The organism is Pseudidiomarina aestuarii, assembly GCF_048263735.1.
GTDB classification, from domain to species: domain Bacteria; phylum Pseudomonadota; class Gammaproteobacteria; order Enterobacterales; family Alteromonadaceae; genus Pseudidiomarina; species Pseudidiomarina aestuarii_B.
Genome location: NZ_JBLXDX010000007.1, coordinates 1 through 57,671, shown reverse-complemented (window position 1 = coordinate 57,671; position 57,671 = coordinate 1). Strand labels below are relative to the sequence as shown.

Below are 57,671 nucleotides of genomic sequence, written 5' to 3'. Positions count from 1 at the left end.
CCACCGATCACAAATTTACCGGTTGGGTTGATATGAATCTTTTTACTATCTTGCGGGAACCATTCAGCCGGCAGCACAGGCTTCAAAATAGTCTCGATAACGGCTTCACGCAGATCTTTTTGGCTGATCGATTCTTGGTGTTGCGTCGACAGCACCACGGTATCAATGCCAACTGGCTTGCCGTCTTCGTACACAAACGTCAGCTGACTTTTCGCATCGGGACGCAACCACGGCAACGTGCCGTCTTTACGCACTTCAGCTTGGCGCTGCACGAGTCGGTGCGCATAAGTTATCGGTGCTGGCATCAGCACATCCGTTTCATTGGATGCGTAGCCAAACATTAACCCTTGGTCACCCGCACCTTGTTCTTCCGGATGTGCGCGGTCCACGCCTTGATTGATATCTGGCGATTGCTTACCAATGGCATTCAATACCGCACAAGAGGCGCCATCAAAGCCCATATCGGAATGCACGTAACCAATTTCACGAACGGTGTTCCGCGCTATCTCTTCGATATCGACCCAAGCATTGGTGGATACTTCGCCACCGACCAAAACCATGCCCGTTTTTACGTAGGTCTCACAGGCCACGCGAGCGCGCGGGTCTTGTGTGAGAATTGCATCAAGGACAGCATCAGAAATCTGATCCGCAATTTTATCGGGATGCCCTTCAGAAACAGATTCAGAGGTGAATAAGTGGCGTGCCATGCAAAGAGTACCTGTATTGATTCAAGGAATAACTTGAGAATAAAAAGTGGGCGTAGTGTACGCAAACTACGCCCACATTTCTAGTTTTAGACGTCTAAAAGTCTTTATTGCTGTTTCAGTGATTTCATATCAATCACAAATCGATACTTCACATCACTTTTCAGCATCCGCTCATAAGCGTCATTAATTTCATCGATATCAATCATTTCGATATCAGACGTGATGTTATGCTTGGCACAGAAGTCCAACATGTCCTGCGTTTCGCGAATACCACCAATCAATGAGCCAGCCAGTGACCGACGTTTGAAAATGAGGTTCGCAACACTCGGTGATGGATGTGGCGACGCCGGCACACCAACCAGAGTCATAGTGCCGTCTAAGCGCAATAATTCCATGTACGCATCAAGATCATGTGGTGCCGCTACGGTATTCAATATGAAGTCTAAGCGATTGCGCCATGCCTTCATTTGGTCTTCATCTTTTGAAATAACGACATGGTCCGCACCGAGGCGTTTCGCATCATCAACTTTGCCAGGCGATGTGGTAAATAATACCACTTCAGCACCCATAGCTTTGGCAATTTTCACTGCCATGTGACCCAATCCGCCGAGCCCAACCACACCAACTTTGTGACCTTTGGTGACGCCCCAATGATGCAGTGGTGAATAGGTAGTGATACCCGCACATAACAGCGGAGATACTGCCGCGAGATCTTGATCATCAGCAATTTTCAGTACGAAATCTTCGCGCACGACAACACGGTTTGAGTAGCCGCCATAAGTGGCACCACCCAAATGCTTGTCTTCGCCGTTGTACGTGGCTACGAAGCCATTTTCACAATATTGTTCATGGCCTTGCTCACAGCTGATACAGGTACCGCATGAATCAACCATACAGCCCACACCGACTTTGTCGCCAACTTTGTATTTCGTGACGTCGTTACCAACACGCGTAACCGTGCCGACAATTTCATGACCAGGTAGACAAGGGAAGACGGTACCGCCCCACTCATCGCGAGCTTGATGTAAGTCAGAGTGACACACACCACAATAAGCAATCTCGATTTCAACATCATCAGCCTTAGGCTCACGACGTTCAAACTCAAAATAACTCAACGGCTTGTCTGCTGCTTGAGCGGCGTATCCAATTGCTTTTGCCATTATTCATCCCCTTCTTGATATAAAATTGCTTCATTGACCGATTGGGTCAGTGGGTGATAGCCAGAGCGTGCCTCTTGATAGACTTCGCGAGCCCATTTCAGATTATCTGGAGTACGAGCCAACTCGCGATACAGAGGCGCCACTAACTTATTCCGACCAATGGATAACAGGTAGCTACGCAAACGCTCTCGCGCTGGTTCATATTTTTTAATGATAGACAGCTTTAACCAAGCGTGCGCAATTTCTGCATTTTCGCTGTTGGTGAGATTATATTCGCGATCCAGTCTCGCTAAATTCACGGCCGAAATATCGAGTGGCAAATTATTGATAAAGTGCAGCCATTCATGGGTTGTCCACTCAGCGGTTTGGAGCTGACCGCCTTTCAACCACACCATCATTTGCTTCTCGGCTTGTTCAAACGCATCAGAAGTCGGGCTCGGTGCATCCTCCGGCAGGCCTTGACCATGAATCCACTCTTCGACTTTAGCCATACTCACCACGCCAGGATTCTTCGCGAGCAAGTTTTGCTGCAAATAGTTTTTGAATTGTTCGGTGGAGATGCTTTGAAACGCAAACGCATCAAAGTAGTCTCTTAGGAATGCATCAAACACCTCACGACCAAACTTCTCCTCCAAATACACGAGGAACAATTGTCCTTTCACATACGGGATTTGCGAGAATACGTCGTCTGGATGGCGAGTGCCTAGATCGATATTCATGACAGTATCTGCAGGTGCCAACGTTTCGAGATCACCCAGCAAGTCTTGATAGCCCAGCGCCAGTTCCATTTGCGCGCGACGCTCGCCGTAAATAGCTTCCATGATGCGGTTTTCAACGTAACTGGTGAAGCCTTCGTTGATCCACAAATCGCGCCAGCTGGCATTGGTGACTAAGTTGCCGGACCAAGAATGCGCCAGCTCGTGCGCAATCAAATTAATCAGGCTGCGATCACCGGATACCACAGTTGGCGTAATGAAGCTCAAGCGCGGATTCTCCATGCCGCCGAAAGGAAAGCTCGGTGGCAGTACTAAGAGGTCATAACGATCCCAACGATACGGACCGTACATGGCCTCGGTCACTTCAATCATTTTGGGCGTATCCGCCCATTCCCACGCAGCATCATCAATAATATACGATTCGGCGAAGACAGCTACATTGTCACTGATGGCTTTGACTTCGAGGTCACCGACCGCAATGGCAATGAGGTACGGCGGAATCGGTTGTGGCATGGACAACTCATAGGTATCCGTGCGGTCGGCGGTCAGCGCGTTGTTGGCACTCATGACCGCGCGTAATTGATCCGGTGTGCGAATGGTTGCGTCGTAAGTAAGTCGTAGCGCTGGCGTATCTTGAATCGGGATCCAACTACGTGCATGAATCGGTTGTGATTGGCTGAACATAAAGGGATGTTTTTTCCCTGCGGTCTGTTCTGGCGTCAACCACTGCAGCCCGCTCGCTGTGGGTGCAGTTTCATAATGAATACGCACCTTTGTGCTATCCGCGCCAACATCAATGGTCAACTTCTGCCCCAAACTTTCGAACGGTTCCGCCAGCGTGTGTGCAGTTTCTTGCCACTGCCCATTGAGCCACAGCTCGGTTTTCTGAATCGTCAGGTCACTCGTATCCAACACCAAAGTGTTTGCGTCGGCATGGCGAGCCAATTGATAGGTCGCGGTTCCTTCCAACTGTTTTTCGGCAAAGTTCACGGTTAAATCGAGTTCTAAGTGCGGGGTACTCACGCGATCCAGTTCAGCAAAGCTGTGTTGATCTTCCGCCTGAACGCTGGCACTCACTGTCAATCCGCTGACAACAATGCTCGACAATAATAAGAGTCTCGACATCGACCTGTATCTCCTCATGTAAGTGACGATTTTATAAATACGATAAGTGACTAGCTTTTAACGATTGGCTATTAGCACGGCAGACTCAGGTGATGTTACTATGCAGTTAACCAATGACCGACTGAAAGAACGAGCATGCGAATTCCGCGAATTTATCATCCAGCCGAACAGCCACTGACTATTGCGACTCAGTATACGCTGTCTGATGATGCTGCCAACCATGTTGGTCGAGTTCTGCGCATGCAAGTCGGCGACGCGCTGCAATTATTTACCGGCGACGGCCATTTATATTCTGCAGTCATTACGACCGTGACGAAAAAATCGGTCACCGTTGAAGTCACTGACCAGCAGTTGGTTGCGAATGAATCACCGGTTGCTGTGCATCTCGGTCAAGCGATCTCACGAGGGGATCGGATGGACTTTGTGCTGCAGAAATCGGTAGAACTGGGTGTATCCAGCATTACCCCCTTGTTTACCGAGCGCTGTGGCGTCAAATTAAGTGGTGAACGGCTCGAGAAAAAAGTGCAGCAATGGCAGAAAATCGTCATTGCCGCCTGCGAGCAATCAGGGCGCACCCGTGTACCTATCGTGCATCATCCAGTGACGCTAGCGACTTGGTTTGCGGACTTGGAACCAGCATTACGCTTGACGTTAGATCCTTATGCTCAGCGAGCGTTGCGAGAAATGGAATTGGTTGATCAAAAAGTACAGCTGGTGATTGGCCCCGAAGGCGGCTTTACTGAAGACGAAGTTGCGCTCACCGCCGCACATGAGTTTATTCCAGTCAAGCTGGGACCACGGGTGTTGCGCACGGAAACCGCAGCATTAGCAGCACTGAGCGTACTGCAGTACCAGTTCGGCGACTTAGCCTAAAAGACTGGTGAATAGTCAACGGTGAACAGTGAACAGAAGGCCCACCGGTGGAGTTTCGTTTCACTGTTCACCATTCACTATTCACTCTAATTTGTTCGATGAGGTGATTATGAAGTTAGCGATGATTATGGACCCCATGGCCAGTGTCAAAACGTACAAAGACACTAGCTTTCGACTGCTGCTGGAAGCGCAGGCGCGTGGCTACGAAGTTTTTTACCTCGAAATGCAGGACCTATCGATTGTCCTCGGTGAACCTATGGCTCGCGCCAAGCCTGTTACCGTGAAAGATCAAGCTGAGAACTTCTATCAGTTTGGTGACACCATAGATTGTTCGTTGGCTGACTTTGACGTCATCATGATGCGTAAAGATCCACCGTTCGACACTGAGTATGTCTATGCTACTTATATGCTCGAACTGGCTGAGCAACGCGGCACTTTGGTCGTGAACAAGCCGCAAAGCTTGCGTGATTGTAATGAAAAACTATTTACCGCGTGGTTTTCCGAGCACACGCCACCAACTATTGTCACGCGGCGCGCGGAGCAGATTCGGGCGTTCCATCAGGAACACAAAGATATTATCCTCAAGCCGCTGGATGGTATGGGTGGCGCCTCAATTTTCCGCGTCGGCAACGATGGTCAAAACCTTGGTGTGATTATCGAAACCTTGACCGACCACGGTAATCGCTATTGTATGGTGCAGCGTTACATGCCAGAAATTAAAGATGGCGATAAGCGTATTCTGATTATCAACGGTGAGGCGATGCCATATTCCTTAGCTCGCGTTCCCTCGGCTGGTGAAACGCGTGGTAACTTGGCCGCCGGCGGTAGTGGCCGGCCACAGCCTTTAAGCGAGAGCGACTGGGCGTTGGCCCGCGCAGTAGGTCCGGAACTGAAACGACGTGGTTTACTACTTGTCGGATTGGATGTGATTGGTGATCGCATTACTGAAATTAACGTTACCAGCCCAACCTGCATGCGTGAAATTGAAGGCGCCTACGATATTAATATTGCCGCCAAGCTGTTCGAAGCCATTGAAGCTTTGCGCTAACACAGACTAAAGAGTTGTAATTGAACCTATGGAAACACTGTCGAGCCTACAGAATCACTTTTTGATTGCGATGCCCACTTTGGATGACCCGTTTTTTCAACGTTCGGTCACCTATATTTGTGAGCACAACGAAGATGGCGCGATGGGTTTAGTGGTGAATCAACCCGTCGACCTCACCGTCGGTGGCCTCCTCAAGCAACTTGAAATTGTTGTGCCGGACGCCTCGAAAACGCTGGATCTTCCCGTGTATGCCGGAGGTCCGTTGGCTCGTGACCGCGGCTTTGTCTTGCATGCACCGGTAGACCATTGGCGCAGCTCACTCCGACTCAGTGATGATTTCATGATCACCACCTCAAAAGACATTCTTGAGTCGATGGGGCAAGGTACGCCTCCCGAAAAATTTATTCTGACCCTCGGTTACGCCGGTTGGGATGCTGGACAATTAGAGCAGGAATTGGCGGAGAATAGTTGGTTAACCATTCCAGCCGATCCGGATATTTTGTTTAATACCCCGGTTCGTGAGCGCTGGCAAAAAGCCGCGGCACGGCTCGGTATTGATGTTTGGCAACTAGGACCCGATGTTGGGCATGCTTAAAAACAGATGAGTGTCATTATAGGATTTGATTTCGGGACTCATAGCATTGGTGTTGCTGTGGGACAAACCATCACTGGCAGCGCGCAGCCTTTAGCAGCTTTACGTGCCAAAGATGGTCAACCCGAATGGTCTGCTGTCGAAAAGATTTTCCACGAATGGCAACCCCAGCGATTGGTGGTCGGTTTACCGCTAAACATGGATGGAACTGAGCAGCCGTTGACTGATCTCGCACGCAAGTTTGCGAATCGGCTTCACGGCCGCTTTGGTTTGCCTGTTGATTTACAAGATGAACGACTCACCACTGTTGCGGCGCGCGAGGAGTTGTTTGCCAGCGGCGGCTATAAACAGTTGAGTAAAGGTAAGGTGGACAGCGCCGCTGCCCAACTTATCCTGCAAGATTACCTATCCTCTGCTGAATCTTAGGTAGGCAGCTCTAGAGATTTTCTTCCGCATATTGGGCCAGATTACTACGCACCACACCATTGAGATTCACAGTCGCACTGCCTGGATAGTCCTTGAAGCGCTCAACAATGTAGGTCAAACCCGAGGTGACTGCCGTTAAATAGTAACTGTCGATTTGCGCGAGGTTACCGGAGCAGATGATTTTGGTTCCAGTACCGCAGCGGGTAATAATCGTCTTCAGCTGTGACGCTGTTAAGTTCTGCGACTCATCCAAAATGACGATGGCATTCTGAATACTGCGGCCGCGCATAAAGTTCAGTGACTTCAGCTGGATGTTCGCTTTGTTCATGATGTAATTCATGCTCGACTCCATGCTTTCATCATGTTTATGCAATACTTCTAGGGAGTCGGTGATGGCCGCTAACCAAGGCGCCATCTTCTCCTCTTCAGTGCCGGGCAAGTAACCAATCGATTCGGCAATCTCCGGCGTGTTCCGCGTGACAATGATCTTTTCATAAATACCTTGCTCCACCACCATTTCTAGGGCTGCAGCGAGTGCCAGCAACGTTTTCCCACTACCCGCAGGTCCGGTCAAAATAACCAAATCAATGGTGGGATCCAACAGTGCATTCATCGCCATGGCTTGATAGATATTCTTCGGCTGAATGCCCCAGGCTTTGTAAGACATCATACGGTCATAGCCGAGGTCATGTAAGCGCACAACTTCGTTGTCATAAGAAACGACTTTGGCGGCAAAGGTTTCGCTTTCATCAATCACATACTGATTGCGAAATGCGCTGGGGAGAATCGTTCGGTCGACCTCATGAAAGGTCTCACGGCCTTCCTGCGCGCTCTCGACATCGCCTACTTTGGCCCAAAAATCACCCTCAATTTCGACAAAACCTTTCGACAAATAGCGAATATCGTCAATCAGCTGGTCAGTACGGTAATCTTCAACATACTTGACCCCAGCCCCCTTCGCCTTCAACCGCATGTTGATGTCTTTAGTGACCAACACTACTTTGCTGTCTTTAAATTTCTTCTGTAGTTCCAATGCCGACTGAATAATGCGGTGGTCGTTCTCGGATAAATTGAGCACCGCTTCGGTTTGCTTCAGGGCGTAATCTGGGAAGATAGCCAGCGTACCCTGCGCGTGATGGGCACCCTGCATGTTACTTAACGGCACACCTTCAAGAATTTGTTCTGGAGTGGCATCTTTTAGCGCATCCTCCAGTGAACGAATGGCGACTCGAGCTTCGCGACTGACATCTTTATTGCGGTCTTTGATGTTGTCGAGTTCTTCCAAGACAACCATGGGTATGATGACGTTGTGTTCTTCGAAATTCAGGAAAGCGAGCGGTTCGTGAAGGAGGATATTCGTGTCGAGCAGATAGTACTTGGAGTGTTTTTCTGTCATGCGTAACCTCAAGCAGCAGTGTTCTTCTATAATTATTTTCACGTGCCTTACACAATTAAGACTAGCGCAGATTTTATGAAAAAGGTGTGAAGATTTAAGTTTTTTTGCAAAATTTTTAGACCACAGTTCGTGACCTCGTTTTTCTCGCTAGCTTTTTGGTATCATGCGCGCCCTGAATTTATTCGACAGCAGCAAAAGGTAAGTTAATGAGCGATACAGCAACCCCGTATTCGGTGGGCCAACGATGGTTAAGCGAAACCGAGACTGAACAAGGCTTGGGCCTCATTACCCAAGTGTCTGGGCGCATGCTGACGATCTTATTTCCCGCTACGGATGAGGTGCGCCACTACGCTGCTGCGGAAGCGCCACTGGCTCGCTACCAGTTGCTTGCCGATGAACAAGGCCAGCATGCTGACGGCTGGTACTTTCGTGTTATCGAAGTGACTCAGCAACATGGCATCAATACCTATATTGGTGTGCGCGAAGACACTCAAGAGTCTGTGCGAGTCCCTGAACCTCAGTTGTCTGCTCAGGTTGCGGTGAATCACCCGATGACCCGCCTGCTGGCAGGTAAAACCGATCGCTTGGATATGTATCGGTTGCGGCAACAAGCGCAGCAGCATTTGCAGGCTTGGCAGCAATCACAAGTAGCGGGTTTATTGGGTGCCAGAGTGAATCTACTCCCGCACCAATTGTATATTGCGAACCAATTGGCTGATCGCTATCAGCCACGGGTGATGCTTGCTGATGAAGTGGGACTCGGGAAGACCATTGAAGCGGGCTATATTATGCAGCGCCGTTTATTAAGTGGTCGCTCCCAACGAATCATTGTGATTGTGCCAGACTCCCTGACGCATCAGTGGATCATCGAACTGCAACGCCGGTTTGCATTGCGCTTTAGCCTTTTTGACGAAGAACGCTGCGAACAAGCTGCTCTGGATGGTGGCGATGTCTTTGCCTCTGAACAATTGGTCCTCATTCCGCAGTCCTTATTACGGCACCCCACCTGGGGGCCTCAACTGACCGCAGTAAACTGGGATTTGTTGGTGTTTGATGAAGCGCATCAATTACACCCAGAACAGCCGCAATTTGCGTTGATGCGCGAACTTTGCCAAGTAACCGCTGGGGTTCTGCTGCTCACAGCGACCCCAGAGCAAGCTGGTGCTGAAGCGCATTTTGCGCGGTTGCAATTGCTGGATCCAGAGCGCTTTTACGACCACCAGGCCTTTGTTGCCGAGCAGCAACGCTATCATGAATTAGCACCGCTCGTTGGTGCGCTTGCAGACGCTGCGGGTGACACCAACCCACTAAACGCGACACAAACTGACGCGCTCGCGGAGTTTCTGCAACGTTCACTGTCAACGGATGTATTGTCTGACCCTGCGAGTCGCCAGGCGTTACTGGATGAGTTGCTGGATATGCATGGCACTGGTCGTGTGATGTTCCGCAACGCGCGTGCTCATGTCGGTGGTTTTCCTGAGCGTCATCTGGTTCCACATGAGTTGGACGACGAAGCGGCAGCAATTGACTGGTTGCAGCAACTGCTGAAACAACATCGGCCGGATAAGTTTATTCTGATTTGTAAAAGTACCGCCGGAGCACTGGATCTGGCTGAGCAGTTGCGGATTCGGTTTGGATTGCATGCCGCGGTCTTCCATGAAGGCCTCAGTGTGCTTGAGCGTGACCGCGCCGCCGCATTTTTTGCCAGTCCAGAGGACGGTTGTCAGTTGTTAATCTGTTCGGAGATTGGTAGTGAAGGCCGTAATTTCCAATTCGCACATCATTTGATTCTATTTGATTTACCGGAGCACCCGGATTTGTTGGAACAACGCATCGGACGCTTGGACCGCATTGGTCAACAACATCCTGTTCAAGTGCATGTGCCTTATGTGATGGATGGTGCCAGCGAAGTGTGGTTCCGTTGGTACGACGCCATGAACGCGTTTACTGCACCGAATGCAGTAGGTGATGCGCTGTATGAAACCTTTGTAGAATCGGTTCGTGAGCTAACCGAACAACAGCCTCTCGATGCGATGGCGGTTGAGCAATTAGCATTGGCAACGGAAGATAAAGCAGAAGCATTACGTGCTGAAGTCGCACAGGGTCGTGATCGGTTACAAGAGCTCAACGCGTTTCGACCACAGCTTGCGCAAGCGCTTGTGGAGCGAATTGAAACCTTCACCGAGGACAACCAGTTAGAAGCATTCATGCAAGAGTTTTGGGCGCGATTCGGTGTGGATTACGATGAACTCAATGCCGACAGCGGTTGGTTGCGTCCCACCGATCAATTGCGCACACCGCTTGCCGACTTGCCTGAAGAAGGCATCACGGTAACCTTCTCGCGGAACTATGCGTTGGCGCACGAAGACGTCATTTTGCTGAGCTGGGATCACCCCCATGTTCAACAAGCGCTCGAACTCCTCACCGAAGATGCATTTGGCAGTACTTGTGTTGCAATGCTACAAAATCGCGCCCTACCTGCGGGCACTTGGTTCTTAGAACTTACCTTCAGTAGCCGCGCCGTGGCGCCACGTGAACTGGCAGTACAAGAGTTCTATCCACGTCAAGCCATCCGTGTACTGCTCGATAGCCAAGGCCGCGACTTGAGCCAGAAAGTCCCGGCACCTTCGCTCGATAAGCAATTGCAGTTTATGGATAAGAAGCAAGCACGGATGATCATCAAACAATTACGCCCAGCGTTACAGCAAGCGATGGTCAATGCCGTAGCGCCAGCCGAAGCACTGCAGCAACCTCTGATTGAAAAAACGCAACAACACATTGAGACGGTGCTGAGCCAACAGCTGGCTCGTTTGCAGCAACTCCAAACACGGAATCCGATGATTCGTGACGACGAGCTTGATGCCGTAGTGAAACGTAAAACCGAATTGCTGGCAGCACTGCAGCAGCCACTGCTGCAGCTCGACACTGCGCGTGTAATTGTGAATATTCCCACATGACATTAGTGGCCTATTCTCCACCACAAACGCCTTACTTAGAAATCCTCTACCAGGATGATGCGATTGTGGTGGTGAATAAGCCGAGTGGATTGCTGAGCGTGCCCGGCAAAGCGAAAGAACATTATGATTCGTTATGGTCCAGACTCCATTACGTACTGCCGACTATTCGTATTGTGCATCGTCTGGATATGGCCACATCAGGGCTGTTGGTCTTTGCTTTGACCAAACCTGCCCAAGCGCACTTGCAACGACAATTTGAACGGCGCTCGGTGAAGAAGGCGTATCGAGCGCGAGTGTGGGGAGATTTGCCTGCGGAATCGGGTTCGGTAACTATCCCGCTGCGCTGCGACTGGCCTAACCGACCGCGGCAAATGGTTGACCCTGTGCTGGGCAAGCCAGCGACAACCAATTACCGCATTCTCGCTTCGACGAAGACCCTCGGCAAGCCATACAGCGACGTCGAGCTAGAACCTTACACTGGCCGCTCACATCAACTTCGCGTGCATATGCAGTGGCTTGGCCACCCTATTCTCGGTGACAAGTTCTATGCGCATGACGAGGCTTACCACGCAAGTGACCGCTTACTTCTGCATGCCGAGTCACTGGCTTTTTATCATCCAATCCGAAACGATTGGTTAGCTTTTAACGCTCCAGTTCCTTTTTGATGAGCTCGTAGGCAGCTTGAATTTCTTGTGCTTTAGCTTGCGCAGATTCACGCATTTCCATCGGTAGACCTTGCGCAGCCAATTTGTCTGGATGATGTTTCGCCATCAATTTCCGATAAGCCTTTTTCACTTCGGCAGCACTGGCATTATCACTAACGCCCAACACAGCATAGGCATTCCGCAATTGCTCAGCAGAACTAGGGGCTGATCGACCCGCTTGACCACCGCCGGTAAAGCGCTGTCCTGCTTGTGCCATGGATAGCCACGCATCCAACTGCTGTTGACTGAAACCAAGCGTTGCTGTGACGCGCCGAAGCACCTCGTACTCCGACTGCTCCACAGTGCCATCATGCATGGCAATGATGAGCACTTGTTCCATAAAGAACTGCAACAAGTCACGACGCCAAGCAAACTGACGTCGCAATGCTCGTACTTTATCTTCCAGCGGATAGTCACTGGCTTTGCCTTCACTGAAGGCCTCTTGGGCACGCTTTTGCGCATCACCTTGCAACCGTAGGCGAGTCATTAATGCCGACACGTAATCGATGTCTTGCTCGGTTACACGCCCTTTGGACTTAGCCAAATGACCTAACACCCCAAACAAGGTAGTGGTGTAGTGTTGCGCACCTTGAGCTGATGGTCCCGAACGCATGGCACTGCGCAACGAGGTGTCGAACCAATGCCCAATCATAAACCCAATAATGGCACCAAATAGTTTTCCAACCATGGCACCGAACAAGGTTCCCAGAACCTTTCCGACAATCATCCTAACTCCTTATTCAGCTCGGCAAGACGTTCTGGTGTTCCCACATCTACCCAACGCTGTGAAAAAACTGAGGCGCTGATACGTTGCTGCTGCATCGCTTCATTCAGTAAGGGGCGCAACGGCAGGAAAAGTTCCTCTCCGGCTGCATATTTAGAAAAAAATTGTGGCCGATATAAGCCGACACCACTAAAGGTATACGACTTTTGGGCAGCTTCACTCTCCGCCAACAGACCGTTGTGAATGGCAAAATCGCCGTGCGGATGATGCGGCGGATTATCAACCAACAGCAAATGCGCATCAATGCCGCTGGCCAGTTGTTGCGGTAACGCGTGAAAATCTAAATCGGTATAGATATCACCGTTGATCACCCAAAACGGCTCAGTTCCTAACAACGGTAACGCCCGAATAATACCACCCGCGGTTTCCAAGCCTCCTTCTGGCTCTGGGGAGTAATGAATCTTGATTCCGTAGCGTGAACCATCGCCGAGGTACTTCTCAATTTTGTCGCCCAGCCACGCATGATTCACCACCACCTCGCGCACACCTACTTGCGCCAGTTTGAAAAGGTGGTATTCGATTAAACTATGTCGCCCAGCCCGCAACAGGGGTTTTGGCAGGTCATCGGTTAATGGTCGCATGCGTTGACCACGCCCAGCGGCCAGAATCATTGCGCGCATCAAGAATGCTCCGCCAAAGCTGGCATCACTCGCTGTTGCAACCACAATCGATACTCGGTCAATTCTGGATACCGCGCTGCGACATCATGCAGATAACTGACCGTGCGCGGGATATCCTGCAAATAGCCTTTTTTACCATCGCGATGATACAAGCGCGCAAAAATGCCTGCCGCTTTGGTGTGACGCTGCAGTCCCATCCAATCAAACCAACGTTGCCACTCTGATTCCGATACCGACATCGACAGTAAGTGCTTAGACTGTAAGGTTACGCGGAAGTCCTGCATCAATTCATCCACCATTTTAGTCGGCCAACGCACGTAGCAGTCGCGTAATAGACTCACTGCATCGTAGGTAATGGGGCCTTTGACCGCGTCTTGGAAATCGATATAAGCCAACTGCTGTTCGGGGAGCACCATGATATTGCGAGCATGAAAGTCACGATGGACGCCAACTTGAGGTTGATCTAGCGCGTTTTGCACCATTTTGGTGCAAAAATCATCCCACAAGTCTCGCTCAGCATCACTGAACGTCAAATTTAAATGCTTTTCACATAACCAGTCGTAGAATAACCCAAGTTCACGTCGTAAGAGTGCTTCATCATAAGGTGGTAACGCGCCCTCACTGGTCTCAGTGACTTGCATGATAGCCGGCAAAGCAGCCAATGCTTTGCGGTAGTAGCCTGGGGCATTCGCTTCAGTTAGTTCGCTCAGTAGCAGCGTCGAGCCCAAGTCGGTTAGCAGCATAAAACCATGTTCGGCATTGGCTGCAATCACCTCAGGCACCTGCACACCAGCGTCCGCATAAGCTTCTGCTATGGCCATAAAAGGTTGCAAAGATTCTTGCGGTGGTGGTGCATCGACAGCAACCACACTGCGCATGCCGTCATGCGTTCGAAAGTAGCGTCGAAAGCTGGCATCCCCTGAAACCGGTTGCAAGCGTCCTTGACTGTGTCCAGTAACCGCTTCACTCCATGCTTGCAGCTCTATTTCACGTTGATTTTCCACACACGATCCTTTCTGGCAGGAGACAATAAATTGCTTTATCATACCCTGCACATAAGAAAGGACAACTCTGGATACGCACACAAATGAGTAGAAGGTTGCAGGAGAGAAGCTGGCTGGCTGTGCTGATATTAACCAGCACTGCATACGGATCAGTCGCAGCTCAAGAGACAACAGCTCCTGCTATCTACACTGGCTTGTGCCCCATCCCAGCGCCACTGTTGAGTCAACCGATCCAACCATTCGAGAATCTGCCTGCTGAAGCCATTGGTGTGCGTGCAGACGGCGCAGACATTGACTCAGAAACGCAACTGGCTTCGTATTTCGGTAATGTTGAAGTGCATTATGGCGCGCAGCAGTTACGCACCGAAAATGCCCAAATAAACCAAGAAACGGGCAATATTAATGCCAGCGGCGCCACCCAATTTACCGATGGGTATGTGCAAGTTCAAAGTGAAAACTTTCGTCTCAACTCCGGTGAAAACCGTGCCTATTTGAGCGGTGCTCGCTATCAAATGAGTGGCGCAGGCGCGCGCGGCCGAGCAGATGTTTTGTCGATTTCTCCTGCCGAAGTACTGCTGGAAGGCTCGACCTTTACGACGTGCCCCGAAGAAGAGCCCGCTTGGCAATTGAGTGCTGAAACCATTGCGATTAGCGAAAACGAAGCGTTCGGTGAGGCATGGAATGCAAAGTTTGAGTTGTTTGGTGTGCCCGTTTTATGGGTTCCATATCTTAATTTCCCGGTAACCGATGAACGTAAGTCAGGTTTCCTATTCCCGACCATTCGCTCATCACAGAAAAACGGCTTTGAGGTTGAAATACCTTATTACTTCAATATTGCACCCAATATGGACGCAACGCTTGCGCCGCGGTACATGGCAGAGCGTGGTTTGCAATTGCAGGGTGAATATCGCTATTTAAGCCAGCAAGGTGGCGGTGAATTTAACCTCGCATATTTGAATGAAGACGACAGCTTACCCACCGATAATTCGCGCTTTTTATGGCGGGTCGAGCACGAGCAACAGTGGAGCGAGCAGTGGCGCTCTTATGTGAATGCCATCGGAGTGAGTGACGACGATTATCTGAATGACATTGGCAGTGATTTTGCCGGTCGTGCGGATGCGCAATTGTATCGTCAAGTGCAAGCCAACTACCTTACCGATGATTGGCAAGTGACCATTCGTGCAGAAGATTTCGAGCTACTCGGTAATTTCCGCTCACCTTATCGAACGCTGCCACAAGCGAGTAGTTTCTACACTTTTACTGATGACATTGGGCTTGAATACTCACTGTTCTCAGAACTCAGCCATTTTCGTAACCAAGACGTCAGCAGTGACTATGCGACCCGAATCCATCTTGAGCCACAGGTTAAGTTTGCGGTTGAACGCCCCGCGTACGACTGGCTAGCGGAAGTCGGTTATTCGTACACGCGCTACGATCAACAAGCCAACACATTCGATGGTCGAGAAGAAAATCCTGATCGCGGTTTACCGACGGTGCGGTGGCGTGGACGCCTCAACCTCGAACGTGACTTTGAATGGAATGGCACCGATTATCATCAAACCCTGCAACCTCAGGTGCAATATTTGTATGTACCCTTTCGCGATCAAACTGGCATTGGCATTTATGACTCCACCATCATGCAAGACGATTATCGCGGCCTCTTTCGCGCACGTCGCTTTACCGGTCTAGACCGAATTGCAGATGCCAACCAAGTGACCGTAGGTGCTAGTAGCAGTATCTTTGATGCGCAAGCAAGAGAACTTGCACGCATTAGTTTGGCGCAAATTTATTACTTTGAGGATAGTCGCACCCAGCTGTTCGATGATAGCAGCGCCGTGATGACAAATCGTTCGGATATCGCACTCGAAACACGGTTCCGTTTGAGTGATAGTTGGTTTTTTAATAGCGCAGTTCAATACGATATGGAACTCAATCGTACTCAGAAGAGTCAGACTGCACTGGAATATCGCAAAGATGATATGAATCTAGTTCAGTTCAGTCATCGTAACGTGACCAACATTCTCGATGACAATATTGAACAGCTTGGTTTTCAAGCCGTGGTTGAGTTAACGCCACGTTGGCAAATGGCGTCGAATTGGTATTACGATTTGCAAAACAAGCGCAGTAATGATGCCCTATTGGCATTACAATACAGCGATTGTTGTTGGGCAGTTCGCTTCAGTGCGTATCGCCGAATCAATCGAAATGTTGAACAACAGCTGATCGATCCGATTGCAAACGCGCCGGAATTCGACAACGGAATTAGTGTACAATTTATTATAAAAGGGCTCGGCAGCGATGACCGGAGTTTGCTCGATATGCTTGAGCAAAGCCTGTTTGGCTATCGCCACCCCTTCCATTTAAGTAACTAGGTAGTATTCATGAAACAACTTTATGTTCTGCTGTGCGCAGCCATTATCGGCTTCACCAGTGTTACCGCGTCAGCACAAGAGCTCGATCGAGTCGCCGTCATCGTTAATGACGGTGTGGTACTGGAGAGTGAAGTACAACAAATGCTGACCCAGGTGAAGCAAAATGCTCAACGCGAGAATATGAGCTTGCCCGCTGATGAAGTGTTGCGGGTGCAAGCCATTGATCGTTTGGTGCTACGTGAACTGCAACTGCAGATGGCGCGACGGATGGGTATTGAAGTCAGTGACGCGCAATTGCAAGCAACTCTGAACAGCATTGCTCAAGACTCCGGCGTGACTATCGATCAAATGCGCGAGCAAATTGCCAGTGACGGTATGAGTTGGGATAACTATCGCGAATCAGTTCGCCGCGAAATGATCACAGGGCAAGTGCAGCGGAACGCAGTACAGCAACGTGTCTATGTATCACCGCAAGAGATTAATAACCTTACCAAAATGATAAGCGACATGTCTGAGCAAGAGGTCGAATATCGCCTCAGTCACATTCTGATTGGCGTTCGCGATGGTGCGAGCAGTGCAGAAACCCAAGAAGCCCGTGAGCGTGCTGAGCAAGTCTTAGAGCGCCTGCGCAACGGTGCAGACTTTGCTGAAGCAGCTATCACTACATCATCTGGCAGCACCGCCCTAGAAGGGGGTGATTTAGGCTGGATGAACATTAACGCGATGCCAACTTTGTTTGCTGAAGTTGTGCGTGACAAGCGCAAAGGCGAATTAGTCGGCCCTTTGAAAAGTGGCGTGGGTTTTCACATTTTGAAAGTTGCCGATACCCGTGGTATCGAGTCGGTCGAAGTTGAGGAAGTGAATGCTCGTCATATTTTGATTCAACCGTCGATTATTCTTTCCGATAAACGTGCTGAAGAAATGCTGCAAGGCTATCGCCAACAAATCATGAATGGTGAAGCGACCTTTGCTGATTTGGCTCGCGAACATTCAGCTGATCCAGGTTCAGCTGCCGATGGTGGTAATTTGGGTTGGAACGAGCCAAATATTTTCGCCGATGCATTCCGTCGGGTCGTCGAAACGGCACCTGTGGGTGAAATAAGCGCACCGTTTAAATCGGAATTCGGCTGGCATATTGTTGAAGTTCTGGATCGCCGCACTCAGGATGCGACAGAACGCAGCCAACAGAATCGTGCGTATCAAATGTTGTTCAGTCGCAAGTACCAAGAAGAACTTGAGAATTGGCAGCAGGAAATTCGCGACCAAGCCTATATTGAACAGGTCGGTGAATGAAAATAGCGCGGATTGCGTTTACGCCGGGTGAACCGGCAGGCATCGGCCCCGACATCATCATCATGCTGGCACAACAAGCGTGGCCTTGCGAATTGGTGGTGATTGCGGACCCTGCTCTACTTGAATCACGTGCGGCAACCCTCGGGTTGCCGTTGCGTCTTTTGCCCTACCAAGCACACCAACAACCGCAAGCCCAAGCCGCTGGAACGCTGACTATTGCGCCCGAGACCATGGCAGTATCCTGTCAAGCTGGTCAATTGAACAGTGCGAATAGCGCTTATGTGGTTGCCACCTTAACCCGGGCTGGGTCAGGTTGTCTCACCGGTGAATTTGATGCCGTCGTCACCGGTCCTGTGCACAAGGGCGTCATCAATGACGCTGGCATTGCTTTTAGCGGCCACACTGAATTTTTTCAACAGCAAGCAGACGTCCCACAAGTGGTCATGATGCTCGCCACTGCTGGACTTCGTGTCGCACTGGTAACCACCCATTTGCCATTGCTAGCGGTTCCGGCGGCCATTACGCACACGAAGGTCTTGTCGGTGTTGCGCATTGTTCACCACGACTTAAAACACAAATTTGGCATTGCCGAGCCACGTCTTCTCGTCTGCGGTTTAAATCCGCATGCAGGTGAAAGTGGGCACTTGGGTCGAGAAGAAATCGAGGTCATTGAACCAGCGATTCAAGAAGCGCAAACTGAAGGAATGAATGCCAGCGGTCCATGGCCTGCGGACACGGTTTTTCAACCGCATTACATCGACCATGCCGATGCGGTTGTGGCAATGTATCATGACCAAGGTTTACCGGTGCTAAAATACAAAGGCTTCGGACAAGCAGTAAATATCACGTTAGGATTACCCTACGTGCGCACCTCAGTCGACCACGGCACCGCATTGGATCGCGCCGGAACATCGACTATCGACATTGGCAGCGCCCAAGTTGCGCTAGAAACTGCCCTAGCCATGGTGAATGCATGAGTAAAACGCATTTAGGCCACCGCGCACGAAAGCGCTTTGGTCAAAACTTCCTCCACGATACTTTTGTCATCAACGATATTGTGGACGCCATCAACCCCATGCCAGGTGAGCATCTCATCGAGATTGGTCCCGGCTTGGCGGCACTGACCGAGCCGGTCTGTGAACGCATTGACCACCTTACGGTAGTCGAGCTAGACCGCGACCTTGCGGACCGACTTGAGCGTCATCCGTTTTTATCGAAAAAGTTAGCGGTGCATCGTGGTGATGCCCTCAAAACCGATTTCCGCCAGTTCGTTCGTGACGATCAACCGTTGCGAGTATTCGGGAACTTGCCTTATAACATTTCCACACCGCTGATCTTTCACCTGCTTGAGCATCTTGAAGTCATTCAAGACATGCATTTTATGCTGCAGAAAGAAGTGGTCGAGCGGCTTGCTGCAGAACATGGCAGTAAGGCTTACGGCCGGATCAGTGTGAGTGTGCAACAAGCGTGTGCCGTTGAATTTGTGCTCTTGGTACCACCAGATGCATTTACACCACCACCGAAAGTTGAATCTGCGGTGGTTCGTTTAGTTCCATACAAAGAGTCACCGTATCCTGTGCATGATCGCAAAGCTCTGCACACCATTTGTCTGATGGCCTTTAATCAACGCCGGAAAACCATCCGGAATAATTTAAAGTCGATTATGTCTGATGACCAATTACGAGCGCTGGATATCGACCCTGATGCTCGTCCCGAGACGCTCTCAGTAGCGGATTTTTGTCGCCTTGCAAATTGGTATTTTGAGAATGAACCACATCGAGATTGACGTCAAAACGCAGTATCTAAACGCCCAATCCGTGCCGTCCGAAGGACAGTATGTTTTCGCCTATACCATCACCATCACGAATAATGGTGAACACCCAGTGCAACTCCTGAATCGGTCATGGCAAATTACGGATGCTGATCACAAAATTACCCGAGTAGCCGGTGATGGCGTGGTAGGTCAGCAGCCTAAAATTGCGGCTGGCGAGAGCTTCACGTATACCAGTGGAACGGTGATTGCGACACCGCTGGGCATGATGCATGGCCATTACGGCATGGTCACTCATACGGGCGATCAGTTTATTGTCGAAATCCCGTCGTTCCGACTCGCTGTTCCGAATATTCTGCACTAAGGTCGCGCCATGGCAAGGTATCTGGTAGGCGATGTTCAGGGCTGTCGAGCCGAGCTCGATAGCTTGCTAGAGCGCGTCAGCTTTAATCCTCGCCACGATGAACTGTGGTGTGTGGGTGACTTGGTGGCACGCGGCCAAGATTCACTCGGTTGTTGGCAACTGGTACGCCAACTCGGCAACAGTTTCAAAATGACGTTGGGCAATCACGACCTTAACCTATTGGCCATTCTACTTGGTCAACGAGAGGCCAATCCCAAAGATAAATTAGCCCTGCTCCTCGACCAATCAGTCGCCGATCGCGATGCTTTAATTGAATGGCTGTGTCGGCAACCTCTGCTGCGTCAAGATTACGACTGTGTTATGAGTCATGCTGGTATCTACCCGTGGTGGACAGCGGCTCAGGCAGCAACATACGCCCGCGAAGTTGAAGAGCTCTTAAAAAGCGCCAGCGCGGCTGAGTTAGAAGTCTTTCTGAGTGACATGTACGGAAACTCTCCGGCTTGTTGGCAGGATGACCTATCTGGTTCCGAGCGCTATCGTTTTATCATCAACGCGTTTACCCGGATGCGGTTTTGTACCAGCGACGGTGCGCTCGACCTGAAAGCCAAGATGGCTCCCAGTGCCGGTGATAAGCCGGAACATCTTATCCCTTGGTTCGAACTCTGGCCGGTTACTGAGCAAACATTAATCTTTGGTCATTGGGCGGCATTAATGGGTGAAACTGGGCGTGATGATGTGATTGGTCTCGACACAGGGTGTGTCTGGGGTGAGCACTTAACCTTGATGCGCTGGCCGGAGCGACGCTTCGAGCAGCAATCAGCATTGCCACCCGAAACGACCTAAAATAAGCAGTTACTTGCCTAACTTACGCGAGTGTAATTCGCGCGAACTTGCGTTTACCGACCTGATAAACCGCCGTTGAACCAGCTTCTACGAGCAGTCGCGTATCATCCACTTTCTCGCCATCAATTTTGACTGCGCCTTGTTTGATCATACGCATCGCATCTGAGGTCGACGCCACTAAATCTGCCGCTTTGAGGAGATTTGCGATAGCCATTGAGCCGTCGTCACTCGACAGTGTCAATTCCGGCATTTCATCTGGAATCGCATTTTTACTGAAGCGCTGAATAAAGTCTTGCTCGGCAGCATCCGCAGCCGCTTCATCATGGAAACGCGCAATGAGCTCTTTGGCGAGCAAGACTTTGTAATCGCGAGGATTAGCACCTGCCGCGATTGCCTGCTTGAAGCCAGCAATCTCGTCTAATGGACGGAAGCTCAACAACTCATAGTAACGCCACATGAGTTCATCAGAAACCGACATCACCTTGCCAAACATATCGTTAGCAGGCTCAGTAATGCCAATGTAGTTGCCCAGCGACTTCGACATCTTCTGCACGCCATCGAGGCCTTCAAGCAATGGCATCATCATGACGGTTTGTGGGCGTTGGCCTTCGTCTTTCTGCAGCTCACGACCCATCAACAGATTGAAGCGCTGATCCGTCCCGCCTAACTCGACGTCAGCTTGCAACGCAACAGAGTCCCACCCTTGTACTAACGGATACAAGAACTCATGAATGGCAATCGGTTGACCGCCTGCATAACGCTTTTTGAAATCATCGCGCTCTAACATCCGCGCGACAGTTTGTTGTGCCGCCAATTTGATCATTCCAGCGGCACCAAGATCGGTCATCCACTCAGAATTAAACCGAATTTCGGTTTTGGCCGGATCGAGAATTTTGAACACTTGTTCTTTGTAGGTTTGTGCGTTTTTCAGCACATCTTCGCGCGTCAGTGGCTTGCGCGTGACATTTTTTCCAGTCGGATCACCAATCATGCCGGTGAAATCACCAATTAAGAAGATGACCTTGTGACCGAAGTCCTGAAAGGCCTTCATCTTATTGATAAGGACGGTATGTCCGAGGTGCAAATCAGGCGCAGTTGGATCGAAACCAGCCTTAATAACCAATGGTTTACCGCTCGAAAGTTTATCTTTTAGCTCATCGGCAAGAAGTATTTCTTCCGTGCCTCGCGCCAACTCTGCGAACGCATCCGCCACTGCCATTGTCATAGTCTCGTTTCTCCTGACCTACAGAATCTTGGTGTAAACGCAGCATTGTATGGTAAAGCAACTGGAAAATCAGCACACTTCGTATTATTCTGCGGTCAGAATAAAAGATAATTTGTGCGCTAACTAGATGGAATAGTATGAAGTCAGTTCCTCGACAACTCGCAGCGACAGCAGCGCGGCGCGCTACTTCGCTGGTGAAACAATTACCACGTCGACACCAAGTGTTGCTCGCCGCGGTATGCTCGTTCACGCTTTTGTTTCTGTTTATTCCAACAGAACCTGCGAGTGCCTCCAAACAAACAACCGACCCACTGATTCCGACCCAAGAGCTCATGCTCGGGCAACGTTACCAGTTGGAATTGAAGTTGCCAGAGGCAAAACCTGAGGCTCCCGCCGAAACAGAGATGACTGACATTGAGTTAGTGCCTGACCCTGTAGCAACTTTAAACGATATTAAATGGACCGGCTACGAAGTTCGTAGTGGGGATAGCTTAGCGCTGATCTTTGATCGCATGGGCTTAACCCCACAGCAACTCTATCAAGTAACGCGTGACCCTCAGGGTGAAAAGACTCTGCGCAAGATTCATCCTGGTGACACCCTCCGATTCGCGCGCAACGAAGCGGGCGATTTAGTGCAGCTTGCCTACCAATTGAATCCTATCGAAACGCTGATTATGACCAAGACCACAGCGGGTTATGTCAGCGAAGTGGAAAGTAAGTCGATAGAAGTCCGCGAAAGCTTTGCGCACGCAACTATCAAGTCGAATTTTTGGAACGCAGCCATTGATGCAGGCATGAACGAAAGCCAAATCATGGCACTCGCCGATATGTTCGGTTGGGATATCGATTTCGCCCTCGATATTCGCTCGGGTGATGAGTTCAGCGTGCTCTATGAGAAGCGTTACGCAGACGGAGATTTTGTCGGGTATGGCCGCATTTTAGCCGCAGAATTTGTGAATCGTAGTAAGTCGTTCGTCGCCATACTCCATGACAATGGCGATTACTACACGGCCGACGGTCGCGCGATGCGTAAGTCGTTCCTACGGTCACCGGTGAAATTTACGTATATCAGTTCCAGCTTCAACCCACGTCGCATGCACCCGGTCACCGGTCAGGTGCGCCCGCACAACGGCATTGATTATGCGGCCAATGTGGGAACGCCGGTGATGTCCTCTGGCGACGGTAAAGTCATTGCCAGTGCTTATAACAACCTCAATGGTAACTATGTGTTCATCCAGCACGGCGAACGCTACGTCACCAAGTACTTACACCTCAGTAAGCGCCTCGTGAAAAACGGTCAACGGGTCCGCCAGGGCGATCTGATTGGTCGAGTTGGTGCGACGGGTCGAGTCACTGGCGCGCACTTGCATTACGAGTTTTTGGTAGATGGTGTGCACCGCAATCCGCGGACGGTCGAACTCCCGCAAGCTGAAGCTTTGGCGAAAACAGAAATGCCGCGCTTCAAAGAAATTGCGGACCAACGGATGGCGCTGCTGCAGGATAACAAACGCGTTCTCCTCGCGATGAATTAAGACGATGACAGCGCGTTATCTTGGACTCATGTCAGGCACCAGTATGGATGGCCTTGATATTGTTCTTGCTGAGTTTGTTCCGCGACCTGAATTACTTGCTCACCAACACTTTCCTTTACCTGCCGAGCTTGCGGTTCAACTGGACGCATTGACTCGTCCACAAGCCAATGAGATGCATCTGGTGGCACAGCTTGACCGCCAATTTGCCGAGTTTTGCGCAGACTGCGTCCTCACCTTTCTGGCTGAGAACAATATCGCGATGGATTCCATCCGCGCTATCGGTAGTCACGGCCAAACTATTCGTCATGCACCCGAAGCCGCGACACCCTATACCGTGCAGATTGGTGATCCCAATACACTAGCCGCACTAACAGGTATTGATGTCGTCGCTGATTTTCGACGCAAAGATATAGCCTTAGGTGGCCAAGGGGCTCCGTTAGTACCCGCCGTGCATCACACACTGTTTGCACAACCGAACGAGGCTCGTGTGGTGCTCAATTTGGGAGGCATTGCCAACCTAACCTGGCTCCCAGGTCAAGCGACCGACGTCTTAGGTTTTGATACTGGCCCTGCCAACACACTGCTCGATTTTTGGTGGCAAGCGCAGCATCCGAATGCATCGACAACCTACGACGTCGACGGTGCGTTTGCTCAGCAAGGAACTGTACTAGCTGACGTGTTAGAACGGTTACTAGCCGATCCGTTTTTCTCACAGCCACCACCGAAAAGCACCGGGCGCGATTATTTCCATTTGGGGTGGTTGCAGCAACGGGTGGCAAATCTCGATACTTATGCGCCAGCAGACATACAACGGACACTCGTGGAGCTGACAGCGGTCACCGTGGCGCAGGCCATGACCCATTGGTTACCGGCTCGCCCGCAGCAAGTCTTCCTTGCCGGAGGCGGTGCCTTTAATCCGGTTTTGGTGGAGGCATTGCATCAGCACCTAACGGACAGTCAGGTGCAATCTATTGCGGAGCTAGGCATGCACCCGCAACACCTCGAAGCCTTTGCGTTTGCGTGGTTGGCTCATGCCTATCTGGAAAAGATTCCGGGGAATTTACCTGCAGTAACCGGAGCCCGCCGCAGCGCGGTGCTGGGCGGACTCTACTCGGCACTCTAATCCTTTCTAATGCTTTCCGTAACGACTAAGACTCGATTTGAGCGAATGCATCGCGGGTAAGATTTTCGTTGTTACCGTTCTCACCGACGACAATACTATCCTCAATACGCACGCCACCATACGGACGCAACTCGTCAATTCGCTGCCAGTTAAAGTCATTATTTCCAGCAAAGTCTTCGAGCAATTGGTCGACCACATACAAGCCAGGCTCGATTGTGAATACCTGTCCTACCTCGACGTCGCGGAGTAAGCGTAAGAAAGGATGGCGCGGATCACGATCAAACATATCGCCGCGATCGTTGCGCTGATGGCCACCCACATCATGCACTTGCAAGCCAATAAAATGACCTAAGCCGTGCGGGAAGAATGGGCTGCTATAGCCTTGCTCATAAATGCTTTCAGCACTGCCTTTGACCAATTCAAAGTCACTCAGAATTTGCGCGATCTTGAGGTGCTGTGACACATGGAGTTGGTAGTAATTGATACCCGGTTTAATTTCGCTCAAGAGATCTTGTTGAGCTTGGTCAACAGCGTTGATCAGATCAGCAAAAAAACCGTCTGTCCGAGCATAAGTTCGAGTAATGTCAGCACAGTAGCCACGATAGAGCGCGCCAGCATCAATCAAAAATGAGCGGGATTCTTGCGGTGCTTGAGTTTGATAAACGTCGTAATGCAACACCGCACCATGTTCATTCAACGCGACAATGCTGTTGTAAGGAACTTCGGATTCACGAAAGTTGATAGCAGCCAAATACGCTGCATGAATTTCCAACTCGCTCTTGCCTGCAAAAAAAGCATCGCGCGCAGCATTATGAGCGGTCGCTGCAAGCACGTTTGCCTGCCGCATGTTTTCCACTTCCCAACTGGTCTTGATAGCCCGGTGAAAGTGCAAATGATCGATCAAAGCTTGTGGATTCACAGCTGCTGTTTTCCAGCTTGCCACAGGCTCTGCAAAGTTCTCACCTAAAAAGGCTGCGCGCTCAAGCTTACTGCCTAGGTAACTGGCGATTTTTTCTGGTGCATCAACGACCACTAATTCGACATGGTTTTGCCATTCTTCATGTGGAACTTCAACATGGGCATGCCAGAAGTCACGCGGCTGATGTAAGAATACGATAGGTTTTGAGCCAGGCTCGTAGTAAACCGCACTTTTCGGGCTTTGAATCACCGGAACCCAGTATTTGAACAACGGGTTTACTTTGTAGGGCGCTGGATTGTCGTCGAGAAACGCGACTCGAGGTTGGCCAGCATAGACAAGAGCTGAATCAAAACCACTTGCGGCAAGTGCCGCATCGAAACGCGCCTGAACGGTCGCAATATGCTGTGCGTAAGAACTCATGAATGACCTCGCATCGCTAGACTAAGATGATGATCATCTTACCTTAACTGGTACGCGAACTCACCCTTTGCGAGCGGGAAGATTAGACGGCGAAACTCGCTCCACAACCGCAGGTGGTGGTTGCATTCGGGTTATCGACAAAGAAGCGTGCGCCTTGCAAACCTTCTTCGTAACTGACGATACCGCCAACAAGGTATTGCAGACTCATAGGATCAACCACAAGCATCACGCCATTTTTTTCAATTTCAGTGTCACCCGGATTCACTTTTTCATCAAACGTGAAGCCATACTGGAAGCCCGAGCAGCCGCCACCGGTGACGTAGACCCGAAGTTTCAATTCAGGGTTCTCTTCATCGGCAATGAGAGTTTTTACTTTATTCGCTGCCGCTTCAGTAAATTGAATGGGCATTGCTTGTGCTGCTGCAGTCATAATCTTTGGTACCTCTTAGTGACGGTGCCTATTTTCGCTTACCTGAGTAAAAGGGTCAAGTATTGTCCACTGGGAGTTCATCTTCACTGACAGGTGGTGAAAGTTCACGTGCGCCCTCAGCAGGCTTCAACAACTGGTTCCAATAAAAGCTCTTGCTCAGTTGTTGATTGCTGCCACCAGACACGGTCACCTCAACATCAATGCGCTCTGGCAGGAAGTTCTCTGGCAGCACAAAGTCACCGGCTTGGACCGTAAAATAGCGCATGCTGAATTGCTGTTCGGAGTCTGTGAGATTGGCTAACGCATGCAAATCAAACGATTGCGCATCGCCCGCTTCAGACCGACCACTCAAACGAATCGATACGCGGCCTTTGGTCAAACTGCGTTGGCGCTCCATTTGCACCACGGCTAATCGGAAATGGTAATGCCCTTCGGTACGATTCGGTTGCAGCTCAAAGGAATCAATCACAACACCACTGGCTTCCATTTCTGGCGCCATAATTTTCTGATAGAAGGTCAATTCGCGCCTCAGCGCAAAGTTTTCATCCTGCGCTGAGAGCAATTCTTGCTGCAGGCTTTGCGTTGCCGCTTTTTCAATACCTAATTCGACACTCGCCATGTGTTGTTGGTAGTCGAACACTTCGGCACGTTCATACAGACTATCCACTTGCGTTTCGAGCTGCGCCACTTGGTCCTGCAACACAAAGACATGCCAGTTCCCGGCGAGGTAGCCTACCAGCGCACCGATAGCCAAGGTACCGGCAATCACAACCCACTGCATGCGCCGCGTGAGCGTGGCCAAATCTGGAATTTTACGGCTTGCTTTCATTGTGAATTCGCTTCCCTTACACTGCTAGCTTGCTGCGTAACTTAATGGGATTCGACACGAATGGCAATCTTATGGTTCAAAGCCTTACACCTCATTTTCATGGTGGCTTGGTTTGCCGGTATATTTTATCTGCCGCGTCTGTTCGTGTATCACGCACAAACCGAGTCTAATGACGTTGACGCTCAGCTTAAAGTTATGGAGCGGCGACTACTCTATTTTGTGACACCTTTTGCCATTCTGACGTTGGTATTTGGGTTGCTATTGATTCACGCCTACGGCATGGCGTGGCTGCAAGCTAGCGGTTGGATGCAAGTCAAGTTAGTGCTGGTCGCGGGACTCTACGCTTATCATGCCTACTGTTTTAAACTATTGGCTGACTTCAAGCATAACCGCAATCGCCGCAGCCATAAATTCTATCGGGTATTCAATGAGGTGCCCGTGTTAGCGCTATTCGCAATCATTTTACTCGCGGTGCTCAAACCGTTTTAAGCGCGCTGTAGAATCTGCTAAAATGGCGCTCCAGTGTTTCACTCACTGTAAGGCCTCTCTCATGAATTTTACTGGTGCGAATATCCTCTCGGTTGAGCAGTTTGACCGCGATAGTATTGCTGAGATTTTTGCCACTGCCGATCGCATGTTGCCCTATGCTCGCCGACAGAAGCGGACACGCGTCCTTGATGGTGCCATTCTAGGTAATTTGTTCTTTGAACCTTCTACTCGAACGCGCGTCAGTTTTGGCACCGCTTTCAATTTATTGGGTGGTGAAGTTCGCGAAACCACTGGCATGGAAAGCTCAGCTCTCACCAAAGGGGAGTCACTCTACGACACAGCACGGGTGCTCAGTAGCTACAGTGATGTGATTGCCATGCGGCACCCGAAATCAGGCTCCGTTGCCGAGTTTGCGCAAGGTTCACGGGTGCCGGTGTTGAATGGTGGTGATGGTGCGAACGAGCACCCCACGCAAGCCTTACTCGACCTCTACACCATCAAAAAGGAACTCGCCTATCATGGCCATGACGTTGATGGCATGCATATTTGCATGATGGGGGACCTCAAGTTTGGCCGTACCGTGCATTCATTGTCTCGTTTACTGGCAATGTACAATAAAGTCCGATTCACACTGATTTCGCCACGCGAACTCGCGATGCCGGACAGTGTGTTAGAGGTGTTAGCGCAAGCTGGCCATCAGGTCACAGTAACCGACCAGATGAATGGCAGTTCTGATGCGGACATTATTTATCAAACTCGCATTCAGCAAGAGCGTTTTACGACGCCACAAGAAGCCGACATGTATCGTGGCAAGTTCAGACTGAATAGCGAAATTTATACCAAACATTACAAACCGAACACGGTCATCATGCATCCATTGCCACGTGATTCTCGCGCTGAGGCAAATGAATTGGATAATGATTTGAACCAAAACCCGAATCTCGCCATATTCCGTCAGGCTGACAATGGTGTCTTGATCCGGATGGCGCTGTTTGCGTTAACGCTTGGCGTCGCTGATATTGTCGACCGTTATGAAACGGAAGTGCCGTGGTTCAGCGACAAACGCAACGTGTGACCCCAACTAAATAGAGGAAGTCGATGTCTCGTTCCGAAGAATTATTTGCTCAAGCCCAACTATCTATCCCCGGTGGCGTGAACTCACCTGTGCGTGCGTTTAACGGTGTCGGTGGCTCACCCATATTTATTGAAAGTGCTGATGGCGCTTACATGTTTGATGCTGACGGCAACCGTTACATTGACTACGTGGGCTCATGGGGACCGATGATTTTGGGTCACAACCACGCAGCTATTCGCGAAGCAACGCACAAAGCCGTTGATCGCGGTCTTAGCTTCGGCACGCCGACGTCGACCGAAATCACTATGGCTGAGAAAATTAAAAGCCTGGTGCCGTCTATCGAAAAAGTACGGATGGTGAATAGCGGTACCGAAGCCACCATGACAGCCATTCGTTTGGCACGTGGATACACCGGGCGCGATAAGATTCTGAAGTTTGAGGGTTGCTATCATGGCCATGCTGATGCGTTGTTGGTTAAAGCAGGCTCAGGCGCGCTGACACTGGGTGTACCCAACTCTCCTGGTATTCCTGAGGATTTCGCCAAGCACACGCTCACTGTGACCTTTAATGATATCGAATCGGTACGCGCTATATTTGAAGAACTTGGCGACCAAATCGCGACCATTATTGTGGAGCCTGTTGCCGGCAATATGAATTGTATTCCACCGGTTCCGGGCTTCTTGGAAGGGCTACGGAGTATTTGTGATGAATACGGTAGCGTCTTAATCTTTGACGAAGTGATGACCGGTTTCCGCGTCTCTCGTGGTGGTGCGCAAGAGTACTACAATGTCATTCCAGATTTGACGACCCTCGGTAAAGTCATCGGTGGCGGCATGCCAGTGGGCGCATTCGGCGGCAAGCGCGAGATCATGGACTATATCGCTCCAGTGGGACCGGTGTATCAAGCCGGCACTTTATCGGGGAACCCAGTTGCTATGGCAGCAGGTTTTGCGGCGTTGTCGCAACTGCACAACGTAAACTTGTACGAAGGCTTGTATGACCTCGTCGATCGCCTCGTTAATGGCTTGCAGGAGCGCGCCGATGCGGCGGGTATTCCTTTTACGACCAACCGTGCGGGTTCGATGTTCGGATTCTTCTTTAGTGGTGATGGCCCAATTACCAGCTATCAGCAAGCTACGCAATGCAACATGCAGCACTTCAAACACTTCTACCACAGCATGTTGAAGCAAGGTGTGTATTTAGCACCATCAGCGTTTGAGGCAGGCTTTATGTCGGCGGCGCATAGTGATGCCGATATTCAAGCGACATTGGATGCTGCGGAAAAAGCATTTGCAGAGCTAAAAGCGCTATAAGCTACGCTTTAAATAAACTCGGTGGGAGCTAAAACCAACGCTCCCACCATTTCTCTTCACGCACGGTTCCAGCACAAGTTTGACGCTCAGGAACAGCACGCGTTAAACCCGGCAACAAACGTCCTTCAGCACAATCCAGCGGTATCAACACGCCTAAGTCGCGATGATAGTTTTGTATGGTTAATGCTTCGGGCAATTGTATTGTAAGCGGTTGAATACCGGTTTGAGCAAACACCTCGCCTACTACCGGTAGTGCACCACTGCTGCCGGTGAGTTGCACCGGTTTATTGTCATCACGCCCAACCCACACGGTGACCACTTGGCGCGCATCGAACGCCACAAACCAACTATCGCGATAGTCATTAGTGGTACCACTCTTACCTGCCAAACGGTCTTTGCCGAAGCTAGCCGCTAGCGCGCGCCCAGTGCCCTCATTCACCACACCCCGCAACCCATATACCACCTGCTGGGCTGCAATGTCACTGAAGGCTTGCTCGGGCTGTTGCTGGCTACGTCTATATAGCGCCAGGCCGGCATGATTGGTCACCGCAGTGATAGTTCGCAGTGGTTGTTGACGACCGTGATTCGCCAAGGTGACAAAAATTTCACTGACGGTAACCGGCGCCAGTGGTACTGCGCCCAGCGTTAGTGATGGATAAGCGGGAATCGGTGAATCGACACCGGCTGCTTGTAAGGTGTCGACTAGGCGATCAATGCCCGTACTCATACCCAGCCGCACCGCGGGCACATTGCGAGACTCAATAAAGGCGTCGTAAAGCATGATGTCGCCTTTAAATTCCTTGTCGAAATTCTCGGGCGACCAGCGCTGATCGGCACCATTAGCCAATGTAATCGGCGTGTCCTCGATAATACTTGCGAGTTCATAGGGTGTGTCGCCAGATAGCGCGTTCACGTACACGAAGGGCTTAATCAAGCTACCCACCGGACGAAAGGCTGCCACTGCGCGGTTAAACCCAACACGGCGTGGATTGCGGTCGCCCACCACGGCTGTAATCCCATAGTTTTTGGCGTCCGCGACGACCACCGCGCCTTGGAGGTCCGGGTCATCGCTGACTCGGCTGAGCTGTGACTGCAGAGCCTGCTCCGCGGCGCGTTGCGCGACTGGGTCAAGGTAGGTAAAGATACGCAAGCCTTGCTGTTGCCAGTCAGTTGGCAGCATAGTTTGTGCTAGTTCGTGACGGACTAATTCTAAATAGTGCGGCACATTATCGGCAACCAAACGACCCGAATTGCCATACACTAAAGGTTGCTCAACAGCGGTTTCATAGGTGGCTCGAGTGATCAGGTTTTGTCCGAACATCAACTGCAACACCATGTCACGGCGTTGTTGTGCGCGCTCCGGATAACGACGCGGATCGTAGTAACTTGGCCCTTTGATGATGGCGATCAGCAGCGCAATTTCAGCTTCATCCAATTCTTGCACTTGTTTACCAAAATAGAATCGACTCGCTAAACCAACACCATGAATCGCTGAGCCACGGTCTTGCCCGAAGTAGACTTCATTCAAGTAGGTTTCGAGAATTTCATTCTTGCTAAAGCGGTAATCAATAATCAGCGCCATCAGCGCTTCATTCGCTTTGCGCCACAAGGTCTGCTCACGCGTCAGATAGAGATTCTTGACTAATTGCTGCGTCAACGTGCTACCGCCCTGCACCGTTCTCATAGCAGCGAGATTGGCAAGCGCAGCGCGGCCAATTGAGGTCAACGATACGCCAGCGTGATGATAGAAGTCTTGATCCTCAATCATCAGTAATGTTTCGATGAGAAGATTTGGCACCACTTCAAGACCAACCAACAGGCGGTCTTCGCCACTCGCTGCAGCGATGCGCCCAATAAACGGCGGTTCCAGTTCAAAGCTTTCCAGTGGCAGGTTTGCGGGCAACCGGCTCATCGATTGAATGCCATTGGTATCGAAGTCTATTTGCACCGCTTCGGCCATGGTTGGACCGCTGGGGAAGTCGAATGGACGACGATAAATATGCAATCGCTGCGACCCTTTCGCGTACTGCCCAGAGTCATTTACCTGACTCACTTTGCGGTATTGAAGTTGTTGCAATTCCAGCTCGACTTGCGCGAGGGTCAACGGTAAACCGGGCTCGAGCTGTAAGCTTCGGCCATAAATCAGTGCCGGCGCTTGATAGCGGTTCTGCTGAAAGCGCTCGGTCAAGGAGCTATCGAGATAGATCAGATAAATACCCAACAGCGCAGTGCCAACCAGACTTAACTTCAGCCCAGTGACAAATAGATACTTCATGATGCGATTGCGGGTGCCTGCCATTACAACTGTCTCTTGGTTTTATGTGTAGCCATTGCTTGAACCGGATCATCCGGCCATGAATGCTTAGGATAGCGACCTTTCATTTCTTTTTTGACATCTTGGTAGGCGTTCTGCCAAAAACTAGCTAAATCTCGAGTCCGTTGCAATAGCCGCCCGGCTGGCGAGAGTAAATCTAAGGTAAGCGTGACTTGTTGGCGAGCCAATCGTGGTGAGACGGGCTCACCAAATACTTCTTGCAGCTTCACAGCAACAGTGGGTTGGTCTGCGGTGTAATCAATAGCATGCGTGCGGCCACTGGGTGCTTGCCATGTTGCAGGACACTCCTGCTCCAGTTGCTGCTGTTGCGCATACGTTAATTGCTGTTTGAGTGCCGGTAGTGGATCCCATTGCTGCAGCTCATTCAACGTCTGAATTGATTGCCAATAGGGCGCTGCCCAGAGCGCCAACTCTTGCTGCAACCACACCGGACCGAGGTCCGGCAAGTCCAGCTCTGGCGCATGTTGGCGCAACATCGCAACGCGCGCCAGCCACTGTCGACATGCCGGAGACCAACGTATCGGAAGGTCTTCTAAAGTGCGCGCAGGCTGCTGCTGGCAGGCACTCACCAAAGCCTCAATACGTTCCTCGACTGGAATACTGCCTGTCAGTTCCTGTTCTTTCAAAACAACCGCGCCAAGTCGCCACTGTCGACGACGTTGCAAACGTTGTTGTGGTCCAAAAAAGCCAGCGTTCGTCTGCTCCTGAATATGCACTGCAGGATGCTCGAGATCAGCCTGAGACAATGGAATGACTTGTCGCAACAACGCATCAGGGCTTTGTTCATTGAAACTCAAATTGATGGCGAGCAAATAATCACTGCGTGCTACTGACGCGGTCTCGTGTAATCGAGCACCGCCGCCATAAACCAAAATATAGCGATCACTGGAACCACGGCGCTGCGCAATTCGATCAGCAAAGCCATGCAGCAGTAATTGTGCAACATCCGCACTACGCCAACTTGCCTTGGCTTCTTGCTCATCAAGTTTGAAATGCTGAAGCCAATAGCGCCAGCGCTGCCGTGTCAGGCCTTGCAATCGTTCTGGCGGCAGCGGAAACTCGGCATCCGCTCCGCGCGGCGGTTGTTCCAACTGCGCAATAACCAAGGCGGCTAAGCTTTTGGTGGCTCGGGAATCTGCTTCTGCTGCGCGGATGATGAAACCATAACGAATATCGGTGCCTAACTGTGCGAGCGCTCGTCCAGCCGCGGTGACTGCGGTGGATGTACCTTTATGAGCAAGCGCACCCCAATCGGTCAAGAGTGACTCACAAACCTCAACATGGGTCTGATTCGGAGGAGTCAAGAAACGCAGTTGAGCAGGTTCACTCCCCCAACGCTTGCACTCCAAAACAAACTGCGTCAGATCAGCAATTTCGATTTCGGCTGGATTGTAATCGCGCATCCCATGTTCGTCTTGAGCGGCCCACAATCGAAAGCACACGCCAGGTCCTAACCGTCCTGCTCGACCTGCGCGCTGGGTAGCTGATGCTTGACTGATGCGCTTGGTTAATAAGCGACTAATGCCATGCTGCGGATAAAAATGTGCGACGCGCTCACGACCACTATCAACCACAACATCAATACCGGGCAAAGTGACACTAGTTTCAGCAATATTCGTCGCCACAATCACGCGCTTTTTGGTCGCTGGTTTGAGCACACGCTGCTGGTCTGCGCGCTGCAATTGACTGTGCAGCGGGAGGCATTCGATATCGTCACGATGGGCGAGTGATTCCAACACACGTTCAATTTCGGCAATTCCCGGCACGAACACCAACACACCCTGTTCAGCCCGCTGAATCGCTTCGCTAACTACGGGAGTCAATGCCTTGAGATAAGGCTGATCAGAACGTACGGGGCGATATTCAATACTAATCGGATACTGACGGCCTTCACTGCGCACTATCGCATCAGTTTCAAGCCAAGCCGCAATAGCGGTGGCAGGAATTGTCGCTGACATCACCACCACACTGAGATCGGTGCGCAGACTCAATGTCTCCTGCAACATGGCTAAGGCCAAGTCACCAGCGGCATTGCGCTCATGAAACTCGTCAAATAGCACCAAACTCACACTGGCCAATTCAGGATCGTTCTGCAACTGCTGCACAAACAACCCCTCAGTCATGATCATCAGCCGCGTGCCGGCGCTGAATGCGCTATCACCGCGAATTTGATAACCGACTTGCTGCCCAACGGACTCGCCCAATTGTTCCGCCAGATAGTGTGCAATAGAGAGCACGGCAAGACGCCGCGGTTGCAGCAGTACGATACGGCCCGGTAGTTGTAGGTTTTGCAGTAAGGCTAATGGCAGCGCAGTCGACTTGCCGGCACCGGGAGGTGCTTCAATGACGAGACGTGCTGCCGGTGCTGCCAGTTGCTCTAAAATGGAGGGCAGCAACGCTGCAATCGGCAGCGCTGCAGGAGTGGTCATTATTGGCTGCGTAATAAACGGGAAATGGTGCGGATACCGAGTGCAGTCGCGCCCGCGGCATTCAGTCCAGTCGCACTGGCGTGATACGCGCCCGCAATATCAAAGTGTAACCAGCCTTCCCCATTGCGCGGCGCAAAATTCAGCAAAAACCCAGCTGCGTTACTGGCACCACCAGTACCACCACCTTTTTGTGGTCGACTATTGGCCGTATCAGCGAACGGTGATGGACAGTTTTTCTTATGCCATTGCTGCAAAGGTAACCGCCATAACAATTCATTGGTTTCATCCGCAAATGCTAAAGCGCGATTCGCCTGCTGGTCATCAACACTGAACAACGCATTATATTCATTGCCAACAGCAACCTGCGCGGCACCCGTCAACGTCGCCGCATCAATGATCAACGGCGCACCTGTTTCACCGGCATATTGCAGTCCATCCGCCAAGACTAAACGACCTTCGGCATCGGTGTTCACAATCTCAACGGTCATTCCATTTTTATAGGTAATAATGTCGCCGAGTTTGTATGCGTGTCCATCAATCAAGTTTTCTGCGCAGCATAGGACCAGTTGCACACGTTCATTCAAACCTTGTTGAATAGCCAATGCCAACGCGCCAGCAACGGTCGCGGCACCCGCCATATCGCACTTCATGGAGACCATGCCTTCGCTAGACTTGATGCTATAACCGCCGCTATCGAAGGTAATTCCTTTACCGACCAGGACCGCTTGCGTAGGAGCGTCTGCTTGACCGGTTGGATTGTAATCGACAATAAGCATGAGCGGAGGCTTGATGCTGGCACGGCCTACCGTATGAATACCGGTCCAACCTTCCTTCAGCAACTCGTCACCTTTAATGACTCGGCATTGGATTTTGTTTTGTCCAACCGCGGTCAGCTTTTCAATCACCCGTTCAGCAAGCGACTCAGGATAAATCGCATTAGGCGGCAAGTTGACGAGTTCACGTGCCCATACAGTTGTATCGAGCAGTTGTTCGAGATGTTCTACTGCAGCTGCATCGTGTCCCGCCCAGTCGATAGTATTTTTACTGAGTGTATCCATGTAACCACGAGCAAAGGCCCATTGCCGCTCTTGGTCCCAGTCATTGCCACTAAGCGCAACACTGTGAATGCCGATTCCGTCGAGCTGACGTCCAGCCCGCTGAATCTTGCGTAAGTTCTCTGCTTCATCAGCCTCAAGGTAGATAGTCGCTGCTTGATCACCCGGATAAACAGCTGCACTCGCTTTCCAACCGTTCACGGCAGGTTTGGCGGAGGATAAATGAATTGGATACGCAGTAGACATGTGACACAGCTCCCAGTATGTTTGCGAATTCTTTCTATGGTATCCAACCAGTGTGGGGCTGACAATGAAGTTTATCAAGCCACTTATCGGCGCAAGGCTGGAAAAACGCTACAAACGCTTTTTAGCCGACGTAAAACTGGAGCAAGACGGCACGGAACTGACCGCCCATTGCCCCAACACAGGCGCCATGACAGGCTGTGCAGAACCCGGCATGCGAGTTTGGTTAAGTGACTCTAATAATCCCAAACGGAAATATCGCTACACCTGGGAGTTAGCTGAAACAGCCAGCGGCGATCGCATCTGTGTGCATACGCAACGCGCCAATACGGTGGCCGGCGAAGCACTGCAACAAGGTTTGATTCCTGCCTACGCTGACGTCAAAGAATGGCGCGCTGAAGTTAAATATGGCAGCGATAATCGCAGAATTGACTGGGTTGGCGAGGATGCAGAAGGTCGCTCTGTTTATATTGAAGTCAAAAGTGTCACGCTAGCAGAATCCGCTGGTCAGGGCTTCTTCCCCGATACCACCAGCGTCCGCGCTACACAACATCTCCACAGTTTGATTGAGATGACTAGCGCAGGCCAGCGCGCGGGGGTTCTGTACGTTGTTCTCCATAGCGGGATTGAGCGCGTCAGTGCGGCGGCACACATTGATGCTAAGTACGCCGAGACAGTGTCGTTAGCACGCAAGCAGGGCGTACAGTTCCATGCTTTGAAATGTGTTATTTCGCAACATGGGATTGATCCGGTTGGGGAGCTTCCCGTACTGTAGTGCACACTTTTACGGGTAAATATTCGCATCCCGTTACGAAGAAAAAATTGCGTCAGTTTTTAGATTCTGGTATACAGTTTGCCCTTTTCGACAATGTCTCATACAGGAGATCCATAATGCCTCAAGGAACGCCGAAGAAAACCCATGGCATTCTGGCGCTAGCCGGCTTAGAGCCCTATGAAGAGAAGGCTGGCGAAGAGTATATGAATGAGAAACAACGCGCACACTTCAAAAAGATTTTAGAAGTGTGGCGTACGCAACTTCGTGAAGAAGTCGACCGTACTGTTCACCATATGAAAGATGAAGCAGCAAACTTTCCTGATCCTGTCGATCGCGCCGCGCAAGAAGAAGAGTTCAGCTTAGAACTGCGGACTCGTGACCGTGAACGCAAGCTCATCAAGAAAATTGAAAAAACGCTGCAAAAAATCGAAGCAGATGACTTTGGCTTCTGTGATAGCTGCGGAATCGAAATCGGTATCCGTCGTCTGGAAGCGCGTCCTACAGCTGACCAATGTGTCGATTGTAAAACGCTTGCGGAAATCAAAGAGAAGCAAATGACCGGCGCCTAATATGGCCGCTCACTATCAGTATTGTGGTCGCTTTGCCCCGACCCCGTCGGGGCCTCTTCATTTTGGCTCGCTCGTAGCCGCCCTCGCCAGCTATCTGGATGCAAAAGCTCAACACGGTCGTTGGTTAGTCCGCATCGAAGATATTGATACGCCGCGCGCCGTTGCTGGTGCTGATCAACAGATCCTGGAGCAACTCGACCAACATGGCCTGCAGTGGGATGGCGAAGTGCTCTATCAAAGTCAGCGCCACGACCGTTATCACGACGCCCTAGAGCAATTAAATCAACGACACTTGACGTATCGTTGTATCTGCACGCGCCGCGAAATCAAAGCACGTGGTCCATTTTACACCGGTATTTGTCGAGCACATGGGTATACACCCGAGCAAGCGCCACGCGCCGCCATCCGCTTTAAAAATGACTCGCCGCAATTAAGCTTTCACGATCGTATTGCCGGCGCAGTAGTCATCGAACCTGATTTTGGCGGCGAAGATTTTGTCCTGTTTCGTCGTGATGGGCTGTTTACCTATCAGCTCGCCGTGGTCGTCGATGACATTGAACAACAGGTTACCGATATTGTACGAGGTGCTGATTTACTTACCGCCACCAGTTGGCAGCTCACCTTATGGAATACCTTAGCAGGACGGCAACCGAAACTCGCGCACGTCCCAGTTGCGCTCGATCCGCAAGGTCGCAAACTGTCGAAGCAAAATCATGCGCCAGCGCTGCAATCGAATCAGTGTCTGGCCCAATTACAACAGGCAGCGGAGTTTCTGGGGTTGGGGTGGCTCGAAGCAACCACTAAAGAGCGTTTACTCGAGCAAGCGATTCGCGCTTGGCAAACGAAGTATCTTCCCTGACATCGGTAGGCACGCTACAATAGACGCCTTTTTAAACAACCGTCATTCTTGCTGGAGACGACGTTATCATTAAACGGATCAAAGCACTTGCGCAGCGCGCAATGAAGCGCCAACCGGATGCTCAAGGGTTACCTGCCAATATTCTTGCACAACCTATTGTGGTGACTCGCGATCAACATCCGATCTCTCGCAAATCTATACCTGAGCACGCGCTCAAAGTTTTGTATCGACTCCACAATGCAGGATTTGAAGCCTATCTTGTGGGTGGTTGTGTCCGTGACTTGTTGCTCGGTTTAGAACCCAAAGATTTTGACGTGGCGACCAACGCGAAGCCGGAGCAAGTGCGCGGACTGTTCCGCAATTGTCGCTTAGTCGGGCGCCGTTTCCGCCTGGCTCATGTGGTGTTCGGTCGCGAAATTATTGAAGTGGCAACATTCCGTGGCCACCACGAAGTCGAAACCGATGAGCAGTCGGCAAAAGTCGCCAAGGCCGATGATGAAGGCATGCTGGTTCGTGACAATGTTTACGGCACCATTGAAGAAGATGCCCAGCGCCGCGACTTTACCGTCAATGCGTTGTATTACAACATTGCCGATTTCGCGATTTATGATTTTGCTAATGGCGTCAAAGATTTGAATGCTGGTGTATTGCGGATGATTGGTGATGCAGACCAACGGTATCGTGAAGACCCCGTACGAATGCTTCGTGCCATAAGGTTTGCCACCAAACTCAGCATGCGTATGGATAGCAGTGTTGAAGCCCCTATTCGACAGCTCGCACCGCTGTTGCAGAACATTCCTGCAGCGCGCTTATTTGAAGAAGTCTTAAAGCTGTTCGCTGCCGGCAAAGGTGTCGCTAATTTCGAGATGTTGAGCGACTACCACCTGTTTCAGCAACTGTTTCCGCTGCTCAAAAACTACATCAAAGAACCCGATGAAGCGCCGTATCAGATGATCCGGCAGACCTTCGCTGATACCGATGAGCGGATTCGTAACGATCAACGCATTACGCCAGCCTATTTATTTGCCGCACTGTTATGGTGGCCGCTGCAAGCACGAATGGAAATTCTGATGGCGGAAAGTGGACTGCCGCCGGTTGATGCCATGAATTTAGCTGCTGCAGACGTATTCGGTAAGCAAGTACAAACTATCGCAGTACCCAAGCGGTTTAGTATCCCTGCGCGGGAAATTTGGCAACTACAACAGCGCATGGAACGTGCTCGCGGTAAACGTATTCAGTCGTTACTGACTCATCCGCGATTCCGCGCTGCCTACGATTTCTTGTTATTGCGCGCCAAAACAGCCACACCCGCTGAGCAACAACACTTGCAACAGCAGGCGGACTTTTGGACCCAGCAACAAGCGAAGTTTCCAGGTGCGGTCGCGACAGCAAGAGATGCTCGCGTTGCTGAGGAAAGTGCTGCGCCGAAGAAAAAACGTGGTCGCCGCGGTGGCCGTCGACGCAAACCACGTACCGACTCGGATTAATTAGCTGTGGCACGCATATACATCGCGGTTGGTGGCAATCTCGGCGACCCATTGCAGACTGTGCGTGATGCAATCCAGACCTTGCAGAATCACTCCGCATTAACGGCGGTAACGGCATCTTCCTGTTATCGCAGCAAACCTATGGGGCCACAAGACCAACCGGACTATGTGAATGCTGTCGTTGCTGCTGACACCGAACTTTCGCCAATCGACGTATTAGACACGCTGCAAGCTATCGAACAAGAATTTGGTCGGCAACGCCAGCGGCGGTGGGGCGAACGGACGCTAGATTTAGATTTGCTCCTGTATGCCAATTTGATTTACCAAGATGCTCGGTTAACCCTGCCCCACCCCGGGGTCGAAGTACGCGATTTTGTGGTGATACCACTTTACGAACTAACGCCCACCCTGACGTTGCCCAATGGCAAGCGCTTGCACGACTGTTTAGCCAGCATTGCCGATCATGATTTGCAGAAAATTAACTGATACAATCGGCGTTCAATCAGGACACATGACACACTGCAGGAGTCATTTATGGCCGCGACGACCATTGCTACCCTCAATAAAATGAAAGCAAACGGCGACAAAATCGTCTCGATCACCGCCTACGACTCTAGCTTCGCTAAGCTATTTGACAGCTGTGGTATGGACTTCATGTTAGTGGGTGACTCACTCGGTAATGTGATTCAAGGCGCCAGCTCCACCCTGCCAGTAACCGTTGCCGATGTGGCCTACCATACGCGCTGTGTGCGCAATGGCGCACCAAATGCATTCGTAATCGCCGACATGCCATTCATGTCCTATAGCACTCCTGCGCAAGCCTACACCGAAGCCGCTGAGCTGATGCGTGCTGGCGCGAATATGGTCAAGCTTGAAGGTGGCGAGTGGTTAATAGAAACTATTCGAGGCTTGGTTGAGCGTGGCGTACCGGTCTGCGCACACTTAGGATTACTGCCGCAATCGGTGAATGTACTGGGTGGTTATAAGGTACAAGGTCGAGACCAATCGGCCGCAGAACAAACAGTTCGGCATGCGCTCGCCCTGCAAGAGGCCGGTGCACAATTGTTGGTTTTAGAATGTGTGCCCAGCGAACTAGCCGATTTGATTAGCACGAAGCTACATATTCCAGTTATTGGTATTGGCGCAGGTAAAGACTGTGATGGACAGATTCTCGTCATGCACGACATGCTCGGGATGAACAGTGACTACCTACCGAAATTCGTCAAAAACTTCCTTGCCGAATCCGGCTCATTGGAAGCTGCCGTTCGTCTCTACATTGACGAAGTGAAGACAGGTACCTTTCCTGGCCCAGAACATACGTTCTCATAATCAAGCGGACATTCATTCATGCAGGTTCTGAAAAGTCTCGACGAACTCCGTGCTTGGCGCAGCCTCCTTGAGGGCTCCGTTGCATTAGTTCCTACCATGGGAAATTTGCACGAAGGTCACTTAAAGCTAGTCGATATGGCTCAGCAACAAGCCGATCACGTTGTGGTCAGTATTTTCGTGAACCCCATGCAGTTTGGCAAAAATGAAGACCTGGACGCCTATCCGCGTACCTTTGATGCTGATTGTGCTGCACTAATTGAACGCGGTGCGGCGGCTGTCTTTGCTCCCACGGTTGCGGATGTGTATCCGCGAGGTTTAGCGGAACAGACGACCATCGAAGTACCCGGTATTTCAGATATACTCTGCGGCGCCAGTCGCCCTGGACACTTTCGTGGCGTAGCGACCATCGTGGCCAAACTATTTAATATGGTGCAACCTGACGTCGCTATTTTTGGCGAGAAAGACTTTCAACAGCTCCAAGTCATTCGATTAATGACTGCGGACCTGAGCTTGCCAGTTACAATACTGGGCATGCCAACCGAGCGTGCCGACGATGGTCTAGCCTTAAGTTCACGTAACGGTTATTTGTCCGAATCGGAGCGTGCGCAAGCACCGATTATCTATCAAACACTCCAACAAACTGCCGCGGCAATTCAGCAAGGTCTGGCTATTGAAGTAGCGGAACAGCAAGCTCGAAAAATCTTGTCGCAGCAAGGGTTACGCATTGACTATGTGGAAGTGCGCCGGAGTTCAGATTTACAACGTCCGCAGCCTGCTGACCGTGAATTGGTGATGTTAGTTGCTGCATTCTTAGGCAAGACACGCCTGATCGACAACCTCGCGTTTGACCGTTAGTCGCGAATCAGGCCGAGTTCCCGCATCTCGGTAAACAAAGCAGCGCGCAAGCTCATGGCTTGCGACGCAATGTCTCTTTGCTCTTGCAGTATTTCTTCGAGCATCTCGGTGGTCGTCAACGGATTTGCCAGAACCACACGGAACACCACGGTTGGCTCCCGATGATAATGTGCCGGTAATAACTTCGTACGCGATACGAATGAGTTACCCGTCTCCCGTTGGCGTTTCTGGATAAACCGCGTTAGCGCGTTTAAATGCGGGGTAATACGGCGAATTTGCTCTGGCGTAGCCGCTTGAATCGCTTGGCGCATTCGTGCGGGCACAAAACGATAGGTCAAAATGCATAGTTTGGGGTCAGTAATGACCTCAAAATCAGGTTGCTGACGAATCAGTTCGGCAAAATGTTTAGCTTTATCGATACTCTGATCAATCAGTAATTCATAACCACGTCGGCCCATCACATGTAACGCTGAATAAACCAGCATCGCCATACCTGGACGAGAACCTTCCATAGTGTGAGCACCCAGATCTTTAGAACCATGGCGAATCACATACTCAGCATGGTGTTCGATTGCGCGTACCATGCTCGGGTCACGGAACAACACCATACCAGCACCCATCGGCACATACATTTGCTTATGGGCATCAATGGTTACCGTATCGGCGCGCTCGACTCCGGCCAACAAATCACGATGGGTGGATGACATCAAAGTTGCCCCACCCCATGCGGCATCGACATGAAAGTGAGCGCCAATTTCTTCAGCGTAGTCCGCCAGCTCTGGTAGTGGGTCGATATGCCCAGTTTCGGTTGCGCCGCCCACACCAATAATGGCAAGAACACGACCGCCGTCCGCAGCGACTCGCTCACAGGCTTCACGCAACTTATCAATACGAATGCGGTTATGCTCATCGGTTGGAATCGCGACTAAATTCTTACGTCCTATACCCAACACGTCTGCAGCCTTGGCCAGTGAATAGTGACCACGCTCAGACACCATCACCGTTAAACGCTTGTAACCATAATGCGCCAAACCAGCCGCTAACCCCTCGTTAGCAATGCCAGCAAAGTTGGCATCAGGCTTGAGTAGCAAGTTGCGAGCCACCCACAACGCTGTGATGTTGGCCACGGTACCACCTGAACACATTGCACCCAATGAGTGCTGTGCACTGTGCATCCATCGTTGATAAAAGGCGTCATCGCGTTGGTACACCAAGTGATGCAACATCCCTAGCACGTTCCGCTCGAGCGGTGTAAACGCTTTTGACGTCTCAATTTTAACGAGGTTCTGATTGAGACCAACCATCAGTTTGGCCAATGGCATGAGGAAGTACGGCAAGGCCGATGTCATGTGTCCAATAAAGCGAGGCGAGGACGTATGGACCGAATGCGCAACGAGGTTATTTAACAAGAATTCGGTATGATCAGAAACATAGCGAGGGTCTTCCGGCACCTGACTGGCGCAAAAGCTCTGCTCGATTTCATGCAACGGCTTCTCGCGGGCAACAATATGCTCACCCAAGAATCCCATGAGATTCTCAGACAAATGCTTTTCGATTTTCCCCAAAGTAGAATCAGGCGCCTCTGGAATCGTGAAGATTTTCAGTAGCGCTTCTTGACTCACTTCAGCAAAAACTGGATCGCTCAAGCCATATTCCTTATGTGGTTCGGTGCCATCAATCGAGCCGACTATTCTGCCTCGATTGCAGGAAAATAGCGACCATCTTCCGGCAAATGTGCGCGTAATTCCCATAGCAGTTGTTTACTGCGTTGGTATTTACGCTCAAACGGCGTGATCGGTTGATGCGTTAGTAACAACGGCTGCACCGCCGCGGCGCAGTTAACAATAGCTAAACTACTCGCCACTTCAGTTAAGTAAATGCTCCAATTTGAGCGCATTACCAGCTCACCACCGAGCGCAATGACATAAGGCCAGACTGGGCTGCCATGCCAGCGCCGTGACAGGTGCGCCGCTTTTGGCCACGGATTCGGGTACAGAATATAGTGCTTATGCAACTGCCAGTTGGCTTCTACAGCCAAGCGCCAAAAATCATTTAAATCAGCACGCACTAAAACGTACTGTTGCCCAGCCCCAGCGGTTTCATAATGCGCATGACGCGCCAGCCGATGGGATGACTTGTCGACCCCAATAACCAGCGCATCCGGATATTGCTCGGCTAACCATGCCGTACTCTCGCCAACGCCACAGCAGGAGTCGAGAATAATGGGCCCCGTCCAGTCTGCAACCAGCTTCTGAACTTGCGCGAACGCTTCTCGATTGTGCTCCTGAATGGGCTTCCGAAATGGCGACCGGAGGTGCCGCATCACAATAGTGGTGAGGTCCTCATGGTTGCCATTTTGATTGGTCGTTACCGCTCGAGACTCAACATTCACGAGCGAATTCCCGTACCACGCTGCAATAATGTATACGCGGTCACGAAGAACAGTACGTTAAACCCAACGATGACGCCCATCGCTAAAGTAATGTTGACGTCAGAAATACCGAGGAAGCCATAACGAAACGCATTCACCATGTACAACACGGGGTTGAACTGAGCAACGCTCTCCCAAATTCCCGGCAGCAAGCCAATGCTGAAGAATACCCCACCCAAATAGGTTAGAGGTGTCAGGACAAAGGTCGGTACAATCGAAATATCATCAAAAGTTTTGGCAAACACAGCGTTCACCAGACCACCCAATGAGAACAACGTAGAGGTCAGGATAACCGTCAGTAGCAAAATGCCCGCATGATGGATTTGCACGTTCTCGACAAACAAGAACGAGACCAAAGTCACGATCACGGCAACGATTAATGCACGCGCCAACCCACCACCGACATAACCAACAATAATGACCGAAGTCGACACTGGCGCGACCAACATTTCTTCGATGTTGCGCTGAAATTTGGCGCTAAAGAACGACGAAGCCACATTGGAATAGGAGTTGGTGATAATAGACATCATAATCAAACCAGGCACGATGAATTCCATGTACGGCCGACCACCCATTTCGCCAATGCGCTCACCCACAATGCTACCGAAAATCACGAAGTACAGCGTCATGGTAATTGCAGGAGGCACGAGGGTTTGCACCCAAATACGGAGGAACCGAGTGCACTCTTTAATCCAAATGGTTTTTAACGCGGTGTAGTTGTAGCCACTGCTCATGATGCCGCTCCTGCTTGTGCTGCTTTTTTCGCTGCCGTATTTGCTGCTGTCGTTTCGCGTCCTTTCTCCACCATCTTCACGAACAGTTCCTCGAGTCGATTGGCCTTGTTGCGCATCGACATTACTTTCACTTGCTGCGCTGATAGCTGCTCAAAGACTTTATTCAAGCCTTGGCTCTTCTCAACATCCACTTCAATAGTGTGTTCGTCCGTGACCTTATGGTTGAAGCCGTCTAGGGTGATGTCTTCAACCTTGATACCGTCGAATTCAAGATCCAGCACGAACGTTTCCATGTTCAGCGTCGCGAGTAATCGTTTAATCGAAGTGTTTTCGACAATCTCACCCGAATCAATAATGGCGATGTTGCGGCACAAGGTTTCTGCTTCTTCCAGATAGTGTGTCGTCAAAATGATGGTGATACCCTGCTTGTTTATCTGCTCGAGGTAGTCCCACATGCTGCGGCGTAACTCGATATCAACACCTGCAGTCGGCTCATCTAAAATCAATAACTTTGGTTCATGTAGCAGTGCGCGGGCAATCATTAAGCGACGTTTCATACCGCCAGACAACATGCGTGCCGCTGAATTGCGCTTATCCCACAAGCCTAATTGCTTGAGGTACTTTTCTGAACGCTCCATCGCGACCGAACGCGCTACACCGTAATACCCGGCTTGGTTCACCACAATTTGGCGGACCGTTTCAAACTGATTGAAATTAAACTCTTGTGGCACTAGACCAATTTGACGTTTGAGATCGACCAACTGCGTATCCAAGTCATAGCCAAATACGCTTACACTGCCGGCAGTTTTGTTCACCAGCGATGCGATGACACCAATAGTGGTCGACTTCCCTGCGCCATTGGGTCCGAGTAATGCAAAAAAGTCGCCTTCGTTCACGTCAAGGTCGATACCTTTCAGCGCTTCAAAGCCACCTTTGTAGGTTTTCCGCAACCCACGAATCGATAATGCTTTCATGTGTGCTTACTGCTCCTTTCCGTAGCCCCAACGGGGCTGAATTGTTTGCTCCAGACCTAAATGGTCGAGCACGCGCGCCACGACAAAATCAACTAAATCGGCAATACTTTGCGGTTGATGATAAAAACCAGGAGCCGCTGGCATGATGGTGACGCCTAATCGCGCCAATTTTAACATGTTCTCAAGGTGAATGGCGGAGAGCGGCATTTCTCTTGGTACTAAAATGAGTTGTCCGCGTTCTTTCAGAATCACGTCAGCTGCACGCTCAATCAAATTATCACTAGCACCACTGGCAATCGCTGACAGTGTGCCAGTGGAACAGGGGCAAACGACCATTCTTTTGGGCGCCGCAGAACCAGATGCGACCGGTGAAAACCACTCTTCTTTGCCATACACGTGTAGTTGTTCGGCACTGACCTGAAAGTGCTCACGCATCGCTTGAGCTTGTGCCGCTGGAGCTGCCGGTAGCTGCCAATTAATCTCGGTAGCGAAGACTACGCGCGCCGCGCTCGACATCAATACATGCACTTCCTGTTGTTGCGCCAATAAGCACTCGATAAGTCGCACCGCATAAGGCGCACCGGATGCGCCGGTTACTGCGACAGTTATGGCTGCCATGATGGTTATTCCTGTAGTTGAAGTTGCTCAAGTAACCGTTGGTGAATATTACCAAAACCACCGTTACTCATCAGCAAGACATGATCATGTGGTTGCAGGATACGCGCGAGTTCTTCGAGAAGTTCATCCACCGAGTGTCCCACAAAAGCCTGCGGAACGGCCTGACCAAATTGCCACGAGCTGCCGTCAGGCTGCAGAACCAGGACTGCATCTGCCGCCCCTAGCGAGTCTGCGAGGGTATCTTTGTGGACACCGAGTTTCATCGTATTCGAGCGCGGTTCCAATACCGCTACAATACGAGCCGTACCGACTTTTCTTCGCAACCCATCGAGGGTAGTAGCAATAGCAGTTGGATGATGAGCAAAATCATCATAAACGGTGATTTGATTCACACATCCTTTTACTTCGAGACGTCGTTTCGGTGTTTGAAAGGCACTGAGCCCGACACAAGCTGTCGCGCATGGTACGCCAACATGGTGTGAAGCAGCAATCGCCATCAAGGCGTTGTTCACATTATGCAAACCAATCAATGACCAGTTTACTCGTCCCTGCACTTGCCCTTGGTACAGCACATCGAAGGCGCTGCCGTCCGCATGAATGAGTTGCGCCGACCAGTCACCCTGTTCCCCTACCGTCGCCAAGTCACTCCAACAGCCCATTTTCAGCACGTCGCTGATGGCTTGATCCTGTTTCGGCACCAGCACTTGCCCATAGCCGGGGACGATGCGCAACAAATGATGGAATTGCTTTTGAATGGCCGCGAGGTCTGGAAAGATATCCGCGTGATCATACTCAAGGTTGTTCAAGATCAACGTAGACGGGCAGTAGTGCACAAACTTAGAGCGTTTGTCGAAAAAGGCGGTGTCGTATTCATCGGCCTCAATGACAAAAAAGTTACTCGTAGTCAGCCGTGCCGACGCATTAAAGTTAGGCAGCACGCCGCCAATAATAAAACTTGGCTCAAGGCCCGCATATTCCAATAGCCAAGCGAGCATGCTGGACGTGGTGGTTTTGCCGTGTGTTCCGGCTACCGCTAGCACCCATTTATGTTGCAAGATTTCGTCATGCAACCACTGCGCGCCGGAAACGTATGGAATGCGCTGGTTGAGCATCGCTTCCACCGCCGCATTGCCACGACTCAAGGCATTGCCAACAATCACCAAATCGGGGCGCGGCTTAAACTGCTCGGCGTCATAGCCCTCATAGAGTTCAATGCCTAAGCTGCGCAGTTGGTCGCTCATCGGTGGATACACTTGCGCATCACTACCCGTCACATGGTGCCCGGATGCTTTTGCCAATGCTGCGATACCACCCATAAAAGTGCCGCAAATGCCAAGAATATGAATATGCATGGTGAGTCAAAAATCCTTCTACGAGGCCTATTGCGCTGCCATTAGGAATCCAGAGCGCTGAAAAATTGCCTTAGTGTAGCATGCAGTCTGAATTCCGTAAGATTCAGGACAGGCATTTTGCTGAAAATTGCGGTAAACTTACGCGCGTTTTTCGAATACCCAAACATGAACACGCCGTCGTGGTCATCCATTTCAGAACGTAAGCATGAGGGTTATATGCAGCGCCTAATTCCGACACTGCGCAACGACCAGGTTGACGAAGCCTTAATTTCTGTCATCAATACCCTGCAAATTTGTGCCAAAGAAATCTCTTTCCGCTGCGGTCAAGGTAAGCTTGCCGGCGTTCTTGGCTCCACTTTAGATGAAAATATCCAAGGGGAAACGCAAAAGAAACTGGACGTTTTGGCCAACCAACTCCTGAAAGATATCTTGCTGGAGTGTAAGCACGTACGTGCAGTTGCCTCTGAAGAAGAGGAAGGTATTGTCAGTGGAACTCTCGATGGTCGTTACCTAGTGGCATTCGATCCTCTCGACGGCAGCTCCAATATAGATATCAACTCGATGGTCGGGACTATTTTCTCAGTCTTACCGGCACCCGCTGAGGCCGGTGCCGACGTCGATATGTTTCTACAGCCCGGCTCAAACCAAGTGGCAGCAGGCTATATTTTGTATGGCCCACGTACCATGCTGGTATTCACCACGGGTAGAGGCGTGAAAATGTTCACTCTCGACCAAACCGTAGGTGAATTTTTGCTGACCGAAGCCGATGTCACTATTTCCGAAACGACCACCGAGTTTGCGATTAACATGTCGAATCACAGACATTGGCAGCCAGAAATGCGTCGCTATATCGATGATTTGTTGCTCGGCAAAGCAGGACCGCGCGAGAAAGACTTTAATATGCGTTGGGTTGCTGCAATGGTTGCCGATGTGCATCGAGTGTTAACTCGCGGTGGGTTCTTTAGCTATCCATGGGATAGTCGCAAAGCCAATAAGCCTTATAAGTTACGCTTAATGTATGAGGGTAATCCAATGGCATGGTTGGTGGAGCAAGCGGGCGGACTGGCAGATTGTGGCGAAGGGCGAATACTCGATATTCAGCCAACCGATATTCATCAGCGTTGTGGCGTTATCTTGGGCTCTCGCGACGAAGTAACCACTTGCTTACAATACTTAAAGGGTTCGCAATAGCGCGCTCCAGAGATATAATAGCGACCAATTTTTATTTCATTAGTTACCAAGTTTAATAAACAGGAACCATCATGAGCTTGAATAAGGTACCCGCAGGCAAAAACCTGCCTGACGAAGTGAACGTGATCATCGAAATCCCTGCTAATGCAGCGCCCATCAAGTATGAAGTCGACAAAGACTCAGGTGCATTGTGGGTTGATCGCTTTATGTCGACGCCAATGTTTTACCCAGCTAACTACGGCTATGTAAACGATACCTTGTCACTCGATGGCGACCCAGTGGACGTATTGGTTCCAACGCCTTATCCATTACAAGCTGGTTCTGTGATCACCGTTCGTCCTGTTGGCGTATTGAAAATGACCGACGAAAAAGGCGAAGACGCGAAAGTGATTGGCGTACCAGTAAGCAGCCTGACGAAAGAGTATGACCACATTAAAGATGTGAACGATCTCCCTGAGTTGCTGAAAGCGCAAATCACACACTTCTTCGAGCGTTACAAAGAGCTGGAAAAAGGCAAGTGGGTGAAAGTTGAAGGCTGGGGCGATATCAACGACGCCAAAGAAGAAATCCAATCATCGTTTGACCGCGCACAAGCGAAATAAAACGATGTCAGACTGCTGCGTTGCCATCGATGGGTTAACCTTTGCGTGGCCTGGCGCGCAGCAGCCTGTTCTGGCCATCCCACAATGGTCAGTGAATAAAGGCGAACGGGTACTAGTGCGCGGCGCCAGTGGCTCTGGTAAATCAACATTGTTGAGTTTGATTGCAGGGATTCACTCGGCATCAAGTGGGCACATCAAGGTGTTGGATCATGATCTAGGCACTCTAAGCCAACGTCAGCGCGACCGTCTCCGAGCTAATGAGATTGGCTACATTTTTCAGCAATTTAATTTACTCCCCTATCTATCGGCACAACAAAACGTTGAGCTCGCCGTGCAGTTTGCTCCAGCACGTCGGCAACGTATTGCACAACGTGGACAAACCGTTGCCGAAGCGGCGACAACCTTATTGAATCATTTGGGCTTAACGCGCGCGCAACAACAGCAGTCGGCGCAGACACTGAGCGTTGGTCAACAGCAACGGGTGGCAGCTGCACGAGCATTGCTGGGGGCTCCTGCTTTGATTATTGCCGATGAGCCCACCTCAGCACTCGACGAAAGTCATCGCAACGAATTCATCAACCTGTTGTTTCAAGAATGCGCTGAGCAAGGTAGTACCTTATTGTTCGTGACTCATGACGCTACCCTAGCCACGCAGTTCCCGCAGGTTGTTGAACTAAGTGAGCTCAACACAGCAGCTCAGCGGGGAGATGCCGATGTTTAAATTAGCACTCGCGAGCCTCTGGAACCGCCGGACCACGGCATGGTTAACGGTTTTCTCCATCGCTATCAGCACCATTTTATTGCTGGGTGTTGAACGTGTTCGAGTGCAAGCGCAGCAGAACTTCGCGAATACCATTAGCGGCACAGACCTGATTGTTGGCGCCCGCACTGGCTCGACCCAGTTACTCTTAAGCAGCGTGTTTCATATTGGCGCACTCACCAACACGCTCAGTTGGAATAGTTATCAGCACCTACAACAGTTACCTGGAGTGGCATGGACTATTCCCATGGCGATGGGTGATAGTGTGCGTGGTTTCCCTGTTGTCGCTACCAATACCGATTGGTTTCAGCACTTCCAGTACGGGCAGCAGCAAAACCTTGAGTTCGCCGCAGGTTCTCCCTTCTCTGTGTTAGATACAGCCGTTCTTGGCGCTGATGTTGCAGACAAGCTTGGCCTCGACGTTGGTGACCCGATGACGGTGTCGCATGGTAGTGGCGGCATGAGCTTCTCGGATCACGATGACCATCCGTTCCAAATTCAAGGCGTCTTAGCGCGAACCGGTACGCCCATTGATCAAGCTGTCTATATACCTTTGTCCGGACTCGGTCTGGTGCATGGGGAATATCAGCCGGCGGCAGATGAACACGAGCACGAGCACGAACATGCTCATGATCATGAGCATTCGGCTTCAGCCAACGCAGAACCGCCGGTCTATACCTTGAGTGCGGTGCTCATTGGACTGGAGTCCAAGCCCATGGCATTGCGATTAGTACGTGATATCAATACCTATCAGGGTGAGCCACTTACTGCCATCATGCCCGGGCTTGCGCTACAAGAGTTCTGGCGAACACTGCAATTGTTCGAACGGGCTTTATTGATCATTTCTGTGTTGGTGGTCATTACCGGACTATTCGGTATGCTCACCACTTTGCTCGCCAGTTTACGTGAACGTCGTCGTGAAATGGCGGTCTTACGGTCATTAGGCGCAGGACCAGCCACGTTATTTGGTTTGTTGGTCAGTGAGGCGGTGGTATTGACCGCGGTTGGGGTCAGTGTTGGCGTCGGCCTCTTGTTTACAGTGCTTGCGATTGCAGCACCTTGGTTCCAAGCAACCTTAGGGTTCGTTGTCAGCCCAAGTTGGTTAAGCAGCACCGAGTGGCTGTACTTAGGACTTATTCTGGGCGCCGCCATTTTGATGAGTTTCATTCCCGCGTGGCGAGCTTATCGCAACGCATTAGCAGATGGATTAACGGTAAAATTATGAAGCGTTTTGCAGTTCTTGTAATCACCTTGACGAGCCTCTTAATTGGCAGCCCTATGGTGCAGGCAGAAGAGTACGTAAATACACCGTGGAAAGAGCTTATTCCAGAGGGTTACAAGCCACCACCTGTGCGCAGTCAGGCATTTTATGACGCCAATCCGGAGTTAGCGAATCAGCCGGAGCTCGATGCACCCGTAGTCGAAGCACTGCACAATAAAAAGGTCAAAATTCCAGGGTATGTCGTACAGTTGGAAGGCGACGCGACCAAGGTTACACAATTCCTGTTAGTCCCCTATTTTGGCGCTTGCATTCATGTGCCACCGCCACCACCGAATCAAATCATCGAAGTCGACTTTCCAGACGGCGTTCCGTACGAAAATACGTTTGATGCGGTTTGGGTTGAAGGCACTTTGAGTGTGGAACGCAAAGAAGGTGATATTGCAGTGGTGGGTTACACCATGGATGCAGTGACAGTGACGCCCTATTACTAGGGCGTCAACTCAGCAGTCACTTAGAAATGGATTTCGAGGCCGAGATATGGGCCTTTAAACGAGAGATCAGAGTACAAGCCATCCACGTCATCGAGTTCGATCTGCATGTCTCGGTAGCCAAGCTGCAAATTTAAATCGATTGCTAAATTCTCTATGAGCCGATATTCAATACCGGCTTCAATATCACGAATACTGCTGTCATCAATACTGACCGCGTTCGCGAGCGCATATAGTGTTAGGTCCGTTGCCGGGATACCGACCCGAACTTGCGAATATAGGGTTGGTACCCAAGTGTCACCGTTTGCTTCGTTATTACTTGTGTTTTGACGAAACGCTAGCCCGCCGTCGACACGTTTAGCGGTCGCACCTAAATCAAAACTGATCAAATCATTATCAAAAAATTCGTAATACAGTGTGAAGTCGGTGTGCGATATATCGGCCAAACCCGTCACTGTCGAGCCGGCCATATAGGTCTGTCCGTTAAAGCTATAATTTTGCTCTAAGGTGACGCTCCCCATAGCTTGGATATCATTCACTCGAACTTTTACATTTGGAACCAGCGGGATCGGATGCTCGACTGCCACGTAATAACTGCTTTGCTGATCGTCATCAAAACTGAACGCTCGTTGCTGGCGCTCCGTACCAAAGGCTCCTGACGTTTGCGTATCCCAATATTGGCCACCTGCGTACACGCCAAAAATGGTGTCGGCCTGTGCACTTGTTGCGGTCAATAATGCTAGCGGAGCCAGCCATTGCAGTGTTTTCAATCGTCCGTTTTTCATATGTTTGCTCCTGTTATTCAATGGCTCTAACTTCGGCAGTGACCGCTTTCCGATCGCCGTCAGAGAAGATAAGTTCGAGACCAATTTCTTGGCCGACTTGGAATGGCTCTTTGACACCAAACATCATGACGTGAAAGCTACCTGGACGAAATATGACGGTCTCGCCGACGTCGATCGCCAATTCAGGCACTCGACGCATCCGCATCATGCCGTCGTTCATGACATGTTCATGAATTTCAGCAGCACGAGCAGCTTCGGTAGCCGCTCCAGTGAGCGTAATAGCGGTAGTTCCGACATTAGTTAACGTCAAATACCCAGCACCGTTTTCGGTGCCAGGTATCGACTCTTTTATCCATGCATTTGAGATTTCAACATCTGCTGCGAGGGCCCAGGGAGAGGCTAACCACAACATCGCTGCTATCCATCCAAATCGTTTCATTGATCCTGCTCCACATTTGGTTGTGTACAGGGCCTATATTACACAGGTTTTGGACGCTTGCGCACCATTACATAGATAATTGCTGCTAACAATATAAAGGGCCAGAGCCAGCTAAACAGAGCAAACACTAACGCTCCTGCGGCGACCATCAGTGCGATAGCAATACTACCGCCAATCATAATCACCAAAGCGAACGCGGCGACCGCAACGGCAATGGTAACCAGACCTGTCACACCGATGCCGATAATAGTACCTAACACCGCACCAATCGCACCGAGTATCTCATCACCAAAAAGCATCAAACCGATAACCGCTGCGACAATCCACCACACTTTATGTGAGCTTTTCACGGAATTCTCCTTAGGCTTTCTTACTTGATTTTGCTTTTAGAGCAGCCAGTTCAGTATCAATCGTTTCAGAGTGCTCTAAGTCACGGAACTGTTGCTCCAAACTTGGATTCGATGAACCGATATCAAACGCTTCTAGCTTCGCTTCGAGTTCTTCGACTCGACGCTCATAGTTTTCATAGCGGCTCATGGCTGTATTCATAGCATCAGCCGATTTAATTTGCTGCGAGCGCAATTTGACCGCAACCGAATCAAGACGTTTATGCAATTCGCGTTCTTTGGTACGAGCTTCAGTCAATTTGACCTGCAAACGTTCAATGTCTGCGCTCAATGGAGCGAGTTGATTCGCTACATTATCCGCTTCTTTACCTAGTGACTCTAAACGCTGAGTTGCTTGCAGTTTGTGCTCCAGAGCTGCCCGCGCTAAATCTTCGCGGTCATGATCAAGCGCCTTTTCAGCTTTTGCTTGCCATTGGCTGATTGATTTTTCGCAATTATCGCGCTCGCGATCGATGCGTTTCTGTTCAGCAATTTGCTGTGCAGCTAAACCACGCAGCTCGACAATTGCTTCTTCCATTTCTTGAATCATCAAGCGCACCATTTTTTCAGGCTGCTCAGCTTTGTCTAGCAATGCATTGACGTTCGCTTGGATGATATCGCTAGCACGTGTGAAGATACTCATTGTTCACCTCTTCTGTTTTGCAAATAAGTTATGTGTTGCCACTTGTCGATAATACTTATTCAATTCCCGTGCCAAGTTTTAAAATTCAATTTAATCTATTGTTTTTATTGTATTTATGAGATGAGGCGAGCGGATTTCATGCATAAAAAAAGCCGCCAGTGATTGGCGGCTTTTCATACTATTTCGTCAATTAGACGACTTTTAGAATGCGTAAGTCACTTCTGCATAGTAGTAACCACCATTAAAACCAAATGGCGCATTCGTGTTTGGATAGATAAAGATGCCATTGAACTGGTTCGATGGATCTTGCTCATCCGGATACACATCAAACAAGTTCTGTACACCGGCACTCAACGTCAACTGATCATTGTAGCGATATTGGGCGGATAAATCGGTAATCCATTTACCGCCAAAGGTGGTGCGCAAACCTGAATTGTTCTGCAACACATAATCGCCGAAGTAGTTGAATGCCAAGCGGGTCTGTAAATCACCTAAGTCATGCGTGAAAGCAACTGAACCGCTGTTCCGGGGAACCGATTCCGTCATCCGTGTTTGCTCAACACCATCAAAGAGTTTACTCTCCAAGCCATCTAAGATAGCGGGCAAATTGACGTCATCAATTTCGGTTTTGTTATAGCCATAAGCGGCTTGTACACCGAGTGTACCGTTGCGACCCCAATCGAAATCTTTGGTCAGTACTACATCGACACCCTGAGTGGTGGTATCAACGGCATTGATGAAGAAGCGCGCATTGTCAGCACCGGCCGCAGCCAATGCATCAGCAACCGCTGGTGAATCACCTGGCACTAATGAACTCGATAGAATGATGCGATCATCGACCGCAATCTGGAATGCGTCAATGGTTAACGATAGACCATCCAGACCATTCCAGACTAAGCCCATACTAAAGCTCTGTGATTCTTCGGCCTGCAAGTTACCTAGTTCAAGCGCTTGAGCCACCGGGCTGATGTTATTAAATGTACCTGACTGTTCCGGAACCAATTCACCATCACGGTTGATAAATAGCGTCGAAATATTGGTGAAATAGATTTGCTGAACACTCGGTGCACGGAAACCCGTATTGGCTGTCGCACGAACCGCTAGCTCATCGGTAATATCGTAACGTCCAGAAACCTTCCAACTGGTATTGCTACCGAAGTCTGAATAATCTTCATAGCGAACTGCTGCACCCCACTGGAAATTCGTGGTGAGCATGTTCTCGACCTCAGCATAGAATCCTACGTTGTCGCGCGATTCGTCGACTTCAGATTCGGGCTTGAATCCAGTAAAACCTTGGCTGCCAGCTGGACGGTTATCGAAACCACCGTCTTCATAGGAAGCGGGGTCACCTGCTTCAATGATGTAAGTGTTCTCGCGATAACTGATACCCGCCGCGATGGCCAAATCTGAATTATTGGCAAACGGGATGAAACGAGAGAAATCGATCGACGCATTGGTTTCCTCGAGCTTCAGTGTACCGGCATCAAACTCAGTTGGACTGGTGGGGCCAAACGAAGCATTAATGGAATTCTCGAGACGATACTGGAACTCACTCACACCCATACCAGCACTGGCATCAACCTGCCATTCACCCAATGAGAAACGATACCCACCGGTAGTGGAAACATCTGAAGTTTCTGGCGACAGCAATGGCAGGAAGCCATCAGGATACACGTCGAGAATATTACGGTTATCGAGTGCGCGACGATAAAACGCGCCTGACTGTGACGAGCGATCACTGACCCCACCAAACGCGTACAATTCACCTTTGCTCAAGGGCAAGTTGGCGTTAAAAAATACAGATGTATTATCGAATTCTGCATCACCAACATGGTGGCTTAGCCGATCAAACTCGTCTTCACGTGGATCAGGTTCACCATTCACAAGCGGATACTGCTGACGCGGGTCTAACCCTGCACGGTTAGTTTTGTTCTTGTTATGGAACTCCGCTGCGACCGTGAAATTACCGCCATTCGGCAATTCGAAACCGACATTGCCGTGCACTTTATATTGCTCACCATCACCCTCGAAAGTTTGGCCGCCGTTCACGGTGACACTGCCACCTTCGTACTGATCTTTGAGAACGATATTGATAACACCAGCAATGGCATCAGAGCCATATTGGGCCGCAGCACCATCACGCAGTACTTCGATACGCTTGATGGCAGAAATAGGAATCGCATTCAAATCAACATTTGAACTACCACGTCCCGTCGTACCGTTTAAGTGCACCAATGCACTGCTGTGACGACGTTTACCATTAATCAACACTAACGTGTGGTCGGGGGATAGTCCGCGTAATGATGCTGGTCGTACCGCATCAGAGCCATCGGTGATAGACGATGACGGGAAATTAAAACTTGGCACTGCATATTGGAGCGCTCGGGCGGTCTCAGTGAGACCACTAGCAGCTAATTGTTCGCCCGAAATAATATCTACCGGAGCAGTACCATCAGTTGCAGTTCTCACACTCAAGCGCGAACCGATAACGGTAATACGTTCATCCGCGGCAACCTCAGCTTCAGCATCCTGCGCCAATGCGGCTGTAGGTAATATCAAGGTAGTAGCGAGCGCGAGCGGCGCAAGCGCAAAAGGTAGCGTTCCGCGGAACGATTCTGGGAGAGTACGGTAATCCATATAATCCTCACTCTTATTTCTGAATTGTAAGTACAACAAGCATAGCGCGCAGCTAACAAAGTACATACAAGAGTTTGGACTGAATTAGATCAGAATGGAATTAGACGAAAGGATAGTGAACAGGTAACAGGGAACAGTGAATAGGGAACAGTGAACAGACAGGGCCAAGCCAAAACAGAGAGATCTTTTTAGTGTTTAGGTTTGCTATTCCCTGTTCCCGGTTCACTTTTCACTGTGCGCGCGCAGCGCACACAAAAAAACCCCCAGCGTGATGCTGGGGGTTTCGTTATTTGAAGCCTGGCGGTGTCCTACTCTCACATGGGGAGACCCCACACTACCATCGGCGCTGAAGCGTTTCACGTC

The 57,671-nt window shown here is 50.5% G+C and carries 54 protein-coding genes (1 of these 54 running past the window's edge); 29 read left to right on the top strand and 25 right to left on the bottom strand.

What is annotated here, in order from left to right; translation table 11 throughout:
• The 3 genes from metK to ACN0S4_RS12120 form a co-directional block, all read right to left on the bottom strand.
• Window positions 1-707, bottom strand: the 5' portion of a protein-coding gene (metK, locus tag ACN0S4_RS12130) for a methionine adenosyltransferase (RefSeq protein ID WP_169931675.1). The gene continues 442 nt to the left of window position 1, outside the view; 707 of the gene's 1,149 nt are visible here — the first part of the coding sequence; its start codon is at window positions 705-707; its stop codon lies beyond the left edge, outside the window.
• 104 nt (window positions 708-811) lie between these two features.
• The gene (locus tag ACN0S4_RS12125) at window positions 812-1,867 is read right to left on the bottom strand and encodes an NAD(P)-dependent alcohol dehydrogenase (protein ID WP_417657935.1); all 1,056 of its coding nucleotides are present in this window, start codon (window positions 1,865-1,867) and stop codon (window positions 812-814) included.
• Window positions 1,867-3,708, bottom strand: coding sequence for a M1 family metallopeptidase (locus ACN0S4_RS12120; protein ID WP_417657934.1), 1,842 nt, complete (start codon window positions 3,706-3,708; stop codon window positions 1,867-1,869). The genes ACN0S4_RS12125 and ACN0S4_RS12120 overlap by 1 nt, the downstream gene beginning before the upstream one ends.
• Window positions 3,709-3,843: 135 nt before the next feature.
• Between ACN0S4_RS12120 and rsmE the strand changes: the two genes are divergently transcribed.
• The 4 genes from rsmE to ruvX all read left to right on the top strand — a co-directional run bounded on the left by rsmE (window position 3,844) and on the right by ruvX (window position 6,647).
• Window positions 3,844-4,581, top strand: a complete 738-nt coding sequence (gene rsmE / locus ACN0S4_RS12115; protein ID WP_417657933.1) for a 16S rRNA (uracil(1498)-N(3))-methyltransferase — start codon at window positions 3,844-3,846, stop codon at window positions 4,579-4,581.
• A gap of 106 nt (window positions 4,582-4,687) precedes the next feature.
• A complete protein-coding gene (gshB, locus tag ACN0S4_RS12110) occupies window positions 4,688-5,629 on the top strand; it encodes a glutathione synthase (RefSeq protein WP_417657946.1) in 942 nt (313 codons plus the stop codon).
• A 37-nt stretch (window positions 5,630-5,666) separates the two neighbouring features.
• A complete protein-coding gene (locus ACN0S4_RS12105; protein WP_417657945.1) occupies window positions 5,667-6,224 on the top strand; it encodes a YqgE/AlgH family protein in 558 nt (185 codons plus the stop codon).
• Between the two features lie 6 nt (window positions 6,225-6,230).
• Entirely contained in the window at window positions 6,231-6,647 is a 417-nt protein-coding gene (gene ruvX / locus ACN0S4_RS12100) for a Holliday junction resolvase RuvX (protein WP_417657932.1), read from the top strand.
• A 10-nt stretch (window positions 6,648-6,657) separates the two neighbouring features.
• On the opposite strand, the gene ACN0S4_RS12095 is transcribed toward ruvX, so the two are convergent.
• A complete protein-coding gene (locus ACN0S4_RS12095) occupies window positions 6,658-8,043 on the bottom strand; it encodes a PhoH family protein (protein WP_417657931.1) in 1,386 nt (461 codons plus the stop codon).
• A gap of 206 nt (window positions 8,044-8,249) precedes the next feature.
• Here ACN0S4_RS12095 and ACN0S4_RS12090 point away from each other — a divergent pair, with 206 nt between their 5' ends.
• Window positions 8,250-11,000, top strand: coding sequence for an SNF2-related protein (locus tag ACN0S4_RS12090; RefSeq protein ID WP_417657930.1), 2,751 nt, complete (start codon window positions 8,250-8,252; stop codon window positions 10,998-11,000).
• A complete protein-coding gene (locus ACN0S4_RS12085; RefSeq protein ID WP_417657929.1) occupies window positions 10,997-11,665 on the top strand; it encodes an RluA family pseudouridine synthase in 669 nt (222 codons plus the stop codon). The genes ACN0S4_RS12090 and ACN0S4_RS12085 overlap by 4 nt, the downstream gene beginning before the upstream one ends.
• On the opposite strand, the gene djlA is transcribed toward ACN0S4_RS12085, so the two are convergent.
• The 3 genes from djlA to ACN0S4_RS12070 are packed head-to-tail and all read right to left on the bottom strand — an operon-like array spanning window position 11,643 to window position 14,112.
• A complete protein-coding gene (gene djlA, locus ACN0S4_RS12080; protein WP_417657928.1) occupies window positions 11,643-12,431 on the bottom strand; it encodes a co-chaperone DjlA in 789 nt (262 codons plus the stop codon). The genes ACN0S4_RS12085 and djlA overlap by 23 nt on opposite strands.
• The gene (gene murU / locus ACN0S4_RS12075) at window positions 12,428-13,108 is read right to left on the bottom strand and encodes an N-acetylmuramate alpha-1-phosphate uridylyltransferase MurU (protein WP_417657927.1); all 681 of its coding nucleotides are present in this window, start codon (window positions 13,106-13,108) and stop codon (window positions 12,428-12,430) included. The genes djlA and murU overlap by 4 nt, the downstream gene beginning before the upstream one ends.
• The gene (locus ACN0S4_RS12070; RefSeq protein WP_417657926.1) at window positions 13,108-14,112 is read right to left on the bottom strand and encodes an aminoglycoside phosphotransferase family protein; all 1,005 of its coding nucleotides are present in this window, start codon (window positions 14,110-14,112) and stop codon (window positions 13,108-13,110) included. The genes murU and ACN0S4_RS12070 overlap by 1 nt, the downstream gene beginning before the upstream one ends.
• An 83-nt stretch (window positions 14,113-14,195) precedes the next feature.
• Between ACN0S4_RS12070 and ACN0S4_RS12065 the strand changes: the two genes are divergently transcribed.
• From ACN0S4_RS12065 to ACN0S4_RS12040, 6 genes are read left to right on the top strand one after another with little or no spacing between them, the layout of a single operon-like run.
• Complete coding sequence (locus ACN0S4_RS12065; RefSeq protein ID WP_417657925.1) at window positions 14,196-16,484, top strand: LPS-assembly protein LptD; 2,289 nt, start codon at window positions 14,196-14,198, stop codon at window positions 16,482-16,484.
• A 9-nt stretch (window positions 16,485-16,493) separates the two neighbouring features.
• Window positions 16,494-17,777 (top strand): peptidylprolyl isomerase SurA, encoded by a 1,284-nt coding sequence (gene surA / locus ACN0S4_RS12060; protein WP_417657924.1) that lies wholly within the window; start codon window positions 16,494-16,496, stop codon window positions 17,775-17,777.
• Entirely contained in the window at window positions 17,774-18,754 is a 981-nt protein-coding gene (gene pdxA, locus ACN0S4_RS12055) for a 4-hydroxythreonine-4-phosphate dehydrogenase PdxA (protein ID WP_417657923.1), read from the top strand. Before surA ends, pdxA begins: the two co-directional genes overlap by 4 nt.
• A complete protein-coding gene (rsmA, locus tag ACN0S4_RS12050; protein WP_417657922.1) occupies window positions 18,751-19,563 on the top strand; it encodes a 16S rRNA (adenine(1518)-N(6)/adenine(1519)-N(6))-dimethyltransferase RsmA in 813 nt (270 codons plus the stop codon). The genes pdxA and rsmA overlap by 4 nt, the downstream gene beginning before the upstream one ends.
• Window positions 19,544-19,912 (top strand): Co2+/Mg2+ efflux protein ApaG, encoded by a 369-nt coding sequence (apaG, locus tag ACN0S4_RS12045; RefSeq protein WP_417657921.1) that lies wholly within the window; start codon window positions 19,544-19,546, stop codon window positions 19,910-19,912. Before rsmA ends, apaG begins: the two co-directional genes overlap by 20 nt.
• 9 nt (window positions 19,913-19,921) lie before the next feature.
• A complete protein-coding gene (locus ACN0S4_RS12040) occupies window positions 19,922-20,755 on the top strand; it encodes a symmetrical bis(5'-nucleosyl)-tetraphosphatase (protein WP_417657920.1) in 834 nt (277 codons plus the stop codon).
• Between the two features lie 22 nt (window positions 20,756-20,777).
• Here the strand turns inward: ACN0S4_RS12040 and tyrS are convergent, their stop codons facing one another.
• Entirely contained in the window at window positions 20,778-21,974 is a 1,197-nt protein-coding gene (gene tyrS / locus ACN0S4_RS12035) for a tyrosine--tRNA ligase (RefSeq protein ID WP_417657944.1), read from the bottom strand.
• Window positions 21,975-22,117: 143 nt separating this feature from the next.
• Between tyrS and ACN0S4_RS12030 the strand changes: the two genes are divergently transcribed.
• Both ACN0S4_RS12030 and ACN0S4_RS12025 read left to right on the top strand, forming a co-directional pair.
• Entirely contained in the window at window positions 22,118-23,512 is a 1,395-nt protein-coding gene (locus tag ACN0S4_RS12030; RefSeq protein WP_417657919.1) for a peptidoglycan DD-metalloendopeptidase family protein, read from the top strand.
• A gap of 4 nt (window positions 23,513-23,516) precedes the next feature.
• The gene (locus tag ACN0S4_RS12025) at window positions 23,517-24,635 is read left to right on the top strand and encodes an anhydro-N-acetylmuramic acid kinase (RefSeq protein ID WP_417657918.1); all 1,119 of its coding nucleotides are present in this window, start codon (window positions 23,517-23,519) and stop codon (window positions 24,633-24,635) included.
• Between the two features lie 25 nt (window positions 24,636-24,660).
• Here the strand turns inward: ACN0S4_RS12025 and pepQ are convergent, their stop codons facing one another.
• The 3 genes from pepQ to ACN0S4_RS12010 form a co-directional block, all read right to left on the bottom strand.
• The gene (gene pepQ, locus ACN0S4_RS12020; RefSeq protein WP_417657917.1) at window positions 24,661-25,974 is read right to left on the bottom strand and encodes a Xaa-Pro dipeptidase; all 1,314 of its coding nucleotides are present in this window, start codon (window positions 25,972-25,974) and stop codon (window positions 24,661-24,663) included.
• A gap of 82 nt (window positions 25,975-26,056) precedes the next feature.
• The gene (gene erpA, locus ACN0S4_RS12015; RefSeq protein WP_417657943.1) at window positions 26,057-26,407 is read right to left on the bottom strand and encodes an iron-sulfur cluster insertion protein ErpA; all 351 of its coding nucleotides are present in this window, start codon (window positions 26,405-26,407) and stop codon (window positions 26,057-26,059) included.
• Between the two features lie 52 nt (window positions 26,408-26,459).
• A complete protein-coding gene (locus ACN0S4_RS12010) occupies window positions 26,460-27,233 on the bottom strand; it encodes a DUF6776 family protein (RefSeq protein WP_417657916.1) in 774 nt (257 codons plus the stop codon).
• 60 nt (window positions 27,234-27,293) lie between these two features.
• On the opposite strand from ACN0S4_RS12010, the gene hemJ reads away from it, so the two are divergent.
• The 3 genes from hemJ (at window position 27,294) to hemL (ending at window position 30,110) form a co-directional block, all read left to right on the top strand.
• Complete coding sequence (hemJ, locus tag ACN0S4_RS12005) at window positions 27,294-27,722, top strand: protoporphyrinogen oxidase HemJ (RefSeq protein ID WP_417657915.1); 429 nt, start codon at window positions 27,294-27,296, stop codon at window positions 27,720-27,722.
• A 61-nt stretch (window positions 27,723-27,783) separates the two neighbouring features.
• Window positions 27,784-28,797: an aspartate carbamoyltransferase gene (locus ACN0S4_RS12000; RefSeq protein ID WP_417657914.1), complete on the top strand. Its 1,014-nt coding sequence runs from the start codon at window positions 27,784-27,786 to the stop codon at window positions 28,795-28,797.
• A gap of 23 nt (window positions 28,798-28,820) precedes the next feature.
• On the top strand, window positions 28,821-30,110 hold the full coding sequence (hemL, locus tag ACN0S4_RS11995) for a glutamate-1-semialdehyde 2,1-aminomutase (RefSeq protein WP_417657913.1): 1,290 nt from the start codon (window positions 28,821-28,823) through the stop codon (window positions 30,108-30,110).
• Window positions 30,111-30,138: 28 nt separating this feature from the next.
• On the opposite strand, the gene mrcB is transcribed toward hemL, so the two are convergent.
• From mrcB to pepB, 3 genes are read right to left on the bottom strand one after another with little or no spacing between them, the layout of a single operon-like run.
• Window positions 30,139-32,409 carry a penicillin-binding protein 1B gene (gene mrcB / locus ACN0S4_RS11990; RefSeq protein WP_417657912.1) on the bottom strand — a complete coding sequence of 757 codons (2,271 nt, stop codon included), beginning with the start codon at window positions 32,407-32,409 and terminating at the stop codon, window positions 30,139-30,141.
• Window positions 32,409-34,874, bottom strand: coding sequence for an ATP-dependent helicase HrpB (gene hrpB, locus ACN0S4_RS11985; RefSeq protein ID WP_417657911.1), 2,466 nt, complete (start codon window positions 34,872-34,874; stop codon window positions 32,409-32,411). The genes mrcB and hrpB overlap by 1 nt, the downstream gene beginning before the upstream one ends.
• Window positions 34,874-36,175: an aminopeptidase PepB gene (pepB, locus tag ACN0S4_RS11980; protein WP_417657910.1), complete on the bottom strand. Its 1,302-nt coding sequence runs from the start codon at window positions 36,173-36,175 to the stop codon at window positions 34,874-34,876. The genes hrpB and pepB overlap by 1 nt, the downstream gene beginning before the upstream one ends.
• Window positions 36,176-36,239: 64 nt before the next feature.
• Between pepB and sfsA the strand changes: the two genes are divergently transcribed.
• The 7 genes from sfsA (at window position 36,240) to panC (ending at window position 42,046) form a co-directional block, all read left to right on the top strand.
• Window positions 36,240-36,947: a DNA/RNA nuclease SfsA gene (sfsA, locus tag ACN0S4_RS11975; protein ID WP_417657909.1), complete on the top strand. Its 708-nt coding sequence runs from the start codon at window positions 36,240-36,242 to the stop codon at window positions 36,945-36,947.
• Window positions 36,948-37,063: 116 nt separating this feature from the next.
• Window positions 37,064-37,516, top strand: a complete 453-nt coding sequence (gene dksA / locus ACN0S4_RS11970; RefSeq protein WP_169931646.1) for an RNA polymerase-binding protein DksA — start codon at window positions 37,064-37,066, stop codon at window positions 37,514-37,516.
• A gap of 1 nt (window position 37,517) precedes the next feature.
• Complete coding sequence (gene gluQRS / locus ACN0S4_RS11965; RefSeq protein ID WP_417657908.1) at window positions 37,518-38,375, top strand: tRNA glutamyl-Q(34) synthetase GluQRS; 858 nt, start codon at window positions 37,518-37,520, stop codon at window positions 38,373-38,375.
• A 101-nt stretch (window positions 38,376-38,476) separates the two neighbouring features.
• Window positions 38,477-39,862 carry a polynucleotide adenylyltransferase PcnB gene (gene pcnB / locus ACN0S4_RS11960; protein ID WP_417657907.1) on the top strand — a complete coding sequence of 462 codons (1,386 nt, stop codon included), beginning with the start codon at window positions 38,477-38,479 and terminating at the stop codon, window positions 39,860-39,862.
• A 6-nt stretch (window positions 39,863-39,868) separates the two neighbouring features.
• Window positions 39,869-40,348, top strand: a complete 480-nt coding sequence (folK, locus tag ACN0S4_RS11955) for a 2-amino-4-hydroxy-6-hydroxymethyldihydropteridine diphosphokinase (RefSeq protein WP_417657906.1) — start codon at window positions 39,869-39,871, stop codon at window positions 40,346-40,348.
• Between the two features lie 48 nt (window positions 40,349-40,396).
• Entirely contained in the window at window positions 40,397-41,191 is a 795-nt protein-coding gene (gene panB, locus ACN0S4_RS11950; RefSeq protein WP_417657905.1) for a 3-methyl-2-oxobutanoate hydroxymethyltransferase, read from the top strand.
• 18 nt (window positions 41,192-41,209) lie between these two features.
• Window positions 41,210-42,046, top strand: coding sequence for a pantoate--beta-alanine ligase (gene panC, locus ACN0S4_RS11945; RefSeq protein ID WP_417657904.1), 837 nt, complete (start codon window positions 41,210-41,212; stop codon window positions 42,044-42,046).
• Here the strand turns inward: panC and panP are convergent.
• Genes panP through mpl form a run of 6 tightly spaced genes read right to left on the bottom strand, consistent with a single transcriptional unit; the run spans window position 42,043 to window position 48,155 of the window.
• Window positions 42,043-43,692 (bottom strand): pyridoxal-dependent aspartate 1-decarboxylase PanP, encoded by a 1,650-nt coding sequence (panP, locus tag ACN0S4_RS11940; protein ID WP_417657903.1) that lies wholly within the window; start codon window positions 43,690-43,692, stop codon window positions 42,043-42,045. The two genes, panC and panP, sit on opposite strands and share 4 nt — an antisense overlap.
• Window positions 43,693-43,733: 41 nt before the next feature.
• Complete coding sequence (trmB, locus tag ACN0S4_RS11935) at window positions 43,734-44,438, bottom strand: tRNA (guanine(46)-N(7))-methyltransferase TrmB (protein WP_417657902.1); 705 nt, start codon at window positions 44,436-44,438, stop codon at window positions 43,734-43,736.
• Entirely contained in the window at window positions 44,435-45,211 is a 777-nt protein-coding gene (locus ACN0S4_RS11930) for an ABC transporter permease (protein ID WP_417657901.1), read from the bottom strand. The genes trmB and ACN0S4_RS11930 overlap by 4 nt, the downstream gene beginning before the upstream one ends.
• Window positions 45,208-46,185, bottom strand: a complete 978-nt coding sequence (locus tag ACN0S4_RS11925; protein ID WP_417657900.1) for an ABC transporter ATP-binding protein — start codon at window positions 46,183-46,185, stop codon at window positions 45,208-45,210. The genes ACN0S4_RS11930 and ACN0S4_RS11925 overlap by 4 nt, the downstream gene beginning before the upstream one ends.
• A 6-nt stretch (window positions 46,186-46,191) precedes the next feature.
• Entirely contained in the window at window positions 46,192-46,803 is a 612-nt protein-coding gene (locus ACN0S4_RS11920; protein ID WP_417657899.1) for a flavin prenyltransferase UbiX, read from the bottom strand.
• 5 nt (window positions 46,804-46,808) lie between these two features.
• Complete coding sequence (gene mpl, locus ACN0S4_RS11915; protein ID WP_417657898.1) at window positions 46,809-48,155, bottom strand: UDP-N-acetylmuramate:L-alanyl-gamma-D-glutamyl-meso-diaminopimelate ligase; 1,347 nt, start codon at window positions 48,153-48,155, stop codon at window positions 46,809-46,811.
• A gap of 216 nt (window positions 48,156-48,371) precedes the next feature.
• Between mpl and ACN0S4_RS11910 the strand changes: the two genes are divergently transcribed.
• The 5 genes from ACN0S4_RS11910 to ACN0S4_RS11890 all read left to right on the top strand — a co-directional run bounded on the left by ACN0S4_RS11910 (window position 48,372) and on the right by ACN0S4_RS11890 (window position 52,421).
• Window positions 48,372-49,346, top strand: a complete 975-nt coding sequence (locus ACN0S4_RS11910) for a class 1 fructose-bisphosphatase (protein ID WP_417657942.1) — start codon at window positions 48,372-48,374, stop codon at window positions 49,344-49,346.
• Window positions 49,347-49,417: 71 nt separating this feature from the next.
• Complete coding sequence (gene ppa, locus ACN0S4_RS11905; RefSeq protein WP_417657897.1) at window positions 49,418-49,948, top strand: inorganic diphosphatase; 531 nt, start codon at window positions 49,418-49,420, stop codon at window positions 49,946-49,948.
• Between the two features lie 4 nt (window positions 49,949-49,952).
• Window positions 49,953-50,669: an ABC transporter ATP-binding protein gene (locus tag ACN0S4_RS11900; protein ID WP_417657896.1), complete on the top strand. Its 717-nt coding sequence runs from the start codon at window positions 49,953-49,955 to the stop codon at window positions 50,667-50,669.
• Window positions 50,662-51,933 (top strand): ABC transporter permease, encoded by a 1,272-nt coding sequence (locus ACN0S4_RS11895; protein WP_417657895.1) that lies wholly within the window; start codon window positions 50,662-50,664, stop codon window positions 51,931-51,933. The genes ACN0S4_RS11900 and ACN0S4_RS11895 overlap by 8 nt, the downstream gene beginning before the upstream one ends.
• The gene (locus ACN0S4_RS11890) at window positions 51,930-52,421 is read left to right on the top strand and encodes a DUF3299 domain-containing protein (protein WP_417657894.1); all 492 of its coding nucleotides are present in this window, start codon (window positions 51,930-51,932) and stop codon (window positions 52,419-52,421) included. Before ACN0S4_RS11895 ends, ACN0S4_RS11890 begins: the two co-directional genes overlap by 4 nt.
• 20 nt (window positions 52,422-52,441) lie before the next feature.
• Here the strand turns inward: ACN0S4_RS11890 and ACN0S4_RS11885 are convergent, their stop codons facing one another.
• The 5 genes from ACN0S4_RS11885 to ACN0S4_RS11865 form a co-directional block, all read right to left on the bottom strand.
• Entirely contained in the window at window positions 52,442-53,203 is a 762-nt protein-coding gene (locus ACN0S4_RS11885) for a TIGR04219 family outer membrane beta-barrel protein (RefSeq protein WP_417657893.1), read from the bottom strand.
• Window positions 53,204-53,216: 13 nt separating this feature from the next.
• Window positions 53,217-53,642: a copper chaperone PCu(A)C gene (locus ACN0S4_RS11880; RefSeq protein WP_417657892.1), complete on the bottom strand. Its 426-nt coding sequence runs from the start codon at window positions 53,640-53,642 to the stop codon at window positions 53,217-53,219.
• Between the two features lie 38 nt (window positions 53,643-53,680).
• Complete coding sequence (locus ACN0S4_RS11875; RefSeq protein WP_169931629.1) at window positions 53,681-53,992, bottom strand: hypothetical protein; 312 nt, start codon at window positions 53,990-53,992, stop codon at window positions 53,681-53,683.
• Window positions 53,993-54,002: 10 nt separating this feature from the next.
• Window positions 54,003-54,671 carry a PspA/IM30 family protein gene (locus ACN0S4_RS11870; RefSeq protein ID WP_417657891.1) on the bottom strand — a complete coding sequence of 223 codons (669 nt, stop codon included), beginning with the start codon at window positions 54,669-54,671 and terminating at the stop codon, window positions 54,003-54,005.
• Between the two features lie 201 nt (window positions 54,672-54,872).
• Complete coding sequence (locus tag ACN0S4_RS11865) at window positions 54,873-57,308, bottom strand: TonB-dependent receptor plug domain-containing protein (RefSeq protein WP_417657890.1); 2,436 nt, start codon at window positions 57,306-57,308, stop codon at window positions 54,873-54,875.
• Between the last annotated feature and the right edge of the window lie 363 nt (window positions 57,309-57,671).

Excerpts from the sequence above, each read along its gene's own strand:
- hemJ (WP_417657915.1), top strand. The coding sequence starts at position 27,294 with ATGGCAATCTTATGGTTCAAAGCCTTACACCTCATTTTCATGGTGGCT.
- djlA (WP_417657928.1), bottom strand. The coding sequence starts at position 12,431 with ATGATTGTCGGAAAGGTTCTGGGAACCTTGTTCGGTGCCATGGTTGGA.
- pepQ (WP_417657917.1), bottom strand. The coding sequence starts at position 25,974 with ATGAGTTCTTACGCACAGCATATTGCGACCGTTCAGGCGCGTTTCGAT.
- gluQRS (WP_417657908.1), top strand. The coding sequence starts at position 37,518 with ATGGCCGCTCACTATCAGTATTGTGGTCGCTTTGCCCCGACCCCGTCG.
- tyrS (WP_417657944.1), bottom strand. The coding sequence starts at position 21,974 with ATGGCAGTGGCGGATGCGTTCGCAGAGTTGGCGCGAGGCACGGAAGAA.
- surA (WP_417657924.1), top strand. The coding sequence starts at position 16,494 with ATGAAACAACTTTATGTTCTGCTGTGCGCAGCCATTATCGGCTTCACC.
- hrpB (WP_417657911.1), bottom strand. The coding sequence starts at position 34,874 with ATGACCACTCCTGCAGCGCTGCCGATTGCAGCGTTGCTGCCCTCCATT.
- ACN0S4_RS12010 (WP_417657916.1), bottom strand. The coding sequence starts at position 27,233 with ATGAAAGCAAGCCGTAAAATTCCAGATTTGGCCACGCTCACGCGGCGC.
- ACN0S4_RS11895 (WP_417657895.1), top strand. The coding sequence starts at position 50,662 with ATGTTTAAATTAGCACTCGCGAGCCTCTGGAACCGCCGGACCACGGCA.
- pcnB (WP_417657907.1), top strand. The coding sequence starts at position 38,477 with ATGAAGCGCCAACCGGATGCTCAAGGGTTACCTGCCAATATTCTTGCA.
- ACN0S4_RS11930 (WP_417657901.1), bottom strand. The coding sequence starts at position 45,211 with ATGAGCAGTGGCTACAACTACACCGCGTTAAAAACCATTTGGATTAAA.
- ACN0S4_RS12000 (WP_417657914.1), top strand. The coding sequence starts at position 27,784 with ATGAATTTTACTGGTGCGAATATCCTCTCGGTTGAGCAGTTTGACCGC.
- ACN0S4_RS11925 (WP_417657900.1), bottom strand. The coding sequence starts at position 46,185 with ATGAAAGCATTATCGATTCGTGGGTTGCGGAAAACCTACAAAGGTGGC.
- pdxA (WP_417657923.1), top strand. The coding sequence starts at position 17,774 with ATGAAAATAGCGCGGATTGCGTTTACGCCGGGTGAACCGGCAGGCATC.
- dksA (WP_169931646.1), top strand. The coding sequence starts at position 37,064 with ATGCCTCAAGGAACGCCGAAGAAAACCCATGGCATTCTGGCGCTAGCC.
- pepB (WP_417657910.1), bottom strand. The coding sequence starts at position 36,175 with ATGTCTACTGCGTATCCAATTCATTTATCCTCCGCCAAACCTGCCGTG.
- ACN0S4_RS11920 (WP_417657899.1), bottom strand. The coding sequence starts at position 46,803 with ATGGCAGCCATAACTGTCGCAGTAACCGGCGCATCCGGTGCGCCTTAT.
- rsmA (WP_417657922.1), top strand. The coding sequence starts at position 18,751 with ATGAGTAAAACGCATTTAGGCCACCGCGCACGAAAGCGCTTTGGTCAA.
- ACN0S4_RS12120 (WP_417657934.1), bottom strand. The coding sequence starts at position 3,708 with ATGTCGAGACTCTTATTATTGTCGAGCATTGTTGTCAGCGGATTGACA.
- ACN0S4_RS11890 (WP_417657894.1), top strand. The coding sequence starts at position 51,930 with ATGAAGCGTTTTGCAGTTCTTGTAATCACCTTGACGAGCCTCTTAATT.
- mrcB (WP_417657912.1), bottom strand. The coding sequence starts at position 32,409 with ATGGCAGGCACCCGCAATCGCATCATGAAGTATCTATTTGTCACTGGG.
- ACN0S4_RS12125 (WP_417657935.1), bottom strand. The coding sequence starts at position 1,867 with ATGGCAAAAGCAATTGGATACGCCGCTCAAGCAGCAGACAAGCCGTTG.
- apaG (WP_417657921.1), top strand. The coding sequence starts at position 19,544 with ATGAACCACATCGAGATTGACGTCAAAACGCAGTATCTAAACGCCCAA.
- ACN0S4_RS11910 (WP_417657942.1), top strand. The coding sequence starts at position 48,372 with ATGCAGCGCCTAATTCCGACACTGCGCAACGACCAGGTTGACGAAGCC.
- ACN0S4_RS11880 (WP_417657892.1), bottom strand. The coding sequence starts at position 53,642 with ATGAAACGATTTGGATGGATAGCAGCGATGTTGTGGTTAGCCTCTCCC.
- panC (WP_417657904.1), top strand. The coding sequence starts at position 41,210 with ATGCAGGTTCTGAAAAGTCTCGACGAACTCCGTGCTTGGCGCAGCCTC.
- ACN0S4_RS12090 (WP_417657930.1), top strand. The coding sequence starts at position 8,250 with ATGAGCGATACAGCAACCCCGTATTCGGTGGGCCAACGATGGTTAAGC.
- panB (WP_417657905.1), top strand. The coding sequence starts at position 40,397 with ATGGCCGCGACGACCATTGCTACCCTCAATAAAATGAAAGCAAACGGC.
- ACN0S4_RS11865 (WP_417657890.1), bottom strand. The coding sequence starts at position 57,308 with ATGGATTACCGTACTCTCCCAGAATCGTTCCGCGGAACGCTACCTTTT.
- rsmE (WP_417657933.1), top strand. The coding sequence starts at position 3,844 with ATGCGAATTCCGCGAATTTATCATCCAGCCGAACAGCCACTGACTATT.
- ACN0S4_RS11870 (WP_417657891.1), bottom strand. The coding sequence starts at position 54,671 with ATGAGTATCTTCACACGTGCTAGCGATATCATCCAAGCGAACGTCAAT.
- ACN0S4_RS12030 (WP_417657919.1), top strand. The coding sequence starts at position 22,118 with ATGAAGTCAGTTCCTCGACAACTCGCAGCGACAGCAGCGCGGCGCGCT.
- ppa (WP_417657897.1), top strand. The coding sequence starts at position 49,418 with ATGAGCTTGAATAAGGTACCCGCAGGCAAAAACCTGCCTGACGAAGTG.
- mpl (WP_417657898.1), bottom strand. The coding sequence starts at position 48,155 with ATGCATATTCATATTCTTGGCATTTGCGGCACTTTTATGGGTGGTATC.
- ACN0S4_RS12085 (WP_417657929.1), top strand. The coding sequence starts at position 10,997 with ATGACATTAGTGGCCTATTCTCCACCACAAACGCCTTACTTAGAAATC.
- ACN0S4_RS11885 (WP_417657893.1), bottom strand. The coding sequence starts at position 53,203 with ATGAAAAACGGACGATTGAAAACACTGCAATGGCTGGCTCCGCTAGCA.
- ACN0S4_RS12025 (WP_417657918.1), top strand. The coding sequence starts at position 23,517 with ATGACAGCGCGTTATCTTGGACTCATGTCAGGCACCAGTATGGATGGC.
- hemL (WP_417657913.1), top strand. The coding sequence starts at position 28,821 with ATGTCTCGTTCCGAAGAATTATTTGCTCAAGCCCAACTATCTATCCCC.
- ACN0S4_RS12065 (WP_417657925.1), top strand. The coding sequence starts at position 14,196 with ATGAGTAGAAGGTTGCAGGAGAGAAGCTGGCTGGCTGTGCTGATATTA.
- ACN0S4_RS12040 (WP_417657920.1), top strand. The coding sequence starts at position 19,922 with ATGGCAAGGTATCTGGTAGGCGATGTTCAGGGCTGTCGAGCCGAGCTC.
- ruvX (WP_417657932.1), top strand. The coding sequence starts at position 6,231 with ATGAGTGTCATTATAGGATTTGATTTCGGGACTCATAGCATTGGTGTT.
- ACN0S4_RS12095 (WP_417657931.1), bottom strand. The coding sequence starts at position 8,043 with ATGACAGAAAAACACTCCAAGTACTATCTGCTCGACACGAATATCCTC.
- ACN0S4_RS11900 (WP_417657896.1), top strand. The coding sequence starts at position 49,953 with ATGTCAGACTGCTGCGTTGCCATCGATGGGTTAACCTTTGCGTGGCCT.
- sfsA (WP_417657909.1), top strand. The coding sequence starts at position 36,240 with ATGAAGTTTATCAAGCCACTTATCGGCGCAAGGCTGGAAAAACGCTAC.
- murU (WP_417657927.1), bottom strand. The coding sequence starts at position 13,108 with ATGCGCGCAATGATTCTGGCCGCTGGGCGTGGTCAACGCATGCGACCA.